The organism is uncultured Pedobacter sp., assembly GCF_913776295.1.
Classification (GTDB): Bacteria; Bacteroidota; Bacteroidia; order Sphingobacteriales; family Sphingobacteriaceae; genus Pedobacter.
Window position 1 is genome coordinate 1 of record NZ_CAJYOJ010000039.1, and the last position, 57,671, is coordinate 57,671.

Annotated in this window: 43 protein-coding genes (1 of these 43 running past the window's edge); 12 read left to right on the forward strand and 31 right to left on the reverse strand. The window is 39.4% G+C overall.

The window, feature by feature from the left end; all coding sequences use genetic code 11:
* On the reverse strand, window positions 1-4,462 hold a 4,462-nt coding region (locus QZ738_RS06795; RefSeq protein WP_293785928.1), incomplete at its 3' end, for an MBG domain-containing protein.
* Between the two features lie 82 nt (window positions 4,463-4,544).
* On the opposite strand from QZ738_RS06795, the gene QZ738_RS06800 reads away from it, so the two are divergent.
* Window positions 4,545-5,597: a hypothetical protein gene (locus QZ738_RS06800; RefSeq protein WP_293785930.1), complete on the forward strand. Its 1,053-nt coding sequence runs from the start codon at window positions 4,545-4,547 to the stop codon at window positions 5,595-5,597.
* On the opposite strand, the gene QZ738_RS06805 is transcribed toward QZ738_RS06800, so the two are convergent.
* The 3 genes from QZ738_RS06805 to QZ738_RS06815 all read right to left on the reverse strand — a co-directional run bounded on the left by QZ738_RS06805 (window position 5,594) and on the right by QZ738_RS06815 (window position 8,448).
* Window positions 5,594-6,757 carry an ABC transporter substrate-binding protein gene (locus QZ738_RS06805; RefSeq protein ID WP_293785932.1) on the reverse strand — a complete coding sequence of 388 codons (1,164 nt, stop codon included), beginning with the start codon at window positions 6,755-6,757 and terminating at the stop codon, window positions 5,594-5,596. The genes QZ738_RS06800 and QZ738_RS06805 overlap by 4 nt on opposite strands.
* 89 nt (window positions 6,758-6,846) lie before the next feature.
* Window positions 6,847-7,461, reverse strand: coding sequence for a phage tail protein (locus tag QZ738_RS06810; protein WP_293785934.1), 615 nt, complete (start codon window positions 7,459-7,461; stop codon window positions 6,847-6,849).
* A 39-nt stretch (window positions 7,462-7,500) separates the two neighbouring features.
* Complete coding sequence (locus QZ738_RS06815) at window positions 7,501-8,448, reverse strand: methionyl-tRNA formyltransferase (RefSeq protein WP_367268566.1); 948 nt, start codon at window positions 8,446-8,448, stop codon at window positions 7,501-7,503.
* Window positions 8,449-8,587: 139 nt separating this feature from the next.
* Here QZ738_RS06815 and QZ738_RS06820 point away from each other — a divergent pair, with 139 nt between their 5' ends.
* Genes QZ738_RS06820 through QZ738_RS06830 form a run of 3 tightly spaced genes read left to right on the forward strand, consistent with a single transcriptional unit; the run spans window position 8,588 to window position 10,770 of the window.
* Window positions 8,588-9,289, forward strand: a complete 702-nt coding sequence (locus QZ738_RS06820; RefSeq protein WP_293785936.1) for an aspartyl/asparaginyl beta-hydroxylase domain-containing protein — start codon at window positions 8,588-8,590, stop codon at window positions 9,287-9,289.
* Window positions 9,286-10,260 carry a hypothetical protein gene (locus QZ738_RS06825; RefSeq protein ID WP_293785938.1) on the forward strand — a complete coding sequence of 325 codons (975 nt, stop codon included), beginning with the start codon at window positions 9,286-9,288 and terminating at the stop codon, window positions 10,258-10,260. Before QZ738_RS06820 ends, QZ738_RS06825 begins: the two co-directional genes overlap by 4 nt.
* Before the next feature lie 6 nt (window positions 10,261-10,266).
* On the forward strand, window positions 10,267-10,770 hold the full coding sequence (locus tag QZ738_RS06830) for a hypothetical protein (protein ID WP_293785940.1): 504 nt from the start codon (window positions 10,267-10,269) through the stop codon (window positions 10,768-10,770).
* A 100-nt stretch (window positions 10,771-10,870) separates the two neighbouring features.
* On the opposite strand, the gene cysC is transcribed toward QZ738_RS06830, so the two are convergent.
* From cysC to QZ738_RS06845, 3 genes are all read right to left on the reverse strand, one after another.
* Window positions 10,871-11,428: an adenylyl-sulfate kinase gene (cysC, locus tag QZ738_RS06835; protein WP_293785942.1), complete on the reverse strand. Its 558-nt coding sequence runs from the start codon at window positions 11,426-11,428 to the stop codon at window positions 10,871-10,873.
* A 64-nt stretch (window positions 11,429-11,492) separates the two neighbouring features.
* Window positions 11,493-12,497, reverse strand: a complete 1,005-nt coding sequence (locus tag QZ738_RS06840) for a phytanoyl-CoA dioxygenase family protein (protein WP_293785944.1) — start codon at window positions 12,495-12,497, stop codon at window positions 11,493-11,495.
* A 17-nt stretch (window positions 12,498-12,514) separates the two neighbouring features.
* On the reverse strand, window positions 12,515-13,492 hold the full coding sequence (locus tag QZ738_RS06845) for a methyltransferase domain-containing protein (protein WP_293785946.1): 978 nt from the start codon (window positions 13,490-13,492) through the stop codon (window positions 12,515-12,517).
* A 603-nt stretch (window positions 13,493-14,095) separates the two neighbouring features.
* Between QZ738_RS06845 and QZ738_RS06850 the strand changes: the two genes are divergently transcribed.
* The 4 genes from QZ738_RS06850 (at window position 14,096) to QZ738_RS06865 (ending at window position 21,008) form a co-directional block, all read left to right on the forward strand.
* Entirely contained in the window at window positions 14,096-15,826 is a 1,731-nt protein-coding gene (locus tag QZ738_RS06850; RefSeq protein ID WP_293785948.1) for a hypothetical protein, read from the forward strand.
* Between the two features lie 12 nt (window positions 15,827-15,838).
* Window positions 15,839-18,409: a hypothetical protein gene (locus QZ738_RS06855; RefSeq protein WP_293785950.1), complete on the forward strand. Its 2,571-nt coding sequence runs from the start codon at window positions 15,839-15,841 to the stop codon at window positions 18,407-18,409.
* A gap of 6 nt (window positions 18,410-18,415) precedes the next feature.
* Window positions 18,416-19,138 carry a hypothetical protein gene (locus tag QZ738_RS06860; RefSeq protein WP_293785952.1) on the forward strand — a complete coding sequence of 241 codons (723 nt, stop codon included), beginning with the start codon at window positions 18,416-18,418 and terminating at the stop codon, window positions 19,136-19,138.
* 1,309 nt (window positions 19,139-20,447) lie between these two features.
* Window positions 20,448-21,008, forward strand: coding sequence for a hypothetical protein (locus tag QZ738_RS06865; RefSeq protein WP_293785954.1), 561 nt, complete (start codon window positions 20,448-20,450; stop codon window positions 21,006-21,008).
* Between the two features lie 73 nt (window positions 21,009-21,081).
* Here the strand turns inward: QZ738_RS06865 and QZ738_RS06870 are convergent, their stop codons facing one another.
* The 7 genes from QZ738_RS06870 to QZ738_RS06900 form a co-directional block, all read right to left on the reverse strand.
* Window positions 21,082-21,357, reverse strand: coding sequence for a hypothetical protein (locus QZ738_RS06870; protein WP_293785956.1), 276 nt, complete (start codon window positions 21,355-21,357; stop codon window positions 21,082-21,084).
* Window positions 21,358-22,197: 840 nt separating this feature from the next.
* Complete coding sequence (locus tag QZ738_RS06875; protein WP_293785958.1) at window positions 22,198-23,259, reverse strand: cyclic nucleotide-binding domain-containing protein; 1,062 nt, start codon at window positions 23,257-23,259, stop codon at window positions 22,198-22,200.
* A 1,116-nt stretch (window positions 23,260-24,375) separates the two neighbouring features.
* Complete coding sequence (locus tag QZ738_RS06880; protein WP_293785960.1) at window positions 24,376-25,617, reverse strand: hypothetical protein; 1,242 nt, start codon at window positions 25,615-25,617, stop codon at window positions 24,376-24,378.
* Window positions 25,618-25,738: 121 nt separating this feature from the next.
* Window positions 25,739-26,929 (reverse strand): DUF4998 domain-containing protein, encoded by a 1,191-nt coding sequence (locus QZ738_RS06885; RefSeq protein WP_293785962.1) that lies wholly within the window; start codon window positions 26,927-26,929, stop codon window positions 25,739-25,741.
* 26 nt (window positions 26,930-26,955) lie between these two features.
* Window positions 26,956-28,152, reverse strand: a complete 1,197-nt coding sequence (locus tag QZ738_RS06890) for a DUF4959 domain-containing protein (RefSeq protein WP_293785963.1) — start codon at window positions 28,150-28,152, stop codon at window positions 26,956-26,958.
* A gap of 25 nt (window positions 28,153-28,177) precedes the next feature.
* On the reverse strand, window positions 28,178-30,154 hold the full coding sequence (locus tag QZ738_RS06895; protein ID WP_293785964.1) for a RagB/SusD family nutrient uptake outer membrane protein: 1,977 nt from the start codon (window positions 30,152-30,154) through the stop codon (window positions 28,178-28,180).
* Between the two features lie 13 nt (window positions 30,155-30,167).
* A complete protein-coding gene (locus QZ738_RS06900; protein ID WP_293785965.1) occupies window positions 30,168-33,440 on the reverse strand; it encodes a TonB-dependent receptor in 3,273 nt (1,090 codons plus the stop codon).
* Between the two features lie 716 nt (window positions 33,441-34,156).
* Here QZ738_RS06900 and ettA point away from each other — a divergent pair.
* The gene (ettA, locus tag QZ738_RS06905; protein ID WP_293785966.1) at window positions 34,157-35,836 is read left to right on the forward strand and encodes an energy-dependent translational throttle protein EttA; all 1,680 of its coding nucleotides are present in this window, start codon (window positions 34,157-34,159) and stop codon (window positions 35,834-35,836) included.
* A 264-nt stretch (window positions 35,837-36,100) separates the two neighbouring features.
* Here the strand turns inward: ettA and QZ738_RS06910 are convergent, their stop codons facing one another.
* From QZ738_RS06910 to QZ738_RS06930, 5 genes are all read right to left on the reverse strand, one after another.
* Window positions 36,101-36,835, reverse strand: coding sequence for a GDSL-type esterase/lipase family protein (locus tag QZ738_RS06910; protein WP_293785968.1), 735 nt, complete (start codon window positions 36,833-36,835; stop codon window positions 36,101-36,103).
* Window positions 36,836-36,893: 58 nt separating this feature from the next.
* On the reverse strand, window positions 36,894-39,584 hold the full coding sequence (locus QZ738_RS06915) for a TonB-dependent receptor (protein WP_293785969.1): 2,691 nt from the start codon (window positions 39,582-39,584) through the stop codon (window positions 36,894-36,896).
* Complete coding sequence (locus QZ738_RS06920) at window positions 39,568-39,801, reverse strand: DUF1456 family protein (RefSeq protein ID WP_029274124.1); 234 nt, start codon at window positions 39,799-39,801, stop codon at window positions 39,568-39,570. Before QZ738_RS06920 ends, QZ738_RS06915 begins: the two co-directional genes overlap by 17 nt.
* A gap of 220 nt (window positions 39,802-40,021) precedes the next feature.
* The gene (locus tag QZ738_RS06925) at window positions 40,022-41,326 is read right to left on the reverse strand and encodes a DEAD/DEAH box helicase (protein ID WP_293785970.1); all 1,305 of its coding nucleotides are present in this window, start codon (window positions 41,324-41,326) and stop codon (window positions 40,022-40,024) included.
* 49 nt (window positions 41,327-41,375) lie between these two features.
* Window positions 41,376-41,594 (reverse strand): hypothetical protein, encoded by a 219-nt coding sequence (locus tag QZ738_RS06930; protein ID WP_293785971.1) that lies wholly within the window; start codon window positions 41,592-41,594, stop codon window positions 41,376-41,378.
* A 212-nt stretch (window positions 41,595-41,806) separates the two neighbouring features.
* On the opposite strand from QZ738_RS06930, the gene QZ738_RS06935 reads away from it, so the two are divergent.
* Window positions 41,807-42,280 carry a ribonuclease H-like YkuK family protein gene (locus QZ738_RS06935; protein WP_205056488.1) on the forward strand — a complete coding sequence of 158 codons (474 nt, stop codon included), beginning with the start codon at window positions 41,807-41,809 and terminating at the stop codon, window positions 42,278-42,280.
* Between the two features lie 244 nt (window positions 42,281-42,524).
* A complete protein-coding gene (locus QZ738_RS06940; protein WP_293785974.1) occupies window positions 42,525-42,992 on the forward strand; it encodes an SRPBCC family protein in 468 nt (155 codons plus the stop codon).
* Between the two features lie 6 nt (window positions 42,993-42,998).
* On the opposite strand, the gene QZ738_RS06945 is transcribed toward QZ738_RS06940, so the two are convergent.
* From QZ738_RS06945 to QZ738_RS07000, 12 genes are all read right to left on the reverse strand, one after another.
* Window positions 42,999-43,577, reverse strand: a complete 579-nt coding sequence (locus QZ738_RS06945; RefSeq protein WP_293785975.1) for a DUF4468 domain-containing protein — start codon at window positions 43,575-43,577, stop codon at window positions 42,999-43,001.
* A 94-nt stretch (window positions 43,578-43,671) separates the two neighbouring features.
* On the reverse strand, window positions 43,672-44,697 hold the full coding sequence (locus tag QZ738_RS06950; protein ID WP_293785976.1) for a porin: 1,026 nt from the start codon (window positions 44,695-44,697) through the stop codon (window positions 43,672-43,674).
* A 36-nt stretch (window positions 44,698-44,733) separates the two neighbouring features.
* Entirely contained in the window at window positions 44,734-46,140 is a 1,407-nt protein-coding gene (locus QZ738_RS06955; RefSeq protein ID WP_293785977.1) for an ammonium transporter, read from the reverse strand.
* A 346-nt stretch (window positions 46,141-46,486) separates the two neighbouring features.
* The gene (locus tag QZ738_RS06960; protein ID WP_293785979.1) at window positions 46,487-47,434 is read right to left on the reverse strand and encodes a TIGR01212 family radical SAM protein; all 948 of its coding nucleotides are present in this window, start codon (window positions 47,432-47,434) and stop codon (window positions 46,487-46,489) included.
* 325 nt (window positions 47,435-47,759) lie between these two features.
* Window positions 47,760-48,338, reverse strand: coding sequence for a hypothetical protein (locus QZ738_RS06965; RefSeq protein ID WP_293785980.1), 579 nt, complete (start codon window positions 48,336-48,338; stop codon window positions 47,760-47,762).
* A 243-nt stretch (window positions 48,339-48,581) separates the two neighbouring features.
* The gene (locus QZ738_RS06970; protein ID WP_293785981.1) at window positions 48,582-49,196 is read right to left on the reverse strand and encodes a hypothetical protein; all 615 of its coding nucleotides are present in this window, start codon (window positions 49,194-49,196) and stop codon (window positions 48,582-48,584) included.
* A complete protein-coding gene (locus tag QZ738_RS06975; protein ID WP_293785982.1) occupies window positions 49,196-50,437 on the reverse strand; it encodes a PAAR-like protein in 1,242 nt (413 codons plus the stop codon). The genes QZ738_RS06970 and QZ738_RS06975 overlap by 1 nt, the downstream gene beginning before the upstream one ends.
* Window positions 50,434-51,381, reverse strand: a complete 948-nt coding sequence (locus QZ738_RS06980; RefSeq protein ID WP_293785983.1) for a hypothetical protein — start codon at window positions 51,379-51,381, stop codon at window positions 50,434-50,436. The genes QZ738_RS06975 and QZ738_RS06980 overlap by 4 nt, the downstream gene beginning before the upstream one ends.
* A gap of 2 nt (window positions 51,382-51,383) precedes the next feature.
* Window positions 51,384-53,189, reverse strand: coding sequence for a phage baseplate assembly protein V (locus QZ738_RS06985; protein ID WP_293785985.1), 1,806 nt, complete (start codon window positions 53,187-53,189; stop codon window positions 51,384-51,386).
* 33 nt (window positions 53,190-53,222) lie between these two features.
* Complete coding sequence (locus QZ738_RS06990; protein WP_293785987.1) at window positions 53,223-53,939, reverse strand: hypothetical protein; 717 nt, start codon at window positions 53,937-53,939, stop codon at window positions 53,223-53,225.
* Window positions 53,940-53,944: 5 nt separating this feature from the next.
* Window positions 53,945-54,514, reverse strand: a complete 570-nt coding sequence (locus QZ738_RS06995) for a hypothetical protein (RefSeq protein ID WP_293785989.1) — start codon at window positions 54,512-54,514, stop codon at window positions 53,945-53,947.
* A gap of 1,232 nt (window positions 54,515-55,746) precedes the next feature.
* Window positions 55,747-57,183, reverse strand: coding sequence for an APC family permease (locus QZ738_RS07000; protein WP_293785991.1), 1,437 nt, complete (start codon window positions 57,181-57,183; stop codon window positions 55,747-55,749).
* A gap of 322 nt (window positions 57,184-57,505) precedes the next feature.
* Between QZ738_RS07000 and QZ738_RS07005 the strand changes: the two genes are divergently transcribed.
* Window positions 57,506-57,671: the 5' portion of a sodium-translocating pyrophosphatase gene (locus QZ738_RS07005; RefSeq protein WP_293785993.1), read on the forward strand. The gene runs 2,081 nt beyond the window's last position; the window shows 166 of its 2,247 coding nt (coding positions 1-166); its start codon is at window positions 57,506-57,508; the stop codon falls past the right edge of the window.

The following is a 57,671-nucleotide window of genomic DNA, read 5'->3' on the forward strand; positions in this document are numbered from 1 at the left end:
CGTAAGTTAAACTGTAGTTACCGTTCAGTGCAAGTGTGCCCTGATTAATCGCATAAGTACCCACATTTTCACCCGATGTTCTGGTCAGGCTTCCTGTGAAGGTATCTGTTCCAACTAATGCCGGAGCGAAGGTATAAGTCAAGGCTGGATCAGCATCTCCATAGGTTTTGCTTTTTGCTGCGGCTGTTACCGTGATGGTTTTTGCACCGATGGTCAGGTCAGCACCTACATAAGTTACGGTATAATTGCTGTTTAGTGCAAGCGTACCCTGGTTGATCGCATAAGTACCCACGTTTTCGCCAGGTGTCCTGGTCAGGCTTCCGCTGAAACTGTTGCCGGTTACCAGTGCCGGAGCAAAAGTATAAGTCAAGGCAGGGTCGGCATCGCCATAGGTTTTGCTCTTCGCTGCTGCCGTTACCGTGATGCTTTTTGCACCAATTGTTAAATCAGCACCAACATAAGTTACGGTATAATTGCTGTTTAGTGCAAGCGTACCCTGGTTGATCGCATAAATACCCACGTTTTCGCCAGGTGTCCTGGTTAGGCTTCCGCTGAAACTGTCGCCGGTTACCAATGCCGGAGCAAAGGTATAGGTCAATGCCGGATCGGCATCGCCATAGGTTTTGCTTTTTGCTGCTGCCGTTACCGTGATGCTTTTTGCACCAATTGTTAAATCAGCACCTACATAAGTCACGGTATAATTGCTGTTTACTGCAAGTGTACCCTGGCTGATCGCATAAGTACCCACGTTTTCGCCAGGTGTCCTGGTCAGGCTTCCGCTGAAACTGTCGCCAGTTAACAGTGCCGGAGCAAAGGTATAGGTCAGTGCAGGATCGGCATCGCCATAGGTTTTGCTCTTTGCTGCTGCGGTTACCGTGATGGTTTTTGCACCGATGGTCAGGTCAGCACCTACATAAGTCACGGTATAATTGCTGTTCAAGGCTAGTGTACCCTGGTTGATCGCATAAGTACCCACGTTTTCGCCAGGTAATCTCGTCAAACTTCCGCTGAAACTGTCGCCGGTTACCAGTGCCGGAGCAAAAGTATAAGTCAAGGCAGGGTCGGCATCGCCATAGGTTTTGCTTTTTGCTGCAGCAGTAATGGCAATAGCCAATGGAGCAACTGTACTGCCGGGTATAGACGTGGTTACATTAGCTGCTCCAGCACTGCTCAATGTGACATTAGTGCCTGCATAAGTATTGGCAGCGGCAGTGTTTTTTAATCTTACATAAACAACTTGTGATATTACACCAGCAGATCCTGCTATAACAGTATTACTAAATGTAATGTTATCTGTACTTACCTCAAAAGCTGCCGGTGGGCTAACTAATATACCTGCGGTCATGTTTACTCCAGAAACCGTAAAACTTGTTGAAGATGAAGCCGTACCATAAGTAGTTGTCAAGGCACTTAAAGTTCCTGTTACCGTTATTGTTGGCGCAGCGATATAAGTAAACTGGTCGGCGGCACTGGTCGCGCTGGTGCCCCCTGCTGTCGTGATGCGGACATCAACGGTGCCTGTTCCTGCCGGTGCAGTAGCCGTGATCTGTGTTGCCGAGTTAACGGTGAAGCCTGTAGATGCCGTAGCGCCAAAGTTTACCGCAGTCGTCCCGCTGAAGTTGGTGCCGGTAATGGTCACGCTGGTGCCTCCGCTGGTTGGGCCGCTGGTCGGGCTCAAAGCCGTTACCGTTGGTGCCGCGATATAGGTAAACTGGTCGGCGGCACTGGTCGCGGTGGTGCCCCCTGTTGTCGTGATGCGGACATCAACCGTGCCTGTTCCTGCCGGTGAGGTCGCTGTGATTTGTGTTGCCGAATTAACGGTAAAGCTCGTAGCCGCCGTAGCGCCAAAGGTCACTGCGGTCGCCCCGCTGAAGTTGGTGCCGGTAATGGTCACGCTGGTGCCTCCGCCGGTCGGGCCACTGGTTGGGCTCAAAGCCGTTACCGTTGGTGTGGCGACATAGGTAAACTGGTCGCTGGCATTGGTCGCACTGGTGCCCCCTGTTGTAGTGATGCGGACATCAACGGTGCCTGTTCCTGCCGGTGCGGTAGCCGTGATCTGTGTTGCCGAGTTAACGGTAAAGCTTGTAGCCGCCGTAGCGCCAAAGGTCACCGCGGTCGCCCCGTTGAAGTCGGTGCCGGTAATGGTTACGCTGGTGCCTCCACCGGTCGGGCCGCTTGTTGGGCTCAAAGCCGTTACCGTCGGTACGGCGACATAGGTAAACTGGTTGCTGGCACTGGTTGCGCTGGTACCACCTCTTGTAGTAATGCGGACATCAACGGTACCTGTTCCTGCCGGTGCGGTCGCCGTGATCTGTGTTGCCGAGTTAATGGTGAAGCTTGTAGCCGCCTTAGTGCCAAAGGTCACCACAGTAGCCCCGCTGAAGTTGGTGCCGGTAATGGTCACGCTGGTGCCTCCGCTGGCTGAGCCGCTGGTTGGGCTCAAAGCCGTTACAGTTGGTGTAGCCACATAGGTAAACTGATCGTTGGCACTGGTTGCGCTGGTGCCGCCTGTTGTAGTGACGAGGACATCAACGGTGCCTGTTCCTGACGGTGCAGTCGCAGTGATCTGTGTTGCCGAGTTAACGGTGAAGCCGGTGGCCGCCGTAGCACCAAAGGTTACCGCGGTCGCCCCGCTGAAGTCGGTGCCGGTAATGGTTACGCTGGTGCCTCCACTGGTCGGGCCGCTGGTTGGGCTCAAAGCCGTTACCGTCGGTACGGCGACATAGGTAAACTGGTCGCTGACACTAGTTGCGCTGGTGCCACCTGTTGTAGTGATGCGGACATCGACTGTACCTGTTCCTGCCGGTGCGGTCGCTGTGATCTGTGTTGCCGAATTAACGGTAAAACTCGTAGCTGCTGTAGCACCAAAGGTCACCGCGGTCGCCCCGCTGAAGTTGGTGCCGGTAATGGTTACGCTGGTGCCTCCGCTGGTTGGGCCACTGGTTGGGCTCAAAGCCGTTACAGTTGGTGTAGCGACGGCCTGTACATAGGTGATCGAAAACTGACTGGCAGCCGTGTTTCCGTTGCCTGCAGCATCTTGCGCCACATTAGCTGCAATGTTGATCGTTACCGCGCCATTCGCCGTTGGTGTTGCATTAAAAGTATAAGTGGTTCCGATTCCTGAAAATCCACTGATCGTGGCATTGCCTACGGTAAGGCCTCCTGCCAAAAGTCCTGATATGCTTTCTGAAAAGGTCACCGTAAATGGAATTGGCGAGGTACTTGTGGTTCCGCCCGATGCACCGGCCGTACTGCTGATCACCACTGATGGAGCAACACCATCCACTCGCACATTGGCTGTTGAGGCAACATTGTTTAATGTTAGAATTGCGTTATTAGTTGAAGCATCCTTAATCGTACCTCCGTTTAAACCTAAAGTACCAATGGTAATGCCATCCGTATCCAGATCGCCACTTGCAACCGTATAACTAAATGTTAGAGCCGAGCTACCGGAACCACTAACATAATTAGCTGATTTGCTCGCCGAACCTACTGTAATGCTCAATTGGGGTGTACCTGTTACTACCACATTGCCCGAAAAATTGATAGTAAAGGATAGCGTCTGCCCAATTTTATAGGTAGCATTAGCAGGTACGGAAACACTTGTCACATTGGTTGGTGTAATAAATTGTTGATCTACGCCATAGGCAGTACCCACGCTATTTATAGCATAAGCACGTACATGATAGGTTGTAGAACCTGATAAGGTTGTTTCATTATAGTTATATGCACCTAATGCTGATCCGGCAACAATCCTTTTGGTATCGGCAGTTGTAGGATTAAGACTTGTTGAATAAACAAAACCTTTTTCCGTTACTGTAGCGAAACCAGCGCTAACCAAATTTCCATTAAATACAGCAGAAGTAGTGGTAATAGAACTTGCTGCATTAGTAGTTATTCGAGGAGAAGGATCGTATGTAAAACTGGTTACGCCAACATAGAAATCGCCAGCGCTAGTATTGTTTGGAAATTGAGCATTTGTAGTAATGGTCAATAAAACTTCATCGAGATCGTTCCACCCTGTTAAACTATATTGATATGGTACATTTGCATTGGCGAGATAGACGTTTTGAGTATATTTTACTACACCCGATTTTTTACCTTCAATCCTGATATACTGATCCTGGCTAAAAGTAAAAAAATTAATCGTCTTAAAATTAAAATTCTGACCATCTGCTCGCTTTATGGATGTTTTAGCATTGCCAGTGGCTGTAGGGGTTGGGTCTCCCGATTGAAGCCAAAGCGTCTGATCGTTATAGGTCCAAAACCCCGGGCTATTGGCCGACATTGTAAATGTCCAGCTCTCCTGAGCAGCGTTAGTCTGCGTGAAAGATGTAGTCCCCAATTTCGTTCCATTGACGGGGTCACCTGATAGATTAGCAAAATCGAGTGTTCTTGTCTGTCCATATACAGCCATCTGAACAATCAACAAGCAAATTAATAAGTAAAATTTTCTCATCATATTTAACACATTATCATATATATTTATCCAAAATTATTGTGGACGTTTCTTTTATTATTGCACTTTATCTAAACTTAACACCATGTCTGTCTCAAAAGAATCTTTGAATCATCGAACGGTATTTGAATTATATTCTAAAAAATTAACAGAGCAACTTACTACTCCTGAAGTAATTAACACTGTCAACCAATTGCATCAGCTCTACTCAAAAATCACTGCTATTGAAGGTATTCTTGCACCATCCGATACAGATGAAGTGTTTGAGGAGTTAAGCGAAAATGGCACACGTGTAAATCCATACATGGCTGCGTACTGCTTTCTTGATTACGTTCGCTCCTACAAATTCACCCTTGGCATTAAAAAACTGGTGAGTGATATGCTTCAGTCAGGTGATCAAAAACCTTTACAGATTCTATATGCGGGAACTGGCCCTTACGCATCACTGATATTACCTTTAACTACCGTATTTTCTGCAAATCAAATCCAGGTAACTTTGCTTGATATCCACCAATCATCTCTGGATGCAGTAAATAACCTCATCTCAACATTTAACCTTGAGGCTTATTTTAATGGTTATATCAAAGCAGATGCAACCCGATTTATTCCTGATGATCATATAAACTATGATATTATCATTTCTGAAACAATGGATAAAGCCCTGCGCAAAGAACCACAGGTAGCTATTTTCAATCATCTTCACCAGTTTTTAAAACCAAATGGGGCTTTTATCCCAGAGGAAATAAGAGTCGACCTGTACCAATCCAAATGGGGTGAAGAAAAAAATCCAGCTTTTGAATATTTTCTAGATACTGAAACCAGAAAACACAATGCTGCATTTCGTGAAAAGATTACCAACCTGATGGCCATCAATAAACACGCTGTTACAAAATTTAAAAGAACTCATTCGGATCAACATCTTTTTCTAAACAAAATTGATCCTAAAAACTTTAAAGCGGAGTACACGGCCTTGCTACTGCTTACCGAGGTACAGATTTATAAAGATGTTACCTTAATCGAGGACGAATCCATTTTAACTGAAAAATATTATTTGTCTCCTTTAAATGATAAAGTCTTTCAATCGGGTTTATCTTTTTACTATAAAATGGATAACGATCCACGTATTGTATTCGATTAAATGCATAAATATGGGTTTTGCCACCCACTTACATTTTCTTCGTGTATTTCGGTAAAAATAGCATCATCGAACTTAAGGCGTTTACCCTGTTCAACCACAACCTTATGGGTGCTTGGTCCTGATACATTAATTTTAACAATGTCTATATCTGGTAATAAAAAGCCAGACTTCGGATAAAAATTAACCTCACCCCGAGGTCCTTTCTTTTTATCCTTCCGCAAATGTTCCATCACCTTATTCCAATCACGGCGCTGCATAGCAGGTTCCATTTCTTTAAGTGCCATACCAGCTTCAAATCCCAATAACGAAAACACATCGGCTTCCCTACCGGATTGCCCCTCCACGATTCTAACGAAAGCATTATTAATTTCGCCGGCCATTTCTCTTGTCCACTGAGAATAGGAATAAAAAGATAAAGGAAATCCATTTATCTCTTTAAGCACATCAGTAAAACACATGGTTTCGGAAAGTAATAATGGAACCTTTTTATCAAGGCCTCTTTCATAAAATGCCCTGATAAATTCTGCTGCCTGAGGCCCCGAAAATAAAGCGTGTAAATAAGCGGGTGGGGCTTTTTCAATATTATTAAGTAAGACCTCCACATTAAGTGCATGAGGTTCATTATGATTTAATGAAAGAATGTGAAAGTCTATCAATTTAGATCCCGCAGCAATTGTACCATGTCTAAAGCAAGAAGCGAGATGATAACCACCATCATAAGGAGGCATAATAACCGCGCCATTATCACCAAAATATTTTTGCGCCCAGTAACCAAGCGCATATTCTCCCTGCCATAACTGATAACTGCTGTGAAATATATTAGGACTGGTATAACTTATGGATGGAAGATATTCACCCATATCAAAGAAAAAAGCAAGTTTTTGCCGTTTCTCAATTAACGGGATTAATTCAGGGATAACCTTATAACTGATATACCCCATTAAAATGTCCACGTTATGAAAATTAAGCAGTTTCTGTACTGCTTGCTTTACATCAGACTCTTTACCCTGACCAACATATTCTGGTATAAACTGATAATCCTTCTGGGTATAAATATCCCTACACAAGCCTGCAAACAAACCGTTTACAATGTTATTTGAATGATCTGGATAAATAGAAGAATAAGTGGATATAAAACCAATCTTAACAGGAGCTATCATGAGGAAAAGCAAATAAAAAACATCTTACATAATTTGCGTCAAATAAAATGACCAACCACTACTTGCTGGCTGGTCATTTTACGAATTTCTTAGTTTCTGCTTGGGTACAACCCCTCTACCACTATTAATGCCGTTAGTGCTGTATAAGGATTTGAAATATTAAAAGGCTGACTACCACCTGCAACACTTACAGTTATATTACCCGCTGGTGTAATTGAACTACCAGTGGAAGAACCAACATTCAAAGTGATATCTGGAGTTGCATTGTTATATAAACCAACGCCAGTAGTACGAGGAACAACCATTTGTGCTAAAGTATTTGCCGACGTTGAAGGAATCCCAGTAGTTCCTACAGCACTAGAGGCCATTACCGTTGGTGCAGGAATGCTGACACTTGTACCTGCAAATGTGGCGCCGTGAACGTGCGCTGGCATATTAGAGGCCAACAACGTTACCTGAGAATTACCTCCCATACCACCTAGAGGATAGTTGGTAGTACCTAATGTACCTGTACCAATTACAGTTCGTCCAGCAAGGTTAGGCAAGCCGAATGTGGTTTGGCCGTTACCGCCGAAAGCAGTACCAAGCAAAGAATAGAGCGCTGTATTTGTTGTAATTGAAAGTAGCTGTCCATTACAGCCTGCAAATCCACGTGGCACGAAAGTACCCGCGAACATTCTTACCATGCCCATGTAATCATCCATAATTTTAGTAGTTTAAAGGTTTAAAAATTTATTGTTTTATTAATTAGTAATTATTTGATTTTGAGCATTATTAGTAAAACTTGCTCCGGTTTTTAAACCTAAAGCAACTAGTTTATGACCAGATAAAATACATTCGTTGTTCCTAACCACATTAATTCGTAAAAAACTATCATATTTGCACGCTACAAATAAACCATAGTTCCCGTCAGCATAAACAATTGTACCTGGTTTGTAGCCATTTACATCGTTAATTATTGCCGGCGATACCTCAACAATAGCAATTTCCTGTCCGTCTAGAAATGCAATTGCCCCATCATAAACAGGATTACAGGCATTAACTAAATTCATAATTTCTGCAGCAGTCTGATTCTCCCAATCAATAATTAAATCTTGTTGAGTTACTGAAGGTAAAGTGAATGAAAGATGCTCATCTTGATCGGTCAGGGTATAATCGTTGTTATTAAGCATATTGAATGCTTCAGCAATAACACCTACGGCCATAAGACTTAGCCTATTATTCAAGGCACCAAAACTTTCTTCTGTCCGAAGCTGAACCTGTTGCTGGTGTAGGATCGCACCGCTATCAAAGCTATTGCTCATTTTATGGATAGTAATTCCCGTAAAAGTTTCTCCGTTTTTAATTTGCCAGAATAAAGGTGCCGGTCCGCGATAAGCAGGAAGCAGGCTAAAATGAACATTGAAGAAACCGAATTTTGGTTTTTGCAGGAGCCAGTCTGGCAGTTTTTTAGAAAATCCAAACACTAAACCCAATTCCACATTAGTGTCTAGCAATAAATTGTTTATTTGTTCTGCAAAAGAGTCAACATTATTTAATTGAAGGCAATTGATTCCATTAACTCCACAAAATTTGATGATTTGATTTTGCTGAACAAACGAGGTCACTACAGCAGCTAGATAACCCTTTTCGTGAAAATAATTGATAGTCGGCAGCGCCGCTATATGATTTGAGAGTATAATTAATTTCACTGATAGGGAGATTGAGATACTGTAAATTTATACAATAAATTTACAGTATCAAAAATTAATTTTAAAATACTTACTTTTGAGCATAGATTGTAATCAATTTTAATACTCAACCTCAAAATCTTTAAACTCCGCTTTCTAAATGGTAATCTATTCAAAGGCCGACATTCAGGTTCCGATCTCAAGTATTCAGCATGAACTTAAAAAAATAAATTCAAATTGGGTAGACCATTTTAATACAGCACATTATCAGGGGGCATGGACAGTGCTTCCCTTACGGACACCAGGCGGATGCGACAGTATAATTCCAGACCTGGGTACGGTAGATCATTACGAGGATCATCCTAATATGTTTTTTTTCCCTGCCGTAAAACAGTTGATAGCAGACATGCGTTGCGAAATCATGTCAGTTAGGTTGCTCAACCTTGCTGCCGGAGCGATGATTAAACAACATTGCGACGCTGAACTGGCCTTCGAAAAAGGAGAAGCCAGGCTACATATTCCTATACATACCAATCCGGATGTGGAATTTTATGTCAACAATGATCGTGTCATGATGAACGAAGGCGAATGCTGGTATATCAATGCAAACCTGCCCCACCGGGTAAGCAATCATGGCCATAGCGACAGAATCCACTTGGTTATAGATTGTAGGGTAAATCCCTGGCTCGAGCATTTTATTTTAGACAGCAAAATCATTGCCCATGCGCCAGATCAAACACGTGATCCTGAATTATTAAAACAGATCATTAATGAATTAAAAATGCACCAAATGCCACATTCACTTAAGATGGCCGCTGAATTTCAAAAGGAGTATGATGATTTAATCAACAGCAAAGCATGAGTGAATCGTATTTAAAGCATTGGATTCCGTATAGGCTTATTAAAAATGAGAATAGCTACAGTTGCCGGTGGCTTTACACCAACGGAGATCCTTTTACCAGACCATTTTTTAGTGAATTTATAAACAAATGTCTGGGCCACCGCTATAACTCAACTGCCTTTAAACCATCCTCTGACCTGAGTATCTTGTTAGAGTGGGCACAAGATTTAAATAGCACCGCGCCTACCGCATTCATTTTTCATGTTTCCAGATGTGGATCAACACTAATTTCCCAATCGCTATGCCTTAACAAGCATCATATTGTACTACCAGAAGTTCCGTTTATTGACGAGGTATTGCGACTCAGTAAAATCAATGATTGGCCTTCACCAGAAAATCGCGAAGAACTGATTAAAGCGTTGATCAAAATTTATGGCCAAACCACCGAACGATCGGAAAAACATCTTTTTATCAAAACTGATAGCTGGCACATTCATTTTATGCCGCTGCTTAGAAAACTCTATCCCAATGTGCCGTTTATACTGCTGTACCGCAAACCTAATGAAATTGTCCGTTCGCACCAAAAATTAAGAGGAATGCAAGCCATTCCGGGAGTAATCCCAAACGACTTGTTAGGAATAGAAAAGGAGAACATTAACCCTGCTGATTTGGATGGCTATACGATTAAAGTATTAGAAAATTATTTCAAATCTTTTATCAGGGCTTCAAAGCAAGATCCGTTAACTTTATTGCTTAATTACCATGAAGGAATTATCAATATGATGCAACGATTCTGCAAATTCACCGGTTTAGAGTTGAATAAAGCTGATTGGGTGCAGATAGAAGCCCGAAGTCATTTTAACGCGAAATATCCAGATCAGGTTTTTCAGGAGGAACGACCAGAGGGAACCATACCCAATTACCAAAAACAAGCGTTCAGCTATTATCACGAACTCGAAAAATTACGGATTACTCAAATTGCAAATACCTAAATTAATATGGACCAAAACACTAACCGCATACTCAACTTTTTAAAGGAGATTGGCATCAGCTATAGCTTAGAGGAGATCAGCAGCGAAACGTTTTTACCGGGACTTAAATTACGTGCCGGGACATTAGTGATTGATATGGCGAAATTAACGTACCCAGGCGATATTTTACATGAGGCCGGGCATCTGGCCTGCATGCCACCTGCCATAAGAAATGAGATGAGCGACAATCTTGAAAGTAGCGACTTACATCAGGGTGGTGAGCTTATGGCTATTGGCTGGTCTTACGCAGCCTGCATTTATTTGGGAATTGAGGCCACTTTCTTATTTCATGAAGATGGCTATAAAAATGGTTCAAAATCAATCATTGAAAACTTTAACGAAGGCCGATTTATAGGTGTTCCCATGCTGCAATGGCTTGGAATGACTTATGATGAAAATCAGGCGAAAATCCAAGGATTAAATCCTTATCCTGTTATGCAAAAGTGGCTTTGCACACATAGACCCGAATAGATATTTTACCTCTCTGCCAAGTTTTAATATGTTTGGCTGTGGATTTGCAATCATAGCCATCATACATTTCCTTGATCCCTCATCGATCAAGGAGTTGCTATTAAATGTGTTGATTTGCTCTAGTGTTCGTAATCTGTTCAATTTGGGAAAGGATAAAACCAGTTAATCTTCCGCAAGCATCTTCTTCAGTAAGTTGTTGCGTATTGAGGTATAAATCCACTACTAAAGGATCCTCAAATACATCATTAATTCCTGTAAGATGATATAATTTATCCCGATGTCCATCCGGCAAAAGTGCTTTATGGTATAACCCTTTCGTATCACGCAGAATAAGCTGAGGAATCGGGCAATCAATCCAGATTGTTTTAGCATTGTAAAGTTCCCGAAGCTTCTGCCTGCCAGACTCATGTGGATTAATCGCCGCAATGAGCGCAATAGTACCCTGCTGCACAAATTCATAGCCTACATAACCAAGACGTCGGATATTCTCAAGCCGATCAGCTTTTGAAAAACCAAGATCATGATTTAATGTTTTACGGTAAGTGTCGCCATCAATCACCATAATGGAATAACCAAGGGTATTAAGCCTATGCTTAACCATTTGAGCAAGCGTGGTTTTGCCCGCCCCAGATAAGCCCGTAAATTGTATTAGGAGCATTCTTTATTGATTTGATAATGAGATTAATAAATACTTTAATTATCTTAAAAATCTAATAATAGGATTAAAGCTTTGTAAAGCTGATGTATTGTACAAACCGAGGATACTCAGATCGGTTTGCAGTTGCAGCATGCGGAAGTGCTTCTAACCATAAAATTAAATCACCCTTATTTCCTGATACAGCAATTTGGCGATTTTGTTTCCTTAAAACGTCAATAGCCTGATCAGGATGGCCATACGTTTTCAACAAAGAATTAATTTCATGCTGAAAACAAGGAATTAAGCTGAATGCCCCCCTTTCTTCAGGCACATCGTTAAGGTAAACCAAGCCTTGAATATAATAGTTAACACCTTTTGAAAAATCTATGTCCCAATGTAGAGGACTACCTCTAAAATGAAAACTATCTGTTTCAGGTGGATTATACCCGACCTTTTCCATATTCGCTACAATAGCATTAGTTTGATATAAATGCGCAAATACCTGTCTGATGGAGTCAGAATTTTTGATTTTAGCAATATGCTCATTATGATATAGTTGCAACATTATACCCTGAAGCAAATCATGTTGGCCATACCAGCTGGATGGTTGCTCCAGATTTATTCCAAGCATTTCTGTAATTACATCAACTACACGGTCACAATCATCTTCACTAACTAAACCAGGTATCTTAAGATAGCCATTTTTATCCCAGAAATTAAGTTGATCAGCATCTAATACCTTTGAAAAAGTCTCTTTAGAGGTATCTACCGCACATGCATACCAGGAATTAAATTTTTCGATAGCTTCCGAATAGGCATTCTCACCCATTCGAAGCATCATCCATTGCTTAAATTCATCATCGCTTTGACAGCCACCATATAAAAAATCATAAGTTTCAAAAATACCAATGTCAAAAAAGGACAAAAATACTTTTTCAACTTTAAAAAAATCCTGATTAACATTTGCCTGAGATTGCTGAGGACTATGATAAACCCTGTAATTACTAACAAAAGAGCAGTATGCACAACTTTCTATAGGCTGAACGGATTTAAATCTGGTGGATTTGACTACTTTGTTATTTTTACACATCGTGTCGTAAACATAGTTTAATATTTATATGTAAAGCCAGGATGATCAGACATTACATATTCAAATGTGACCTTCATATCTTCCCTATTGTTTTCTAACTTACAAACGGCAAATGGCATGGTTAAGCTGCAATTGTACGTAGTTAGTACCTCTCTACCAAACACTGTTATTTCCGTAAATAAATCAAGTCGGTTATGGGTTTCAGAAGCAGGCACCTGTATCACCACTGGCTGTGGAAGCTTGAATTCACGGCTGGCACAATATACCACCCCTAAGTTTATTCTTTTGGGCTGGTAATCCGTTATGGTAAAACTGCTGTATTCTTCTTTCCACCGGGTTAATACCGCTTCAACAATTATATTTTCTGGAATGAAAACAGCATCCTTACGCATCTGCGGAATTAAATTGTTCATGATGGCCAACTGAGGCTCTTTCCTTAAAGCATTTAACATGGTTTCTGAAATTACCATATCAATACAGATATCATCAGGAAATTTATAAGTGGTGGCGTCGGCGCAAACATAGTCGATCACATAAGTTGACAAACCTAATTTATCATACAGTGTTTTTGCCGCAGCCAAAGAATCAGCATTGATATCCAACAAAATAAAATTGATTTGAGCGGAACTAAACCTGGAGGTTAACGGTGTAAGCAAGGTGGCGTAAGGACCGCAACCGGCATATAATATGTTTAGGGTACGCCCCTGTATTGTACCTGATAAACATTCAATTGCCTGGTTAATGCCCCTGATAAATCTACGTGTACGTTCTAATTCTTTAAGACAATGCGCAGCTTTGATAGTTGAAACAGCCTTACCATTTGGCAGATAAATATCTTCATCCGTAATGTCTCCCGCTTTTACGCCGGTTGCACCTGAAAAAAGCACATTGAGCTGGTCAATCGATTTTTTAATATGCAAATAGTCTTCTTCAAAAAGTAAGGCATTAGTTGCATCATAAATACTTTCATTAAGTTGTTGAGTCGTTAATTCCATTTGTTGTCTTTATATAATGCTGAAAAGTAAAAGCTAAACTAAAGAATAAATTCAGTTAAGATCAATTATCAGATTATTAATTTACAAAATATGTCGTTGCTTATCCTTTTTCGCCATCAACTCTGGATGTTTTTCATTCAAAGCACAGGTGTGTTGTATGATAAATCTGTACTTTAGAAAGAACCATGAATGCTCAACATGGATGTTGTAATATTATTCCTTCTGAAATCTCATCTCTATTTCTTTCCTTGTTTGTATACCTACGGCCATACAAACCTGTATCCATCCAATACCACTTTAGTTAAGTCCCACATTTTATCTACCAGCTAATGCCCGCTCAATGAAGCTGAACGTCAAACCACCTAAAAATATCTGATCACATAATTTTTACACATTTTCATCAACAAAAATTTATAGCTTTAGTGAAAATAACCACATTTTCATTGAAAACTGTTGCTCTCACCATCAATAGACATTTGTCTATTATCTCAACCAATTTGTCATCGGACAAAGTCAGTGATCAAAATCACGACGGCATTAACGCTGTCAAGGAAAAATGTCTTTCTCAAAAAAAACTTATCATATCTAAGTAAACCACAAACTATGGAAATACCTAATACACTCTTAGGGCAGTACGACATGGTACTGTCGCTCTCGGAGAGCAAGATCAATGCAGAAATGCAGCAGCTATACCTAGACAGGCTACTTGACCGAGACTGGAAGATCCTCAGTGATCTTACCGGCACCCTGCGCCGTAACCATCGGGACAGTGATTTCGATGATCAAAAAAGATTATGGTTAGACCAAAGCGGTAATAATCAATTGATCGAGCTCAAGGCACATTTAGATCGGCTTGGAGAGCTTTTGGAACAACCAAACGCAGATCGGGAAACGATTATAGCGCAACGGATTGCTACCAGAGCCAAAATCGCCGCAGCTGAAAAAACTACGGTCCCCGGCTACAATCTACTAATCGAAGCTACGATTGATCCTCCCAAGATCAGCGTAATACCAGGGCGCAGCCGCGAACTATTATTCAGTTTTATACTCAATAGTGGCCAGGTTACCTACCGAAACAATACAAGGCAACAGCAATATGACATCCGCAACCTTGTTTACACATTCGTTGTGCCAGTATCCAAACGCCAGATAGAAAAAGAAGACATCCAAGCAGATCCAAAATTCACCGCACATATTACCGAAGATTTTACCGTAGAATCCATCCTTCTGAATTTTGCAAAAGCAGATATTGCCAACTATGTATCCATCGAAAGTAAAATGAGCACAGATCCGGAACTCAATGCCTGGTTACAATTGGTTGTTGGCAATTATTTTCGCGAACTTGGCAAAAATAAAGATAACCCCTATATACTTGGCTATGCGGTACAGCGGCCCGAACTGAAAGATATCGGTACGGCAATGCTGGAACCTACCGGTGTTTCCTACTCTACTTCGCATAGCGAAATGGACCGAGCTTCGGCTTTCAATTTTTTGATGCTTACCGGCGGTAAGGAGTTCCCAATCTTACCACAGGGCGGACGTATTGACAAGAGCCTGATAGAATCTGTACATCTAAAAGACGAAACAGTTAATGGGCTGATCGGCATAAATTTCAGAGTATTTGAAAAAACCTACTTGGCTAGGATCAACCAAACTGTATTGGATGCATTTTGCGACTTTGTTCCGGGGCTAGCCCTTAAATCGGATACGAACTATACAGCAAAGTCTTTCGATCTTCACTATTCCGATAACATGAAAATCACCATTGCCCGAACCGGCATTAAAAGCGATGATCTAAAGCGATCGCTATCTATTCAATATGAAATCAGCATTCATGCTAGCCTGCACGATGAATTAGAAGCATTGGTGGGTACCGTAGGTGTCAATCAGAAGTTTTCAACCTCCGGCAAATACGAGGTAAATGGACAAAAGGGTAAAGCTGGCAAGCTGGTAGTGGAACTAACCGCCGCACATTATGGACAAATCATTGCAACGGTAGAATCCGGTGGGTATCAGCCGCCAGTGTTAGCCCGTGACACCGAGGAGCCGGAGTATAACAAGAAAGGCATTTTCGATAAGGTTTGGCTAGGCATGTCAAATATGGTCAGACGTGTCGATGAATTAGAAAAGATGTATAACACCAATTTCACTACCCGTATCAGTAAGCAGTTAGAAAACACGGCGTTCAACGAACTCAACAAATTCTCTGATCGTTTGATACTTCCGGCATCAAACGTATACACCTTTTTAAATGTCCGCCTGCTTAGCGGAGAACTCAATGACAGCGATGTCGTCCTTTTCGATATTAGTTATGTTCCACTTTCTAATCAATAATCATTAATATTTATGGAAAATCAATATACCGAACTCAACGGATCAAAGGTTTTGTTGAAATATAAGAGTGAATTCATGGAAAATTATGTCGCCGAGAGCAACATAGATCTAGGTGCTGACATCAAAGTAATCGGCACAGTGAACGACAAGGTGTTGGTATTTGTCATCAACAAGCAGAACGAGCTGATTTTGCTCACCCGAACCGATGCAGAAGGAGATGCATGGACACAGCTACGACTTTCCACGAAGGGACAACAGGTAACGGCCTTTGATGTTTTGCACCAAGATACCGCTAATATGATACGCATTGCTTATGCCGCCAAAATTGACCGGGAGAACAGCTTGTGGCTTTCATCGCCTGTTGTGCTCGATGCAGCGAATACATCCATGGAAGGCCTGGCTTACCAATCTTATCAGCTGGAAGACCATGAACGAACACTGCATAGTGTATCTATTAGTGATGTTGGCGTACTATTCAGCTCAGAAAAACCTAAAACTGACGCTCAATATCATTTAATCGGAGCTGACGGCTTGATCAAGGCATTCCACCTACCTGAAAACAATGACCGTATTCTACAGCTTACTCTAGGAACTTGGAGGGGGCATCAAGGCGTATTTTCGCTTTACGATCTGAAGGGAAAAAGAACGATGCTTTTCCAGGGATTTTTAGCTGCCGGCGAAAAAGAAATTTTTCAGCAGAGATTCATGTCCAACTATCGGCCGAATTGTTTTTTTGTACTCAAGAATGTGGGCGAGAACGATCAGCTTTTTGTCGCCGGATCCAGTATCACTCATTATAGAGATGCACGCAGCAAGGCGGCGGAAATCTGTGGCAACGATTTTGAGTTTTCGCAACTGGACGTGTCGCAGGAAGATGGCGCGATAAGTGTGTGGGCTTTGGATAACAAAAGCCGTCAGCTTAAGTTGATACGCAGAGAAACAGACTATGAAAAACAAATCTGGAGTGAGCCGGTGGCCATGCACGGCGATACCGATCGCTTTTCTTCGCTTCGAGGGGAACATTTGTCCAATCATCTCTTCTTGTTCGACAAAAGCAAAGGAGGCAAGCTTACTGAAATTTGGCAAGATGCCGTCTCGGGTCGTTGGCACGAACATTTGTTAGGCATCGCTGATCTTTCAAGCTCCCGGCTGATCAACACCTATACCTTGGATTTATATTTTGAAAAACATGATTTGGAGGACAAAATCGAAGAAAATATAAGCCTTACGTCTAAAGCCAATACTTTTATCTATATTGATGACATTAAATATCAACTGCAGGCAGGCGTACCATTGCCTATCCCCTATGCCTCTTATCTGAATATCATGTGCCCGTTGGATTCGCTGGCATTTCCTGAACTGGTAATCAGCTCTCCGTTATTTGAACAAGAGCTACATGTCAATCCCGGACATCCGGTAAGTGCTGCATTGGGCGAAAAGATCAGTTCTGCCGAAGACCTGCGCAATGCACGCAAGCAGAACGGCGAGCTATTGGTACCCACGCATATCGACCCCGAACTTCTAGCCCAAGTGGCCAACGCAACGAGTACGTTGACAACTAATCAAAACATTCAAGCAGCTTTAGCCGTACAACAGGGGCAGGAATTAGGTTTTTGGGAGAGTATTGGCGAAGGACTGCAGGATATGTTATTTAGCATCAAAAAGGGATTTATCAAGGTCAAAGATTTTATTGTTGAAAAGGCAGAAAAGGCTTGGAAGTTTACGCTGAAAATTGGCAACAAACTTTACCAATGGATCGGCGACACTTTAAACGATGTCTTTTCTTTCCTGGAACGTGTATGGGAAAAGATCGGGGTGTTGTTCAAAGACATGGTAGATTACCTTTCTTTTCTATTTTCCTGGCAGGACATCATTGATGCCAAAGATGCGCTGAAACTAACCGCCAACCAAGCCATTGAAGGACTAAAACCCGGTATAGAAAAATTGCGTACACTAGCAGTCGGACAGGTGCAGGATTGGCACCTCAGGGCCAAAGTTGCACTGCGAAATATTGATACACCCAACTATACCATCGACGACTTGCCGAAAGAGAAAATCAACGGACACAATGATAAGCTCGACTCCAGAACGAACTGGGTCGGCAGCAAACAAGAACTACTCTTTAACACCAAACCCAGCACTGCAAACGGGGTCGACCGCAAAGCACTGGCTGAGATGGATACCTCTGCAAAGGACCCAGTGATGACTCAACTTGGCGACTTGCTAAAAAAATTCCTGGCCTCACAAATCACCTTAGGGGCGCTCATCAAAGAATTCGCAGCCATCATGTTGAATGTAGTGTTTGAATTAATCGAAGAAGTTATCAACTGGCTTTTTGATCTGATCATTAAGAGTATCGACTTAATTAAGAGCATGCTCAATGCAGAGATCAAAATCCCTTTGCTTTCTTCGATTTACCGAAAAATCAGCCACGCAGAGCTGAGTATATTAGACTTCACCTGCCTGCTCTGTGCCATTCCGATGACCATCGGTTACAAAATTGCTTTCGGTGAGGCTCCGTTCTCCCGTTTGAGCAAAGAACGATTTGCAGAAAACATGCTACAAAATCTTAACCTAGCCTAAACTACCATGAGCAATAACAACGAACAATCAACAACAAAAACAGAGAAACAGATCTGTGACGATGTTGCAAAGTATGCAACTTTTGGTATCAGTATTTGTGGTGCAATCCTTTATACCGTAGAAAAAGTAAACAGATATCCAGAAATCATCGCCGAAAATCTGAACGCAGACGCCTTAGTGGATAATGCCGCCGTTCAAGCGGTAAAGCGTCCATTATCGCTCGTGTCTACCCTGATCAGCACAACGAACTATATTGCCATGTTTCTGAAATATGCCGCACCGATACATGGCTACCTACAGAGCACGGAAGATAAGATACTTTGCTGTAAGGTTAAAGAAGCCCCTAGATATTTTATATACACTTACTTTGTGTTCATGGCAATTGGAGCTGGGGCATTGTACTATACCCAGACCGAAACCGTAGCTTGGCTAAAGAGCAAACATAAAAACTACAAAAAAGCACTTAGCCTGCTTACCAAAACAATGAGTTTTGGCTCTGGCGTACTCCTACTCGCTACGACGATCAACAACGCAGACAGCATGAAAGGGAGACGGTTGTTCACCATGTGCTCAATTCTGGATGGATTGAGCGCTCCGCTAGATTTTCATGGGATCGACAATCTGGTTTTCCGGGTCGACAACCAAGGCTATGCGTACGCCGGAGTTTACGGTATGCGTAGCGCCATTAAGATCGGCCAGACCATCGGCTTTCTGATTGCGGATAAATAAATTCAAAGCTACAGTGGTACCTCATTTTGAGCGTACCACTGCAATGCAAAGAATCAGATAACGGAATTGATGATAAGTGATAAAGTTTCGAGCCAATCAATTCGATGCAATACAAACAAACTCTTCCAATGGATCTGATATGGAAAGCTCTATCCTACTTTCCTATTATAGTTGATACTAACCCAATTCCATTACAATCACAGCACTTCTCCTTCGAAAGGGCTTGACCTATACCAAAGGCCTGAAATGAGCCGTTGAGTCGCAACAGATTAGTTTTCCAATCCATATAACTACAATTAAATGCTACATGGTATCGATTTTGATACGAATAAGTATCTCTGCACGCTTAGCCCAGTTGAAAATTCATTTCACTCATTTTTTTAAGTTTCTTAATTTTCCTACTCCTTGGCTTTTCGGATGATGTCCCCGTTTGCCCCCGTGGTCTCTGGTCTCCACGTTGGTTCTGATCAGATTATTCGGCAGACCGATGTAGATTGTTTAAATCTTACATCATCGTTAGTAATTTAATAATTAATTGGCTACCATTAAAAGCAAGGTTATCAACCTGTAAGGGCTGGCTTATTATCTGGTTGGTCTTTGGGTGATCTTATCAAAGCCGAAATAGGGACAGTTGTTTTTTGCATATCAACTATATTTAGGGTTTTTAGGCAAAAGCTAAATATTAGCCATTGTGTAGCTAACAAAACGATTGGCCGCTGGGCAATACGTTTGCAACGAAAAAAAGTGATGACCTGAGAGCCTTGCGTAACTGATGATTTGCTAATTTTGGCAGATCGAAAAAACGAACTGCTCCGCGATTATAATATTTTTACAACTAAAAATACAAACGATAGCAAAAAACAATGTTAAAATGTACATCCGAAAATCAGCTGATGACAACTAATCATTACACTAAAATTGATGGTTATGAGGCGCTGCGGATATGTGGCGAAATGATTTTGGATCTTATAGTTATTTTGTGCGCTTACATGACCTGAAATGATACCCAACAGCTAAAAATCGCATCCAAACCGTAGTATCTGGTTCCTGAAACAAATTCCTTTAAAAACTTTCTAAGTATTTAACTTATTGCCAAATCCGGTTAAATTGAAATGAATCAATTATCACCTTGAGCAAAATCAATAAAATAACAGTGTGTAATAGTGAATTTAGTACATTGACTAATTAGTTCACAGCATGCGATAGAAAAACAATACCATAACCTTCCAGAAGGATAACCCATTGGCTTATCGGGTTAAAGACATAAATAAGGCGCGGGCATGTTATTCTAATCATAAAAAATTTGGAAATGGAAAAAATAGAAATGAAGCTTTTTTTAAAAATGTTCCTGCCATTAATTGATCGAAACAAAGGCCTTGCGGCGCTAAGGTGCCTCTTCAGGCATACCATTGCACTACACATACGCAAAGGAGAAACGCTCTTTCCTAAAAACATTTCGGGTACAACCGGTCAGATTATTATGGTATGCAGGGGGCTGGTTAACGGTTTTCTGCAAGATAACGAATGTGGGCAGATCAATATCTGGTTAGGAAAGGAAGGCAGCATTTATATTTGCAAAGTTCAGAACAACCTAAGGCAAGAAAATCTTAACCTGGAGGCTGTAGAGGATGCCATCGTTTTTTTAATCGACTATGAAGATCTCGAAGATTGTTACCAATCATATCCGGAATTAGCTGAATTATTCTATTCACATCTTCTTCCCTGTGCCATGAACGATGCTAGCGAAAGAAACATAATTTTTCGTCTGCCTGATGTAGCCAGCAGAATTATGCGTTTCCAAAAAGTTTATCCGGGACTGTACGAAAGACTTCCAAAAAACCTACTTCTTTCATACGCTTTATGCAGATAATTACGGGAGGAACGTGATATTTCCTTCTGATGTATGGCAGATTTTTCGCCAGGCGATCTTACTATAATAAAATTCATTTACGCACTACTTCTCCTCTTTTCTCTGTTAGATTATAATAGAGATTGAAAAGATCTGTACTGCCTACATAAATGAATTGCTTGTATCGGACATTTTCGATACCATCTTTTTGGGAAGCCTCTCCTAGTTCAGAATAATATCGCAGATTTGCCTGCTGATCAATTTTGGCAAAATCAAAAGAAGTCGTCAAAGTAAATAGGGTCAATAGTAGATGAATACCGATATAATAAGGTTCAGAAGACCTGATATGAAATACGACTAACCAGAACATTATGACCAACATCAAGCATACAAGGGCTAGGGTCAATCCTGATAATTGGTATCCAAATGCATAAGGGTAAAAGAACAGATAGGGTGCCAGTCCGAGGGAGAGAAATAAACAGCGGAATAATCGCCCTGAACATTTATCTTTCATCCAGCAGCATAAAATGAATATGAGGCAAAGGAAAAATGGTGCCAGAAATACAAGTAAAACCTGCTGTGTAAAAGTGAAAACTCTTTCCGAAACCATAAGGCAGGTCAATTCCTCCAGTTTCAATATATCAATTTTAAAATGATGATAATAATATAACTCTCCAAAAGCATTCAATACCAGAAAAAACAGGATGCAAAACAGTACGTAGGTAAAAAACATTCTGAACATATTGTATATATTTTGTATAGCGTATAAAGAAATTTAACAAACCAATTTTGCCCAAATGAACATAGACTGCATACCAGAAATTTTTAGCTTTATTTACCTATAATAAATGCTGATGAATCATCCTATCTAGTTTTGAAATCATGCTGATCTGAATAGCATTCGAAATTGGATTTAATTATCCTCACCCCCATTGACTGCAAACAGTTGACATCTTGATTATCATCATTATGAATGACTTTGGCTACACTGTAATCAGAACAGCGTACAGACGAGTGATACTATATTTTAAAGAAGTTATCATCTGTATAGCGATTCGCTAAAAGAGGGGACACTATAAAAAAGCTTTTTTATACATAAAGATAAGGGGAACGTTAAAACTATGCTGTATATCTATCCAGTAAATACCAATAGAACGGATACATCTTTAAACCAGAAAGCGCAACGAAAAAAAAAATTAAATTCTGAGAATTAATGATAGACATTTTTCAACTGCTCTACTTTTTTTAAAATGATATCATTCCCGTCCTTTTCAATAAGGCCTTCCTTGGCAAAATCACCAAGAATTCTGCTAAGGGTTTCTGAAGCGATTCCAATAACATTCGCCAGATCATTTCGGGGAAGTGTAAGCCTTGTATTACCAGGCACATGACTTTCCTTTTTGGCTAATTTAATAATAGACCTGGATACTCTTTCCCGTACCGGCGCGTGGGCGAGCTCTAATGTCTGTTCGTCCTTTTCATGCGCCATTCCCGCCAGTTTTTTCGCAAGAAAGTTCGTCACTTCAGGATGTTCCTGAACGAGCTTGTTAATAATCCCCAAAGGAATAACCACTATTTGTGCATCATCAATAACCATTGCCGTGTTTGACATACGTGATCCCGAAATAAAATCCTGGAAACCAAAATATTCGCCAGGATAATATAATTCTGTAATCAGTAAACGACCAGAAGAATCCGAAATAAAAGTTTTTATTTTTCCTGATAGCACATAATAGATCCCTATACAAGGCTCGCCTTTATAAAAAATGATCTGTTTCTTTCTAAAGGTTCTTGGCACCAACGTTTCGCGCTTGGCATCCAGCCAAAAACGGCCACTATCCATGCCCGTAGGGCTTTTCTGCTGAAACTGCTGTTGTAGAAAGAACTCATACTGAAGTCGTCTTTTTCTTAACCTGGCCTCCACCTGGTTCAGTAGTTCCGCATCATCGAAGTCATCAATTAGAAATCCATCGGCGCCTATTTCCATCGATCTCCTCATGCCGTATTGATCATTCCCCTTTACAATCATCACAACAGATATGTTCACGGTATCGATGAATTTATTTACCATCCGAAGTACACCGAACCCATCGATCCCATTTAACTCCATTCCGCATATGATCAGATCTATAGGGAGATTTCTGATTAATTCCATAGCCTTTTTACCATTGTCGGTAAACTCAACCAGGTATTTACCCGTAACCAGTATATCGGAAATCTTCGCCCTGAGCTTGGCGTCCTTTAATATAATCAATATCTTAGAGCCTTCCATTCAAATGTAATTTTTTCCAACAGAAATGTTTGCTTCCTGCCGGATATCGAAGTTTATTAATTTATTCCTTCTTCTGCTGTTACGGAAAGAGCATCACTTAGCCAAAGAATTTTAATAATGTTGAAACCAAATTTTTCTAAATAAAGCGCATAAACTCATCAGGGCTACTTTCATTACTCCTGATCAACACCTGATCGGTAATGCCATCAATATGGTGTACATTGTTGTTGCAATTTCGGATCAGTAGGAAAAGCAAAAAATAAAACCCGGATAAACACCTTATAATCAAACACATTAATTGTAAGATTAAAAATTCAGTTGCCTTACAGTTTTTTTTCTTTGAGATCACGTTTTGTTTGATCAATTTTATTTCAAAGGTTTTACATTGCATGAATGTTATAGACTTAGGATAGATATTCTCAAAGGTTGTTAAAATAATAAAAAAACCTATTGATTATTATCAATAATTTGGTTGAAAAAAATCAACTGGAAATATAATACCCGTCTGCAACACTAAATCGTTTTTGTAAACGGCGTGATTTGGTTGGAGCCATCCTTCGTGAGGTAATAAATGACCGATACGTTTCCGGGTCTTTTATATAAGATTAATGCCAGGTATTTTCTTAAAAAAGGATCGGAAACATTAAGTTGTCAGGCTATTCAACCTGGTAGGTTGATACTGGTATTCACAGAAAATCAATTCAAAATTGAAATTCTAAAAGCTGGCTTTAGGATGGTATGGCTTTCAGGGAAGGTTGGTGACGTAAAATAATCATCATGAATAATTATTATTTTATTGACCATAGAGGATAATGGACTTCTTCTGATTTAAGAAGATTTCCTGTCAGTAATATTGCTACCCTAAAAAAGCTAAAAATCAGGAAGCTTTTATAATATAGGACTGTAGACTTTAGCGTATTGAAAGCTTTATTGTAATAATTTTAAGGTGTATCGATAATTTGATAAAAGTTAGCCCTGAATAAAACTTTGTAGAAATTAGTCTCAAAATAAAAGCCCCAAAAGTTAAATTAAAACTTTTGGGGCTTATTATTGATCATATAGCCAGTTCTATTTTTGTTGGAAATTAGCTATATGCTATTGAATAAAAATATATAATTACGGAGTATAGGTACCGCTACTCCATTCCGGTAAGCCGTCTTTCCGCATGGCTTCAATAATCAGGCAATTGTATACATAATCCCAACTTGACGAAACCTCACTATCCTGATTTAAGCCGTAGGGCCACCAATGTTGTTTATCTCCATTCAGTGGTGCATCTTTACCCGTTATTTTTTTAAGTAAGGTGTTTACAGTACTGCCGGTATAAGCCCCGTTAACTATCGCCGTACCCGTCCACCAGTCGGTAGTGCCCGTACCTAATGTATGATTAAACTCGTGCAATGTGGTGCGTAATTTTTGATACGTTGTATTTTTTCCGTAACGTACCCATCCAGTATTAGTTGCATCAGCGGTTGCCACATCGGGTACATAGTTTAGTGTAATATTCTTTGTTGCCGATGTATAATTATTTAAGTACCAGCAAGCACTATCAGCAGCTGCCTTTATACGGGCATAAACATCCATCTCCTCGTTCGTCGGATTCGAAGATTTATTAATGGTATAAGTTACATTACCTTTTGCAATAGTTTTAAACGTAATTTCACTACTGTAACTCGCCCCTTTCGAATTAATTGCATAAGCGCGGGCATAATAAGTGGTTTTTGGTGTAAGGTCTTTAAGGCTCACCCTAAATTTGCCGAGTCCGGCATTATTATGTTTCACTTTGCTGCTATTAATGGTAGGGCTAGGTGTTGAAGCATAAACAATTCCCCTTTCGGTAACCGCGTCACCACCATCCGTCAATACTTCAATATCTGCTGCAGCTACCGTTGAACCCACAATATAAAGTGGTGAAAAGCCAAAAGTTGCACCAGCTATATTAGCTGTAGTTAATTCCATTTCATTGCCATACGCTACACCAGCTTTATTCACGGCAAAAGCTCTTACATAATATTTAGTTGATGCAGTAAGTCCCTTAATTTCACTTGTAAATACACCTGATCCACTCGCACTAACCACTCCTGATTTATTGTTATCCATTGTTGGTTTTGGAGATGTACTCCAGCAAACCCCCTGGTCGGTAACTGGTGAACCACCTTTATCCGATACAACTCCACCACTCATGGCTGAAGTTGTGGTAATGTTTGTGAAAGCACTTGTGGTAAGTGTAGCAACAGCACCAGTGGTCTCCGTTTTAGGTGTGGTGGTTTCTGCTACTTTTTCAGCTTTTTTACATCCGCCGAATAGGATAAGAAAGGTGCATGCAGATATTGCATATGTTTTAGTTCGATTGATCATTGTAAGTGAGAGTTAAAAGTTTGAGACTCTATATTCTAGTAAAAATTAATTGGTCCTAAAATGAATAATCCTCAAAGCTAAATTAAGATTCGAGGATTATTCAATGATGCTTATTTCATAATTAAAGCGTTTTTAGGGATATGCCTTTTACCACCCAATATTGATTACCTGTTGTCATAGTAGCGAGAAAACCAATTGAAACCGTAGTTGTTTGTGTTAGCGTAAACTGGAGGTTCTTATCTGCAAAGTTTGTGTAAGCTATTGCGGTAGATATAGCATTTACATTAGGAAGGGTATTCCCTACTGCAGCAACAATATAAACAGGATCAAGGGCTTCATTTGCGCCAATATCAATCCCAAAATTATATTTACCGGCAGGCAACGTAAATGACTGATATATTTTACCATCAATTATTGCAGCTGTATTACTCCACCCCATTTCCATTGCCAAAGTTCCTCCTTGATCAGAGCACCAGCTTCCATTACCACCATGATTTTTAACGCTGGCAGAAACAACCCAATCTTTTAGAACGCGCCATCGGCCACTACCACCATTAGATACAAATGGATTTCCACTATTTTTAAAATATCCGGTATAATCAAGCAATACACGTTGCGTTTGAAAAGCTGTTGCAAAAGTATCCACACAAGATGTATCTGGTAAAAACAGTGTACGATATTGAATATCCGTTCCCGCTTTCAGATCAGGAATTGCAGTACTCGTAGAATCGATTTTGGTTCTAATCTTCTTAATTACATTATTTGTACTAGTATATTGTACTTCTGTTGCAAATACCCCTGTAAGTCTATCCATTCCTAACCATGATACGATACCCTTTCCAGTACTGGCATCTGCAGTGGCTGAAGATATTGGCCTGTTAAATAAAGACGCTTTGTAACGATTTCCATAAGATCTGGCATTGGCATATACCGGAACAGATTTATTACCTGCCTTATCGTAGGTGTAAATCGTAAAATTTTGCAAACCTTCAGCTACATTTGATATTGAATATACCAATGTATCAATAGCGTTTTTTTTGACTACTGGCAGCACAACTGAATCTTTACCGTTGTTCCAGGTTATTTTACATTTAACCACTTTTGGATCAGCTAAAAATAGCCCTTTTAGCACTACCCTGCTATCTCCAGAAAACATCTTAACAGAATCTAATTTTCCGGTATAAGATATTTCGCCTCCCTCTACAAACTTCTTAAAGTCATCCTGCTTAGTACAGGCAGTATATAATAAGGCAACAAGAAGGAGCGCAAAAAGCGCTTTGATCCTGCTATATTTTATGTTGTAATTATTCATAATTCTAATTTTATAAAGTATAAAATTTATCGTGGGTCTCCATAACATTGTATTTCAGAAATCGACATGAAAGTTGTTCCTTGCCAGTTTTTATTGGTTTTGATACGCAGGTAACGAACTTTTTTGCCAGCTGAAGATAAGGTATAACTGATTCCGGCATTGGCAAATGCATAATCCTCAGAAGTTTGCACGCCATACGGACTTCCAGATGGTTTGGTTGATTTAAATGAGCCTAACATTACCCAGTTATTGAAACTACCGTCAGCTGGTGGATTATCAGAACCCCAGATCTCAAAATCTTTTAAGTTACCTCCATAATAATACATCCTTCCTGCATTCAGATATTCCGGATAATTCCACACCACGATACGGCTCATAATAGCAGGCTTACCAATATCAAATGTCACCCATTGAGAAGTAACCTTGGTTACATCAGTTAACGAACATCTAGGCCAGTCGATAAAGTTATTATCCCACATGTTTTCGAGTGCTGTTGCTGCATATGTCTGTTTTACATCAGTAGGAAGACTCAAAGGTTTATAAAGCGATTTCGACAATGCTGTTTCGTATAAAGGCTTTATTTTAGTATACAGCGTATCACTATAGTTCAACCATCTGTCACGGATGGTGATGGCGAATTTGTTTTCAAGTGTATCAAAACCGCGGATCGATTGATTAATATCTGCCGCTGCGGTATAGATATTTTTCCCTATCTGTTGGTACTTACCATCCTTGAACTGCATTACTTCTATGGATAGATCTGCCTTTGCGGGATTTGTTGTAATAAAGTTGACACCGGCAAAATCGGGAGTAACCTTTAGATTTCTATACACGGCCCAAATGGGATTTTCCAAAGGTTTGATTTTAACAATCACTGGTGCCGACTCCACTTCGCTTCTATTCACAGCGTAAACCTTAATCTCATGAACAGCAGTATCGCCAAAACCCTCAACCAATAAGCTGTTGTTATAGTATGATGATTTAACTTCAGCCTGACCAGTTTTTAAACTATACACCGCCTTGATATATAATAGGTCCTTATCATTTGGTAAAGTATAGGTAATTTTTGCATTTGCCGGGCCATTGGTTACCGTAATATTAGAAATCTGCCCAGGAGGCGTTTCATTTCTTTCAAATGGCTCAAGTTCATCTTGCTTACATCCAATAACGGACACTGTTATGCCTAACTGTAGCATTAAAAATAATTTACTAATCGTTTTCATATTTTCTGATTAATTAATAATAATATTACCAACCTGGATTTTGAACAAGCTTTGGATTTACCGTTAAATCATATGATTTTATTGGCCATAAATAATCACGCGGCGCTACAAAATTCTGATTTACAACGGTTCTCACGCGATAGTAAGACTGCTCATCTGGTTGATTAACGCTCCATGCTGTGATGGGCTGATTAAACATTTCAGCTGCACGTTTCCACCTTAAAATATCCCAGAATCGGCTACCTTCAAAAGCCATCTCAATTAAACGTTCCTGCTGGATAATACTTCTCATACCGTCTTTAGTTGTGTACTTGGTAGGATTACTAGAATAAGTTGCCCAGGAAGTTTCAACAGTTTGCAAACCAGCTCTTGTTCTGATTTTATTGATGTAATCATATACCTCAGAGGAAGGGCTTGAAAGGCTTTCATTTTTCGCCTCCGCATACATTAGATATAAATCAGCTAGACGGATTTCAGGCCATGCGTAAGTACGGTATGTTGCACCACTTCCACTTTGCGTCATATTCCAATCCACTACTTTTTTAACAAAATAGCCTGTTTCGTTATACCAGCCAAAGTTATTTGCACCGGCCAGTTGTGTAGATTTAGCTTCAACAGTAAATGTATTTTCGTCAGAAGTTGAAGGACTATCGTATTTATACCACGTGGCACCATCAAATGCTAAATCAGCATAAAACCGTGGCTCCCTGTCAAAATTTAATCTGGCTGTGGTATATCCTTCTTTGATATAAAAACGCTCGGCTTTTACTGCTTTTCTAAGCGAATACCTGTTAGAAAAATCCAGTGTTTTATCTTCAGTAATTGGCACGCCGTTCCTGGTGTAAAACATTTCGGCAATCTTTATCGGTGGTGCCAATTGCTGCCTGGCTACCCCCACAGGAATCGGATCAGTACCTTTCATTAAACGCGGCATCGCAACCTGCTGTAGAAAAACAGCCAGGCTATTGGAGTTTGCCCAAACATGCTCAGAATTTTGCGCAACCCTTTCCGTTAATGCGCCTCTAATAGTAAGTTGTAAAGTGGTGGTATCTGATAATTTAAACTGCGATCCCGGGAATTTATACAATTTAAATCCAGCACCTTCAGCTGCTGTAATCGCAGCTTTTGCAGCATCAGCTGCCTTTACCCACTTATTGGCATCATATGTTGTGTTAAATAAAGCCACCCCATCTTTATCTCTAAACCCTGCATAATCACTGTTACCATTAAATAACGGACTAGCAGCGGTAAGCAATAACTTAGCTTTAACAGCGAGAGCGATAGGCCTGGTGATACGCCCCAATTCGTTTGTACGATCGGTTATGATAACCGGCAAATTTGGAATTGCTTCATCCAATAAATTACTCACATAATCCACACATTGATCAAATGGCATACGTTTAATCCTAACTTCCTCCTGTGTGGCATCAAGATTTAAATTTTTGTCAACAATAGGAATAGGTCCGTACATCCTTAAAAGCAAATAATTAAAATAAGCTTTTAAAAATTTCACTTCTGCAATCCAGCGTTGTCTTTCATCCAATTTTAGGTCTGAAACTTTAGTCAGATCCTGAACATTTTCCAGGAAAATATTACAGTTTCTGATCCCTCTATACAGACCAGCACCGCCCTGATTTGACCCGTTCCACATATCCATCAGCGGGCTATCCGCATTCTGACCACCTCTGGCGATGCGCCAGCTAGAAGAAATAAATTCCCGCTCTTCTATATTCGACCAGATTTCATCTCCGGCCATATAACCTGGATTTGAAAGTGGATCACCATCTTTTGGCAAAAATGCATAACAGGTAAACAAGTACTTTTCGGCCTCATTTCTTAAGGTAAATGCATTATCTATGGTAGGTACATTATCTGGCACAATATCCAAATACTTTTTACAAGAACCCATACATACCAGTACCAGGACCAGGACCGAAGCAAATTTCAACGAACCTGGTTTCTTTTTACGCTGGAATATCATATTAATATTTTTCATTTTCATTTCATTACCGACTTTAAAAACTTACACTCACACCTAAATTGTATACCGTTTGAACCGGATAGCCCAAACCATTACCGCCCATTTCCACATCCCATAATTTAAATGAGCTTAATGCCGTTAAATTGCTGGCGTTAACATAAAACCTGGTAGCCCTTAAACCCAATCTTTTTTGTAATTTATTAGGCAGGTTATAGCCAAGCTCCACATTTTTCAGCCTTAAAAATGAGCCGTTACGCATCCACCATGTAGATTTATATTTACGTCCATCAAAATCCTTATCGGTATTGTTAGCAACAAAACGTTCACCTAAGCGTGGCCAGAATGCATATACGTCGCGGTTTTCTTCACTCCAATGGCTATTGGCAATTACATCCAGTAATCCATTTTGTGAGCCATTATTAAAGACGAATGGAGATATGTTCTGAGGGTTGATAAAGAAAGAAGATCTAGCAGATCCCTGAAAAAAAGCAGAGATATCAAAGCCTTTAAATCCAAACGTTCCTCCAAAACCATATATAATTTCTGGCGCTTGTGGCAATCCGATTGGTACAGCATCTGCTTCTGATATAATACCATCTCCGTTTACATCCCGATATTTAATATCTCCACCTCCATAGGTATCGCCCGGCTTACCACCAAATTGAACTGGTGAGTTTCTGGCCTCGTCATTATCAACAAACAAACGTTCTGCTATAAATCCCAAAGCCTGTGTGCTTGGTAAACCTACACGAGATCTGTAAGCTTCATTTGCATTATAAGCGGGTTCATCATTAATCAAAATCTTATTGGTTGCATAGGTAAAGTTTCCTCTTAATTGCAAATACATATTATTGCCGAAAGATTTATTATAATTGGCCGCAAAATCTACACCTCTACTTTCCATCTCATTTGTATTTGCCTTTATTGGTGCCTGAAGCCCCATTGTACTTGGCACATAGATCCTATCCGTCAGGATATTTGATCTGTTCTGCTTATATACATCAAAATTGAGGCTTAGATCGTTAAATAGCGTTAAATCCAAACCAAGGTTGATTTGTTTTGATTTTTCCCACGTGATTAATGGGTTTGCATAACGTGATATTGAAATCCCGTTTCTAGTATAAAAGTTATTTTCTCCAAATGTAGAACCATAACCAAAATCATTCATATTAACCTGCGATAGATAAAAGAAACGATCTTCAGGCCTACCGATTCCATCGTTACCGGTTATACCATAGGTAGCTCTTAATTTAACATTGCTTAATACTTTGCTTAGTGGTTTAAAAAATTTCTCGTTCGAGATCAGGTAACCTAAACCGAAAGAAGGAAAAAATCCAAAACGATTGTTTGCGGCAAAACGCTCCGATCCATTATAACCAAAGTTAAACTCGGCCAGATAACGGTTATCATAACCATAAGTAGCTCTACCAGATACACCTTGGTTTCTTGCTGGTAAGGATAATTGCAGGTTACCGGCATTGGCAGACAGATAATTACGCATAGTGGTGATCAACATCGCGCCAACGGCATGCTTTTCTTTAAAGGTATGATTATAATTTGCAGCTATCTCTGTATAAAAAATAGAATTTAAATTTTTACTTCCTTCAGCATAGTTAAGATACTCAGAACCTGTAAGGCCGTAAGTTGGCGGCGCACCACTATTCAATAAGTTTAAGGTAATGCCTCCACTTGGATCTGGAACTGAAGAATAGTAAAATGGGTTATAACTCCTTGCAATATCGAAATAAGAATACCTGATAACATACGACATCAAACGTGCACTTAAACCCGGTATTAATTCTTTAAGATCTTGTTTCAATTCAATCTGGGTTTGCAGCGTTGAAGAGTTATTCTCCTGATATCCTTTTACCATTTCAGCATAAGGATTTATGTATAAAGATCCACTAGGAGAAATGGCATTACCAAATAAAGGGTGTTTGGCAAAAGGCTGATAACTTGCCGGATAAACCGCCGGAAACATAACCGGATTTGACCAAAGTGCCTGATTAAATATTTTTTGTCCGCCATTAATCTTGTTTCCGTTCTCATCATAACCACCAACTGGCCCGGTATAATCATCAAATTGACCATAAACCCTGATGATAGCTTCAGTTGTATTGGTTAAATTGATATTAACCGTTGATCGAACTGAATAATTTTTTAGTTTAATATTGTTATTAAAATTATTCAAATTATCAACCTTTAATACACCATTATCGATATTGTAAGTTCCTGAAATATAATAGCTGGCCTTACTGCCACCACCCTGTACGTTCAGGTTATAACGTTGGTTAATGGTATAGTCTTTAATTAACTCTTTTATCCAATTATTATTTGGATATAAAAGCGGATTTTCACCTGCTGCCGTAGCATCAATTTTAGATTGCAGGTATGGTAATATGGCAAGCCTGTTACGTGTTAAGGCAGCTTCATTGGCTTGTTTCATGTAGGTAACATTATCCGCAAATTTGAAGTTTCTGGTATTGCCTGATAATGAAGTTTCAGCACGGAAAAAGTATTTGGTTTCACCGGCCTGTCCAGATTTAGTGATGATCAAAAGCACACCGTTTGCCCCTCTGGCTCCATAAACCGCTGAAGCAGTGGCATCTTTTAAAACGTTGAATGAGGCGATATCATCCGGTTGTAAGCGGGCCATATCATTCTGAGTAGACTCTACACCATCGATCAAAATTAATGGATCTTGCTTTCCTGACCCAAAGCTACCTAATCCGCGGATGAAGAATGAAGCATTATCTGCGCCCGGTTCTCCACTCCTTTGATAAGCAATCATACCGGCTACCCTACCTGCCATCATGGTGGTTAAGTTACTGGTTGGCCCTTTCAGTTCTTTAGGATTTATGGAGGTAATGGAACTGATCACACTGGTTTTTTTCTGTGTTCCAAAACCAACTACAGCAACGTCATTAAGTGTATTAGCGTCTGATTTTAATACCACGTTAATAACATATGTACCATCGCTACCCCTGTCATAGTCGGCCACATTTTTGGTTACCGCTTTGTAACCCACAAGTGAGAAAAGTAATTTACCAGATTTTGCAACCTTAATGGTATAACGACCCTGATCATCTGTGGATATTCCACGGCTTGATCCGGATACCTTCACGTTTGCCCCCGGCAATCCGCCTACGGTATCCCTCACTACCCCCTTAACGGTCACTTCATTTTGAGCAGAAGCTGTAAGACAAAAGCCCATGAACATCAGTATGCCCACAAGCGATCGAAATACGCTTCCACGGAAAAATAAACAGCCCGAATTTTGAGCCTTCTTTTTGTAGATTTTTCTCATTGTTTGATTTTAGTTTGAAATTGTTTGTTTATTAGTTTATTCATGAGCGTACCAACCATCATATGGTGAAACCTTACGACAGCAGATATTCTTACTTTGCAAAACTCAGCTGAAAGCTTTTCTAGTTAAAAAAAGCTTGATGATAAATTCGGCCACAATCATCTTTCATGTAAAATAATTGTAAGCAAAGGTTTAGTTGAATGTTCTTGATAGTTTGGTTTTCTTCATATGTTCAATAGTATATTTGGTTGTAACAAATTAACTACTAAAATCACGATCCGAGTGAGGGGCAATATGGTAATTTTTAGGGGCCAAATTGATAAGAAGGCCGCTGAAGCGTTTAAATAACCCATATTATCAAATTATAATGATGACGTTAAGTCAATTTTAGCTAAACATTATAGCTACAAATGAAACCCTGCAGGGAGCCGGAAATTAGCTCTAAATATGCTTTTGTAATTTAAGTATACGTTATGAAGAAGTTAAATTTTTCAATCCAATATGATTAAACAAAGTATATATGGCCATCATCAAAATTTATGATATACTTTGCAAATCATTTTGTAATGGGCCTGTTGTTTCTATCTTTGTAACCGGTCTTAGCACTGCCGCTTTCGCCAACCGGATCATTTTAAAAAAGCAGATTTTTTAATCCTACATAAATTCCGTTTTGAAAATAAGAGTGCCATTAAATAAGCTAAATACAGAAAATCAACATGTCTGACGAGAAAATAATATTTTCAATGGCTGGTGTAAATAAAATTTACCCGCCACAAAAACAGGTTTTAAAAAATATTTACCTTTCTTTCTTTTACGGTGCCAAAATCGGAGTGATCGGTTTAAATGGTTCTGGTAAATCATCTCTTTTAAAAATTATTGCCGGCCTGGATAAATCTTACCAGGGCGAAGTCGTTTTTTCGCCAGGCTATTCCGTGGGTTATCTGGCGCAAGAGCCAATTTTGGATCCGGATAAAACCGTTCGTGAAGTGGTTGAAGAAGGTGTTGCTGAGGTTACGGCCATTTTAAAAGAATACGAAGAAGTGAATGAGGCCTTTGGGTTAGAAGAAAACTATTCTGACGCTGATAAAATGGATAAGTTAATGGCCAGACAAGGCGAACTGCAGGATAAAATCGATTCTCTGGGTGCCTGGGAAATTGATTCGAAACTGGAAAGGGCCATGGATGCTTTACGTTGCCCGGATCCGGAGACCAAAATCAGTGTATTATCCGGTGGTGAACGCCGCCGTGTGGCAATGTGCCGTTTATTGCTACAACATCCTGATGTGTTATTACTGGATGAGCCTACCAACCACTTAGATGCCGAAAGTATCGATTGGCTGGAGCAGTTCCTGCAAAATTATGAAGGAACCGTTATCGCCGTTACACACGATAGATATTTCCTGGATAACGTTGCCGGATGGATTTTAGAGTTAGACCGTGGCGAAGGGATTCCGTGGAAAGGGAATTACAGTAGCTGGTTAGATCAGAAAGCAAAACGTTTGTCACAGGAAGAAAAAACCGAGAGCAAACGCCAGAAAACTTTAGAGCGCGAGCTCGAATGGGTACGTATGGCGCCAAAAGCACGTCATGCAAAATCTAAGGCACGTATTGCCAACTACGATAAATTGGCTTCTGAAGATGGCAGGGAAAGGGAAGAAAAACTGGAACTTTTTATCCCTCCAGGTCCGCGTTTAGGGAATGTGGTAATCGAAGCTACCAATGTTACCAAAGCTTACGGTGATAAAGTTTTGTTCGATAATTTGAATTTTTCTCTTCCGCCAGCAGGTATTGTGGGGATTATTGGTCCAAACGGTGCTGGTAAAACTACTTTATTCCGTTTAATTACCGGACAGGAAGAGGCAGATGCCGGTACTTTCCGTGTAGGCGAAACGGTTGAGTTGGGTTATGTAGATCAGATGCACAATGATTTAGATGCCGATAAAACGGTATATGAAAACATCACTGATGGATTAGACAATATCCAATTGGGTAATAAAGCTGTTAACGGCCGTGCTTATGTTTCTAAGTTCAACTTTAATGGCGGCGATCAGCAGAAAAAAGTTGGCATTCTATCAGGTGGTGAGCGCAACCGCGTGCACTTAGCCATCACCTTAAAAAAAGGAGCCAACGTATTGTTATTGGATGAGCCCACCAACGATATCGACGTAAATACTTTACGTGCGCTGGAGGAGGCTCTGGAAAATTTTGGTGGCTGTGCCGTAGTAATCAGTCACGACAGGTGGTTCCTGGATCGCATCTGTACACACATTCTTGCTTTCGAAGGTAACTCTGAAGTTTATTTCTTTGAAGGAAACTATTCAGATTATGAAGAAAACCGTAAAAAACGTTTAGGTGATGTAACCCCGAAACGCATCAGATATAAAAAATTAGATTAATAAAAAAGAGCCTGTATTATATTTATAATAATTTCACTTCTGATTTGTCACGTTGAGCCTGTCGAGATGCCTTTTATAATTTAAAAGAGGTCCATTGACAAGCTCAGGATGACATTTTTTGTGCAGGCTAAAAAAGATTTGGCCGTTGGCTCTCTTTTGCATGGCGTTTACCCCTGAATTATTCTCACACGCTGTTATCATCTAGAGGAAGATTCTTCACTGCGTTCAGAATGACAAAGAAGAAAACGAGATTTTTAAATTAAACTAACGACGGCTTTTTAAGGCCTTTTTTACTGAAGCATCCGTTACCACTTCCATTATTTTATATCCCGCAAGATTAGGATGAACACCATCTACCGTTAGCTCAGCGCGCTGTCCTTTCCTTTCGTCTACCAAAGGCGTCCAATAATCCAAAACAGTATAATTCCGCTCTTTGGCGTAGGCTTCAATCTCTTTGTTTAAATTAACAATGCTATCCGCTGCTTCAATGCGCTTATTCCATGGATATTCGTAAACCGGCAGATATTTACAGAGTATAACCTTAATACGGTGTAACCTTGCCAATTCTGCCATAGATTTAATGTTATCCATAATCTTATCTATGGTAACGTGGCCGGTATTGCCTGCAATATCGTTGCTACCCGCTAAAATAATCACTGCTTTAGGCTTTAGGTTAATCACATCCTGCCGAAAACGGATCAGCAACTGAGGCGAAATCTGTCCGCTTATTCCCCTATCCACATAATTATTCCGGCTAAAATATTCAGGATCTTTCTGTTTCCAGAATTCGAAAATAGAACTCCCCAGAAAAACCACCCTTTTTTCTTTCTTGGCCGGCATCGGTAAAAGTGCATTTTCCTTCTGATACCTGGTTAACGCCGCCCAATCGTCGCTTAAATTTTCTTTTTCAGCCTTGGTATCTAATGAGTCTGCGTGTTGATCTTGCGCGAATACGGCACTACCGGAAATCAATAAAGTAAAAAGCAGGAGTTTATTCATAAGGTAAAAAGGGATAATATAACCAAACGCTAAAACTAAATAATCCGGATTTAATTATTTATTCTTCAGCATTAATGTTACTGTTCAATCTACCGTTTTTACTACCAAAATGTCTCAGGTTATAACTTAAGGTTGCTTGTATAAAGCGGCTGATAAACCTGGTTCTGTTCTCTGAAATGGAGTTATTGGAAATAGTGGTGCTGAACAGCGCGCCCTGATTAAATAAATCATTCGCCTGCAGAGAAAATAGCAATCTATTATCCTTGAGGAAAGAAGTATTCACTCCCAAATTGACCAATAATGGATTACCGGCATATAAGCTATATCCGAAGTTCAAACTTTTGGAGGCTGATGCATTTACCCGCAAGCGTTTACCGGGAATCCAGCTTGCACTTCCGCTCAGGGCTACTACCTGTACATTTTTAATGTTCTGGTTCATTATCGAATACGTATTGGAACTAAAACTATAAGATGCACTGGTATTAATGGCATATTTTTGATGGTTGAGGTTAACTTTGAAAGCGTTAGAGACGTTAATACCTTTGCTACGGTTCAGTACGTTATCGGTATAAAAAACATTGTGGCTGTAGGAAATGTTTCCATCTAAAGCTAAGGAAAGCCTGTTCTCCAACAACCTTTTGTTTAAGGAGTAATTCATGCCAATATTGTAAATACCATTTACATTTTCATAGGTCGTCTGCTGTTTCAAACTGTTTAGTGTATCTCTGAGAAAAACAGTATTGCTTACCACACTGTTAATGGCAAAACTACCCGATAAGTTGACCAACATGCTCAAACCCGATTTTAGCCCAAATTTATGATAACTTAAATCAGCCTTGTGGCTTGATGTTGCTTTAAGATCAGGATTACCAATAATCTGGTTCTGGACGTCATTATTATTTCTGATAGGCTGCAGTTTATTAAAATCGGGTGAACTGGTATAGCCAATGTAATCAAAACTTAAATCTTCATTGTCTTTGATCTGATAACTTAAATTGGCCAGAGGCGAAAAATTCAACTGGTAGTTTTTAAGTTCCTGTCCTCTATCCCGGTATTGACCAATAATAATACTAGGTGAAAAATTAATGCCAAAGTTATAACTGAGCCGGTCTTTATTCGCATTATAACCGACACTGATATTCTGATTGATAAAATTCGAAACATAATCCTGCCCGAGCGAATCCACTGTAAAATTGTTTCCAAATGGATTTTTAACTGTCGTTGTCTGCTGGTTCCGGTTTCTGCTCACCATAAAGCGATAAGATACATTGATAAAATTATATCCGGTACTATCTTTTGCTTTCTTTAGTGAATTTGAAAACTGAATATTGCCGCCGAAATTGGAACCTGAGGTGTGATTATCTACCAGTCGGTTTAAAATCGAATCTTTAAGCAATATGTTAGTCGTTTCGTTATAATAACGGATCAGATCATTAATGCTGGTACTGTTACTTCCGCCATTAGTACCAAAGTTAAAGCCCATGGATAGTGAACGTCTATTATTGGATAAGCGCCGCGACCAGTTGACGCTTCCATTAAGATTAGGGCTGCTGTTCCTCGAGCCTGAATTAGAACTCAGGTCCTGCCTGATTATGCCGGTCTTATTTGAAGCAGAAACAGCATCATTCCGGGTATCGGCCAGTGTGCCGGCGAGAGAAATATTGAAGTAATTTTTAGCTGTGGAGCCGTTTAAGCCAAGGTTAATGTTATTGGTTAACGAATTGGAATGATTGTTACTTTCCCTTAAATCGTAAATGGTTCCCTGCGGATTAAAGGTTTCAAGGTAATTACTTTGGATTGATCTGTTGGTTCCATTACTAAAATCGTAACTACCATGAACACTAAACTCTTTCGAAATTTTATCTCTTATGTTGCCATTTAAAGCAGCATTGTTCAATCTGGAAAATTGATTATTCGTTATTCCGTAACGACCACCAAAGCCTATCTGCTTGGTGTTTTTCCATATATTTCCATTAGCGCTTAAATGATGTGCATTACTTGTAGCTGAATTCAGATCTACACCACCAAAAACACCTTTACCCAAACCTGGTTTGGTAACCAGATTTAACATTTTTTGTGGCGCGCCGGTTTTGATACCCGTAAAATTAGCTTCATCACCGTAATCGTCAATAACCTGTAGCCTGGCAATAATATCTGCCGGTAATTGTTTGATGTAATCTTCTACATTGTTAGTAAAAAAATCCTCACCGTTTACCCTTAGTTTGGTCATTTTTTTTCCCATAGCGGTAACGGCACCTTTTGCGTCAATCTCGATACCCTGTAATTGCCTGAGCAGGTCTTCCACTTTATCATTTTCTCTTACCAGGTAAGCCCTTGCATCATATTCAATAGTATCTTTCTTGATTTTAATAGGGTCTGCTTTTACTTTAACCTGTACATCTTCCAAACGGATGGCTTCCATCTGGAGCATAACAGGGTCTAAAACAATGTTTTTCTTTGAAACTTCAACTTCGTAAACAGAAGTAAAAGGTTTAAAACCTAATGCCATAAAGGAAAGGTGAAACTTAGCGCGGGATACCTTAAAAAATACAAAGTTTCCCTTCGAATCAGAATTGGTGCGGAGGGTATCCTGATCCGAAATCAATCGGATGCTTACACCTTCAACTGGCTTTTTCAAAGAATCGATTACATGGCCACTTATTTTAAACTGAGACTGTGCGAGAGCGTTAAAGGAAAATATGATCAGTATAAAAAATAATAAAAAGCATAATTTATTGCTTTTTCTCATCCCTCGGACCTCTTTTGTAAATCACAAGACCATTTAAAAAATTACGCAGGATCTGATCACCGCAAGGTTTAAAGTTCTCGTGATCTTCATTTCTGAAAATATCACCCAGCTCAGCCTTGGTCACCTTAAATCCAACCAGGTCACAAATGGTTATAATATCTTCTGTTTTAAGTGATAAGGCTACCCTTAATTTTTTTAATATATCGTTGTTGCTCATAAAGTTTGAATTTATGGAATGATTGCTTGATGAATGTTATGTAAGAACGTTTTAAAATTGAAATGTTGCAAAGGTGAAAAAATTTTAATTTAAAAAGCTCAGATTTGAGATGATGAATAATCAGTGAACCAATAACGAATGAACTAATGTCCAACAACCAATGAATTAATGACCAATTGATCAATGAACTAATGTTTATCAGACTATCGGATTAAAAACCTCAACTCGCAACTTCTAATTTAAGTTTCTTCCCTTTTATTTTTTCGCCATTTAGTTTTTTTAACAGTTGGCTTATCTTGCTTCTTTTTATGGCCACATAACTGGTAGTATCTTTCACTTCTATCAGCCCTAAATCATCTCTTGCTAAATCGCCCTTTTGTAGAAACAGGCCTACAATATCGATTTTATTGATTTTATCTTTCTTTCCATGTGCCAGGTATAGGGTTATCCAATCACTTTCTTCTGGTAAAGCATAATGGTTATCTAGTACCTCTTCTTCGATGTCGTCAGGCAGGTATTTATAGTTTTCTTCGATAGTCAAAATGGCATATGCTGTACCTTTAGCATGCATACGTGCCGTCCGACCGTTTCGGTGGATATAGGCATCTTCGGTATAGGGCAATTGATAATGCACAATATGTTCAACTTCTGGGATATCGAGGCCCCGGGCCGCCAGATCTGTTGTAATTAATATCCGATGGCTCCCGTTTCTAAATTTAAGCAATGCCTTTTCGCGATCGAACTGCTCCATTCCACCATGAAAAACATCATGCCCCAATCCATTTTCGAACAGTAAATCACTGATCCGATCTACCGTTTCCCTGTGGTTACAGAATACCAATGTATTTTTACTGCCTATTTTACTGAGTAGCCTGAAGAGGTAATCTAATTTATCGGCGGCAGGTGCAGTTATTTTTTTGAGCTTTAAATCGGGTTTTGCTTTGAGATTTTTTGAAAAATCAACTTCAACAGGTGTATTTAACTTTACAAAAGCCGGAATTTCTTCCAGTCTGGTAGCCGAGGTGAGTATGCGCTGTTTTAGTGATAACAGTGTACCAATAATGTACGACATATCGTTTTCAAAGCCAAACTCCAGCGATTTATCAAATTCATCTAAAACTAAAGTTTCGATGAAAGATTCATCAAAGTTTTGATGCTCCAAATGATAAGCTATCCTACCGGGCGTTCCGATCAAAACAGCTGGAGGGTGTGCAAGGTTATTTTTCTCTACCTTCACCGCATGGCCACCGTAACAACAGTTTACCTTAAAAGAAGTACCCATCTGTTTAAAAACCTGCTCAATTTGCAGGGCAAGTTCTCTCGACGGAACTAAAACCAAAGCCTGTACGCCCTTCACTCCGGTTTTTAAATTGGATAGCAATGGCAATAAAAAGGCCAACGTTTTCCCCGAACCCGTTGGCGCTATCAATATTACATCTTTACCGGTCTTGGCGGCTTTTAATGAAGCCTCCTGCATCTCGTTAAGTGCAGCAATGTTTAATTTTTTTAAAGCATTTTCCATCATCAGCCATAAAGGTAATCATTTCTCTTCAGGGCAGAAACGGCATGCCGGGTTAGGGCCTGAAAAATCTTCTCCGCAATTTACGGAGGGTAGAAAAATTAAGTCTTTTATCAAGCAACATTAACATGCTCCCTCGTTTAGACATGGATGATAACACTTTCTCGTTAACAGCATCAACTGAAGATAAAATTCTGTCAGTTAGTTCATCTACAAATTTATTTGCTCTGCTATTTTGTAATAACTGGAGCTCTTGAATTAATTCTGCTCTCATAATTAACAAATTTTAATCAATGTATCAATATTAACGGCCCCAATGGTGATTTGTTTCAAAAATTAAGATTTCATCTGAAGTATTATTACTAACTTGTTGATAACTAACTTTTTGTTAGCAAATAAACAATGCTGCCTTAACATCTATTTAATTTTTTGCGCTTATTTTTATAAAAACCTGATTACCATTCGTTAACCTTAAAAAAACAGTGTATGACGTGGAAAAAATTTAGTGGTGAAATTATTCAGTCTTCCATCCTCGAAGAAATAGAAAATGCGATCATCAGAGAAAGTGAAAAAGGCTATAAACTTAAAGTTTGTATCGGTACCGATTCGCAGGTAAAAGGTGCGGTAACTGATTTTGCAACTGTAATTGTGCTTTTAAGAGAACACCATGGCGGATTTATGTACATCCACCAGGAGAAAAGTACGCAGCAGGTCAGTATCAAAGAACGAATGTTGATGGAAGTACAAAAATCTATCGAAACAGCCTATTCCATTTGCGATTTGCTTGATATTTACGATGTGGCACTTGAAGTCCATGCCGATATCAATACCAATCCATCATTTAAATCCAACAAAGCCTTAAATGATGCCATGGGTTATATTTTAAGTATGGGTTTTATTTTCAAAGCTAAACCGGAGGCATTTGCCAGCTCTACCTGCGCAGATAAAATGGTGCATTGAAAGGAAAAATGTATGATGGAAGAGGGATGATGGAATTAGTACGGAGGTATGCATGCCGTAGGTAAGAAGTTTAATCCTTTTATGTTAGGAATTACACAAACTTAAGGTTAAGGCTAACCTGAATACACGGTTATTTTTAAGGCAATAAGGATGACTGATGTCCATTTTTGTGTTCCACCAGGTAAACTTCGCCATTAAACTCCAACAAAATCATCATTTTGTTGTTGTGCTTTAAAATAAAAAATTGAAAACATACCGACTGGAATTCACCCAAAAACTACCTATCGATTTAGATATTGCGTGGGACTTTTTTTCTTCTCCAATGAACCTGGCCGAAATAACCCCGCAAAATATGGCCTTTGATGTGACCTCGCCAAATATGGCCAAAACCAAAATGTATCCGGGTTTAATCATTACCTATAAGGTTTCTCCCTTGTTCGGCATTAAATTGAATTGGGTAACTGAAATTACCCATGTTAAGGATAAAGAATATTTTATAGATGAACAGCGTTTTGGTCCATTTGCATTTTGGCATCATCAGCATCATTTTGAAAAAATAGATGGCGGTGTATTGATGCGCGATGTTTTACATTATAGCATTGGCTGGGGACCGATCGGCATGATTGCCAATGCCCTGGTGGTAAAAAACAGGATCAACGAAATTTTTAAGTTCCGCTATCAAAAGGTTGAGGAATTATTTGGCAAGTTTTAGCTTTACTTACCATTTTTTTGTTGAAATGGTTTCTGTTTTCTTTTTCATTTTCCCTATCCTATTGCTAGCCAGATATTTTTTAAATTCATCGCCAAATTTTTCGACTTTATTGTAGGCGCTGCTTAAAATGTCTTTCCAGGCACCAGCACCAAGCTTACCAGGTGTACGCTCTAAAGGCACACCAATTGTTGTGGTTGGCACAAAATTTCCATACCGGTCTCTCTGATAGGGAATAAACAGCATATCGGTTAACCAAAACCGGTATTTACCCTGGCGTACCTCAAAAACGAAATTGTAACTGACCTCCCCACTGGGATGACCGGCAACCAAAATGGTCTTATCAATCACCATAGTCCCCTTTGCTAAAACAGAAGAGTCGGTGCTGCTTACGAGTTTCATCGATTTTTTATAAATCCCAGTCACAAATGACTTGGCCCGCTGAAGTAAAGTATCTTTGCTAACCGACTGCGAATCGACCACCTGATAATAGATCAATTTACCGTTATCATCTTTAGAAAACTGTTTTTGCTGTGCGGATAATTTAAGCGTAAATATGGTAAGAATACCTAGGATGATGTATTTCATGAAAATAAACAAATAGCTGAAACTAAATTTTAAATATAAAAAAGCCATCCTGATTTTGCACCAGGACGGCTTCCTATTTTTCAACTTTATTTCCTTAAAACGCGTACACTGCTGCCAGCGAAAACTGACCACCGTTTGGTGCAGCGGCTCCGCTTTTGTTAAAGAAAGGTTTGTCTTTATTGTGGTCTAACCTCACCTCAGGGATAAATGTTAATCCCCCTGATTTAATATTGGCAGTAAGCGTAACTGCTGTGAAAGCAGTTTCTGGTACGGCTCCTGCTGCCTTAAATTTAAAATATTCGCCTCTTAAACCCAAAGCTACTGCATCTGACACTGCATATTGCGGATACAATGCTGCTCCGGCATAACTTCCTGGTACAGCACTATCCTTAATATCATAATTGGCCGCATTTAAAGCCAACTTAAATTTCTCTGTAATCTGATAAGCAGTCGTTAAATCTACAATTGTTCCATAACCACCAAAACCAGCACCAGATAAGGCATTGATATAAGCCGTCCAGCCTTCTACCGGCGCAACCATTAACTGGCCGCCCACTGCAGATACACCACGTGTTGCGCTATAAACGTTCCAATCATTAAATACGCCAGCCATTAAGCTCACTTTATCGCTGAATTTATAAGTAGCTTTAATACCAGCATTCTGGAATGGACCATTTGTAAATAAATAAGAGGTAGAGTAGTTGAAGTTTCCTACCGGTGAAATCACCTCATATCCAATGAATGTACCCATATAACCAGCCGTCATACTAAATTCATCAGTAAAATCGTAGTTAACATACAAATTCTGAATATTAAAGGATGAACCGCCAGCCGCAGCATCAGGTATAGATTGAGATTGTCCTCTGGGGCCAAAGGAAAGTTCCCCTACAAATGAGGCCTTGCCTGTTTTTTTCTTTAACGCGATATCGATCATTCCAAGTGAAACGGAATTGTGATCGGTCACAAAAGATGTTTTGGCATTCAAAGGATTTTTCGCAAAATCATACTTAAAATAGGTATCTACAGATCCTGAAATTTCAAGTGGAGATGATTCAGTCTCCTGAGCCAGGACACACGTAGTGCTGGCCATTGCGAAAATAGCGGTTAAAAATTTCTTCATGTTTGAGCTTGATTTGAGTTTAGATATATAAAATTTTTAAGAAATTGGTTCTGTTATTGGACTATTTCTTTCAATATAGATGGCCCGTTCCTCTACCAGTAAAGTACCTTGAGAGTATTTCTCATCATGCTGAGAAGCATCTAGACCAAGTTCCTCTTCTTCCTCAGAAACCCTGATCGGATTGATAATATTTACCAGTTTAAAGATCACAAATGATACGACGAAACTGAATGCGATTACAATGACTGCGCCTTTTAATTGCGTGATAAAAAAGGCAGGGTTACCATAAAACAAACCATCGGCACCGGCAGCATTAACAGTTTTGGTTGCAAAAACACCAGTTAACAACATACCTACAATACCTCCAACACCGTGACAAGGAAAAACATCTAACGTATCATCTAAACTCGTTTTCTGTTTCCATGAAACAACAAGATTGGAGATCACTGCAGCGATGGCACCAATAAACACACTTGATGAAATACTCACAAAACCTGCGCCTGGCGTAATGGCTACCAAACCAACAACCGCTCCGATACAGAAGCCCAATACAGATGGTTTTTTGCCTCTGGCCACATCAAAGAACATCCACGATAAACCTGCAGCACCTGCAGCAGTATTAGTGGTTAAAAATGCAGAAACAGCTAAACTACCTGCGCTCAATGCTGAACCAGCATTAAAACCGAACCAACCAAACCATAATAAACCAGTACCAATTAAAACATAAGGAATATTAGCCGGCGGAACTTCTTTATGCTCTAAGTGAGATTTTCTGCGTTTCAGTACCAGGGCACCAGCTAAAGCGGCCATACCAGCAGAAATGTGAACTACGGTACCACCTGCAAAATCCAACACCCCCATCTTTAACAAGAAGCCTTGAGGATGCCACGTCCAGTGTGCTAATGGTGAATAAACGAATATGGCAAATAAAACAATAAACAATATATAAGAGGTAAAGCGGATACGCTCTGCAACAGCACCAACTACTAGACCAGGTGTAATGATGGCAAACATTAACTGAAACACCGCAAATAAAGAAAGCGGAATAGTTAAGTCTGCTCCCCCCTGAAGGTGTGGTGCTCCGGAATTTACCCCTTTAAAGAACAAAAACGTTGATGGATTTCCAATAAAACCACCAATAGTATCGCCGAAGGCTAAACTAAAACCGACTACAGTCCATAAAACGGTAATTACACCTGCTGCCACCACACTTTTAATCATGGTTGACAATACATTTTTACGGTGAACCATTCCACCATAAAAGAATGCGAGACCCGGAGTCATCAAAAACACAAGCGCAGCTGCGATTAATATAAATGCAATGTCTGGTCCACTGTATTTGCCTTCATCAAAATTTGGAAGAAGTGGAATAAATAGAGCGAAAATTGCGACAATCATCAATATCGCAAAAGGCGCATACTGTTTAAAGGAGAATTTACTCATAGTTTTTAGCTTAATTTGTTTGTAGTATTTAAATAATTAAAATATGTTTGATTTATTTTTATAAAAATAAGACATATTGTAATTTTTACACCATTTAATTGATTTTTTTTAATAAAAAAGGCTAATTTTTATAAAACAATGCAAAAAATAACCATTAAAATAAAAATAACGAAAAATACATCTGTTTTTAACATACGTTTTTAATAAAAATAAAATCACATATTAACCCATTATGACATTATTTTAAGCAAATTAAACCCAAAATCACATTAAAAATTGATTAAAAACAAAAAAACCTGTGACATTTCACAGGTTTTATAAGAAAAAATAGAAAAAATTCAGCTTTTCACTTAAAATACGCAGATCCCTGAACAACCCCTCTTTTTTCGACTTCTTTATCCATATAAGTCTGAATTGCTGATTTATTAAGCCCCCAATTGGGTGCAATAAGCAAATCCCAATCCGAAATACCAAAAAGCCGTTGAATAACAATATCCGGACGCAATAGAGGAATTAACTCACAAAGTAGATCAGTATACTCTTCGAGTGAGAACAATTTGAAAGGTTCTTTTTTGTACTTCGCCCCCATTATCGACCCTTCTACCACATGTAGATGATGGAATTTTACAAACTTGATCTGCGGAAACCGGTTAATTTCGTGGATGTAGCCATACATTTGCGCTCTCGTTTCCCAGGGAAAACCGAAAATGGTATGTACGCACAGATCAAGTTTACTATCTTTCAAAAGCTCTACGGCGGCTACAAATTCGCCATGACTGCAGCCCCTGTTGATCTGATCAAGCGTTTCATCATAGATGGATTCCATACCCATTTCCAGGTCTACATCGAAACGATCGGTATAACTTTCTAACAGCGCCACTTTTTCGGCATCAATACAATCAGGACGTGTGCCAACGGCAAAACCCACAATATCTTCGGTATTAACGGATAAGGCCTCATCATACATCATCTTTAAATAATGCACCGGCGCATAAGTATTGGTATTGGGCTGAAAATAAACGATATATTTATCGGCTTTATAAGAAGTTTTTGCCCGGAGCATCCCTTCTGCAAGCTGATCTTTAATGTTCGGATTTTGCCGCGAAGGCTCTGGCGTAAAAGAATCTACATTACAATAGGTGCAGCCGCCAAAACCTTTGCTTCCATCGCGGTTCGGACAGGTAAAACCACCATCCACAATTACTTTAAACACGCGCTGGCCTTTATATTTTTCGCGCAGGTATGTTCCGTAATTTTTATAACCTTTTATCCCTGAATCTACTAGTGTTCCCATTATTTGCAAAAATACGCTTTTTGTCTGAGACGAGGAGTGAGTTTTGAGATATGAGACGATAGATGTGAGATTTAAGAGCGGTTAGCGGTTAGCGGTTAGCGGTTAGCGGTTAGCGGTTAGCGGTTAGCGGTTAGCGGTTAGCGGTTAGCGGTTAGCGGTTAGCGGTTAGCGGTGCAACAGAACTGAAGAAAGTTCTGTTTTAATTATTTGAAAATAGGTTATATTTATTTTTACATCATTTTATATCGGTGTAGCAGCAACCTGTTTTCAATTGTTTAGTTTGCGTAAATACACCGGCCTCCAACGCTTACAAAACATTTGTCTATCAGTTTTTTTCAAAACGCTTCTTAAATTCTTCTTTCGGCATAATATAGGTTAAATACTGCGCTACATTATATTTGAATTGATTATCGGTAATATCAACATTCCAACCATTTTCTTCTCCTCTTTTTTTACTAACTGAATCCGGCAAATTCTCCCTTACTTTAAAAACAGGTATAGGATTTTCTTTGGTTCCATAGGCGGGGTTATTTAAATCTTCATCATTAACAGCCATTAAGGTTTCTTTACCTCTTAAAGCAGAAGGAAAAGCCATGCCTTTATCTTCAGGATAATTAAAAAATGTTATTTCCATATACTTACCACTAGATTCATCTTTGAAAAAAATTTTATAGATCTTTTGATGGGGAGACATTAATGAGGTTGTATATTGAGTATCCCTAAATTCCAATTTATCTGGAAATTGAATTTTAAATTCTTTACATTTTTCAATATAACGCGGAATAGCCTTTTTTGAATTATTTTCCTTCTTTTTAAAAAGGTAATTAATGCCAAAAATAATTATAGGAAACACGATCAAAACTCCAATGAGCCATCCGAAGGATTGTGATATTTGTTTATTCATTATGATGGATTATCTGCAACTACATTAATATTTTTAGTATCATCATTAAAATTAGCCATTCGTGAGGCTATTGTCGAATCATTAGCTTTCGCTGCTTCATAACTATCCGATCCTCTATCAATCAAATAATTTGCAATAGCGCCAGCAATCCCTTTTCCTAATCCTTTAAAAAACCTTGCCCACTAGTGATGAACGTGTTGAAGGATAAGATCTAAATTCAATATCGGCCCAATGAGGAAATAATTATTTTTCAAAGCGCGCTTTAAATTCATCATTCGTCATAATATATGTAAGGTACATATACGTATTGTATTTGTACCATTCGGGCGTAGTATCGATATTATAAGCACGACCTCCCAAATCCTGCTCTGTAGCACGACGCTCGGATAATGGTTTATTGGCCCCGCGCGCACTAAAAACCATTAATGGTTTATCTTTGGTTCCATAAATTGGGTTATCAAAATCTTGCTTATTAACCGTTATTAGCACCTGATTATCATCAATTGCACCAAAAAATTGATTGTAAAGGTCAAACATTGTTATCTGGAAATATTTCCGGGTATTTTGATCATAAACAATTCTATACCTCATAGTCGTCCTCTTGCTTCCATCCCTCCCCATATTTTTTGCTTGCATCTTTATGGTTTTACTTTCTGAAATCACTAACTCTTTAACAGAATGAGCCTTAGGAACATTAATTTTGATCTCTAAAAAATCCTTTAGATAATCATAAATATATTTTTCAGAATCGTTTTTATTGATAAAAAAACGGTTATACCCTATTAATAAAAAAGGTAAAACAATCATTGCCCCGATGATATAACCCCAAAAACCGCTCATATTTTTAAACCAGCTCATTATCCATTTATGGCTACTACGTTAATACCTTGTGTAGATGAATTATTTTCCTTCGTCAAGAAATCTAATTGATCAAGCACATCTCTAAAATTATCATTTTCCATTCCGTTAACCCATTGCTCTATCCCAAAATTCACCACAGCACCAGCAACCCCTACTCCTAGACCCTTTCCAAATGTTTTCAGATCAGGCTTTAAATTTAGGCCACTCCACCCACTGACTGTCCAGGGCATACGATAAGACCTACTTGCAATATCTTGTGCCAATCTTACATTTGCGGCCCTGGCAGCAGTTTCAGCTGCTTCATCTGTTAAACCCCTTGCAGCTAATTCTGCCGCTTCAGTTTCTAATGCTGCTGCCTGACTTCCTAATTGAGAAACCTGGGTATTTAGAGCCTGGTTGGTTGGGATCATCTGTTCATTGACGATTTTAGTTCCCGTTTCTACAGCGCCAATACCTGCACCCACAGGTTGATTAATAGCCTCTTGTCCAAGCTGATTTTGTAGATCGCCATTAAAGGTAGGTGGCGGCACACTTATCCCCTGCAATTGTTTATTTTGGTTCTCCAATCCTTCGTTTTCATTTTTGTTATAAAAATAGACGCCCAAACCTGTTCCGGCTATAGCTGCAGCTGGGCTACCTAAGAAAGTGACGCCAGAAATAAAGCCTTCTACAAATTGGGAAAGTATATGCGTTGCCAACTCTGCATTATTATTACTGGCATAAATTTCTGCATATTGTTGTGCTTTTATCGGATCGGCAACAATTGAAACTATACCACCTTTGCTGCAGGAAAGTATAGATGATTGAAGTAGTGCATTTTTACCATCAATAGTTACCTTAGTATGAAACAGTTTCCAGTTTGTAGATTGAATCACATCACAATCGTTACGTGCAATTACTTCTCCAGCAACTCCTGCTCCAATACCCGCAACTGCGACAGTAGCAGCTACTGCTGCAATTACTACTGCTGCCGTACCCACAGTAGCAACAATTGCCGCCCCAATAACAATACCCGCAGCAATCCCCAACAGCATAGTCCCCAGGCCTCCCCAGAATTTCTGGGCGTTTTTACAAACAAAAGTATCACTGGTTTTACGATCGTAAACATTTAAAAGTGCTTTGTTTTCACTTCTATGAAATGTTGTACTATCATGAATATGCACTAACTTTAGCGGACTGGAAACGGTCATACTTGTACAAACTATGCAGGTACCTGCCGGAACATAAGACTTGCTCATAATTCAACCAATTTTAGATCATAATTAACAGTTATCTGGACATTATTCTTTATCTCTTCAACCAAAACGATGTTAGCTTCGGAAATTACATTCTCTTCCTTATTTATAGTGAAATTTTGATTATAAGTATAATTGTAAGACGAGAAACTGAATCCAACATATGGCTTAAATTTCTCATCATACTGTTTAACCATAAAATCCTTATCAATTGAGCGCTGATCTAGAGTTCCGGTTCTTTTCATTTTGATAAGTTCCGAAGATTCCATTATTATAAATTGACCGATATGTATGTTAATCTTTCTATAATCAAACAAATTGGAAATAAATTCTTTATCATATGCCAGATCCCCTTCCTCCTGAACAAGGTAACGATCAAAAATAATATCAAAAAAGAGTTTAGTTTCAAAATCACTTAGAAGCAGACTATCATTATTAATTTGTTCTTCAGCCTTATTGATAAAAAGCTGAATATTTTGTTGAGATTCCGTAGATTTAACAAAACTATATGCTTTAATCGTCGCCTTTTTATAGTCTTCCCATGCGTTCAAAACCCCCTCTTTATTTAGGACTTGGTTTAGTCTTCCAGTTTTAGCATCAAAACCCAATTCAATATTACTCTTAATAATATCAAAATCACAAAGTAAAGATATTGCTGTTTGAAGTTGTGGTGGCTCAAATTTAATTACGTTTTCAACTAACTCAAATTGAAGACTTTTAAGATTTTCATCTAAAAAATTCTTTTGTACCACAAACTCTTGTTTAGTTGTACCATGATTAATAATCTGACCGTTAAATTTGGTGATCATTAGTTGCTCTACCCTATACCTGTACCGCTTAACTGAAACTTTTTGTTGATCTGTCTTGATCTTATTATTTTCATTTTGAGCTACATGCAAAAGTTGATCATTATCTTTCTCCTCATCAAAAAATTTAAATCTGCTCATAATTAATTTATATCTACCTGGCTACCTTTAATGGTTTGTACGCCTGTTGAAGTTTGTGAAATAGTTGTTTGGGAGCTTACGGTAATTCCGCTGCTCGCTTTTGAATCTATGTTTTTCGTATCAATAGTCACTGCTGTAGTGGCATTTTTACCAATATTGACCGCATCACCTGGCTTCTCGCCTGCGTTTGCGTTAATGACCTGGGTACCCTGAATATTAATCACTTTACCAATAATATCAATGGTTCCGTCTTTCTTTAATGTAATGCTGCTATCTCCGGTTCTGATCACAATGGTCTCCGCAGATTGCGCCGTAATGGATCCCGGACCATTTTCTATTTTAACAAAATTTGCGGCATTGGTACCCAGGTTTAAAGCATGGTTAAGATCATCGAAACTCAAACTGCTTCCCTTTCTGGAAGTAAGTCCTTTGGTATTACTGTTTTTAAAGCCGCTGCTATCGCCACTTTTACCATGGTATACACTGCCCATCACCACCGGCCTGGCCACATTCCCTTCTTCAAAAGCAATCACCACCTGGTCGCCTTTTTCGGGAATAACATGAAAGCCCCTGTTTTTCCCGGTATCGCCGCTACCGGCATTAGGACTTACTACCCTCAGCCACTCGGTAGGATCGTTTGTTTGGCACTCCCATTTAAATTTAACCTTCACCCTGCCCTGCCCCTGCGGATCGTCATTATCGATCACATCGGCCAGCTGCATATCCGATTGTGGCTTCTGGTAATTCTTAACCATGATACGCTCAGTAGTAGCTACCAAACCTTCGAAAGTATTGCTGTATTTACCAGTGCCATCTATCTGATGGTTAATACTGGTTATCAAAAATTTGCCCAGACTCTCTGTTGCAAAAGCAAGCTCTTTCCTGATGCTCATGGTTATTTCGGCAATGCTGCCAATACCGAGCTGAGCATTATCGCCACTGGCGTTAATTTTTAACAGTTCACTGATTTGCGCTTTCTCTTCGTTTTCTACATGACTTTTGATATCGTTGCTGTTATCAACCCTGATCAAAGATGGTTGATGGAAGGTCTTGCTATACATGGTATTCGATGCCTTGATGGCATGCGCCAGATCTGGATTTCCATCGGCTTTGCCTGTGCTTTCACTTTGCAGCATTTCATCCTGTTTAGGGTTATAGGCAAAACGCTTGTATTTGATGGGCGAAACCTCCATCGCATATTGCAGATTAAATACATCCCTGCCGTAAAAAAGCGATACTTCTTTTTGCTTATCAGGCTTACCGAAGTTAAGCTGCTTACCATCATAGTAAAACCATTCATGATATTCGCCTGATAAACGGTTCAGGAATTCGAAATCGCTTTCGCGATATTGTATAAGGTAATCAATGGCTACCTTTCTTGATGCATTACTTACTATTGAAAGGTCATTGGCTGGTGTATCATTGGTGGCCAGCTTAACAATGGTATCAAGGTCTTTATCCAAATAAGAGCCTAAATCGGGGCCACGATCTATTAATATAGTTGGACTATACCCACTTACAATAAGTACACCGTGGTAACCATGACTTTGCGAAAGTTCTACTTTTGTAACCAGTCCGGCGAAATGTTGCAGGTTTTCTGGCGAATAGCCAAAGGAAGCCGTTAGGGTTTTACCCACAAAATCACGACTATCATCCAAACTGATCAAGCCAGGGGCACCCAATTGATCGTGGTTAAAATGAAGTTCAAAATAATGATGCTGGTTAAAAGCCTGTAGCAGATTAAAGGAAGCAAAATGGGCAATTGCTGCATCTTCTATACTAATTTCTACAATAAGTTTATTTTCCATAATGTTCTGTTACTGTTGCAGTAGCACTTTTGGCTACATTGTTCTATAAACTGCAATTTTATAAATACCGGGATAGAAATGTACCTCAAATGGCATACCTGCTGCATTTCTTTTAAAAGATGATTCGATAACCCTTTTGGTATAAGGATGCACTTCTATGGTATTGCCTTTTTTTAAATAACCATTCCCGATCATCGTATCAATGTCCTTAGGCCGTACATGGATGCAACCATGTGATTCTGATAATAGAAAAGGCAAACCTGCAGCGGTTGCCGCTTCATCAGGCGGCGTAGTATGGATAAAATCGCCCAAAACATGTTCCTTACCATTCATTTTACGGTCGTTGTTCAGGTCTTTAAAATATTTGACCGAAACATGTCCGAAATCGTTAAAAAACCATTTGGTCGGGATAGGTGATTTGGGGTAAAGATCACGCTGGTATTTGAGAATGTAATTTTTAACGGCTTTCTGATCGTTTTTATATTTGCCCCAAGCTGCGTTAACATCAGTTAACTTTTTCCAGGTACCCATATGTTTTACCATCACAACGTCTCCGTTTATTTTAACTTCGGTACCCCATGCTATTCCTGACCATTCGGCATATTTTCCATAACTCACATGTTTTTCTATACTTTTGATCACAAACCTTCCCGTAGTGGTAGAGGTTTGTGCATGACCATCATCTCCCATTTTAACGTTTGATGGTCCACCATGCGCATCATATTCCTTAATTTTTACGAGCGTATTCATTACTATTATCTATATTTTAAAATCTCAACCATGGTTACATGGGCAAGCGCTAACTTTTTATTACTATTAAACGTTAATTTTAGGGCGGTATTGGCATCAACAGTAATTTCAACCGGTAGGGGCGTTTCAGTATTGCCGATCAATGGTTTTTCTTTTTTTATATCTCCAAAGTATCTGGTAAAATCTCCTATAGTTAACGAATCTGTAATCGACTGCGCTACCAGTAATCTGATTGCTGCTTTAATGTGAGCCACTTCACCGATTCTATAGGGATGAACGATGATGCTATCACGACCAATCGCTTCGCCTTTGTAAATGCTGATGGGTAATTTACCGGCAAATGCTTTGTTAGTTGGAACAATACCCAGATTGTCAAATTTGCTTAAAGGCAATTGGGTTAAAGCAGCTGTGTAAGAAAGAAAATTATCGGTAGTACTAGCTTTCTTTGGCAACTGATGGCCTTTTTGTTGATCTGGCTTTTGATCACCTCCACTACAGCCTGCAACACACCAAACTATAACAGCAGTAAAAACAAGAAACACATAAAGGCAAACAGATAAGCGCATCATTTTCATTTAACTAATTTAGGTTGAAGAAATAATGTAAATATTGAAGACGTGGATACAAAATTCTCGTAATCATTACGTCTAATTGATTAAACTTATACATTCCTTTCCTTCGGGCATTTAGAAGTGCCAGATATGAGGGAATCTATATTGAATTGTAAGATGTAGGCATGCTGAAGTACCTGGTACCTTTTGCCTGAAAAATTTAAGCTAGCTTTGAAAGCCATAGTTTTAAAATTTAAAGGTTAAAATTTGATTAGTGAAGCGCTGGGCTACAAAATCTATTAAACCAAATATCAGGCCAATTGTGAGGCTCTAAGCTCATTAACCATCATGATTATGATACTTAAATAGAAAAAAATAAATGTTTTGATCGCTTCAAACTAATCATACAGGTTGCGGGCATTGTTGATTTTTTTTATCATTACTTAGCCGTAACATACCGTTTTGTGGGCATTAGTCTGAAAAATGATACAGTTTTTAGTTTAGGGTTTAGGGTTTAGGGTTTAGGGTTAACTCTTTCTTACTAACTAAGTTTTCAAAACAATTTTAATCTTAGAAAGACAAGCCAGCATGCTATGTCCAAATTACCCCCCCACATGCTCATGCCTGCCCGTTCGTTCGGGCGGTCACGCGCGAGCCTTAGACGACTGACCTGTAGCCCTTGTTTCGGTTTTAGATTTGCCGGGTGTGCTGCAAAGGTTTAAGTGAATTAAACCCGGTAGCAGCGAACACGATCCCGATTTTTTCATCGGGAGATGTAAAGCGGATAACGGGGCTTTCGGAACCGATTGATACGGAACCCTGATTTTTCACAATATAAGAAAGATATGAGATGCGAGATTTGAGACCTAAAAGTTGGTTGCCAATCAATATCATTTAAGACAAAATCTATGATGTTTTCACTACAATATCACTTAGCTTCGTCATCATTAGAGATAATTTATTTGATAAAATTCGATATTATTGACAGCCCTATGCCGAGTTGTCCTTTCGAGCGGAGTACAACACAACCGAGAACCAGAAGGCTTAGCGAAACTAAATCTGTCTCTATAAATTTCTCCCCGCCTGTACGGGCAGGCCTGTCCGCACAGGCGGGCATTTCGCTTCCGATGAAAAATCGGCACGCTCCAGTCTAAAAGATTCTTCTATAGGATAACATATAGCTACATGGTAATTAAAAATACGATTTCTACTTGTAAACCAAATCAGATAGCGACCAGATCAGCAGGAAGCCATCACTACCCCTCTTGCTCTATTTTATTTATCAGAAAATAAACAGGCAGCCCCAGCAACACAATGATAAGTCCTGGCCAGGTATATTGTTGTTTGTAAATTAAAAGCAATATGCAAAATGCTGCACCAATCAATAAGTAAATAATTGGCGTAATCGGGTATAACCAGGTTTTGTAAGGTCTTTCCATTGCCGGTTTTTTTATCCTCAAGTAAATAACACCAAAAACAGTGATCATGTAAAAAAACACGATAACAAAGGAAATCATATCTAAAAGATTACCATACTGGCCACTTAAACATAAAACGGCTGCCCAAATACCTTGCATCCATAGCGACCTTTCAGGGACACCATTTTTATTGTTTTTGAGTGCTGCTTTAAAAAACATACCGTCTTGTGCCATGGTTTGAAAAACCCTTGCTCCTGCCAATACGATTCCGTTAACGCAGCCAAAAGTAGATATCATAACCAAAAGCGCGATGATTACTGTACCTATACCACTGCCAAAAATCTGCTCTGAAGCTGCAACGGCAACCCGATCGTTAAGGGCAAAAGCAATACTATCTCTGTTTAAAGTATTGAGGTAAACAAAATTCACCAATAAATAAAGAACCATTACGGCCGATGTACCCAAAACCATTGAACGCACCACATTTTTTTTCGGGTTTTCAATTTCTCCGGAAACAAAAGTTACGTTCTCCCAGGCCACACTCGAAAATACTGAGCCTACCATTGCTGCAGCAATCCCGCCCAGTATGGTCATTCCTGAAATCGACTCCCATCCAGATTTTAGAAAATTGCCTGTCGGATCCATTTTCAGATTATTGAAAGCATTCCATCCAAAGCTCATATTTCCAGACCAAAAACTATTTTTCACCAAAAGAAAACCTAAAATAATCAGGCCGATTAAGGCGACTATTTTAGAACCCGTGAAGATATTCTGCAGGATCTTGCCGCCCTCGACACCTTTTGTATTGATATAAGTGAGTAGAAGAATAACACCAATAGCCAAAATCTGGATCCAGGTAATTTTATAGCCACCACTTTGAAAAATTGGAGCAGCATCGTTCAAAGCCGGAATCAGATAGGCCGTAAATTTACCAAAAGCCACCGCAACAGCAGCGATAGTACCCGTCTGGATGACGGTAAAAAGGCCCCAACCATACAGGAAACCCATCATTTTACCAAAAATTTCTTTCAGGTAAGTGTATTGCCCTCCTGCTTTAGGAAACATAGAAGAAAGTTCACCATAAGAAATTGCCGCTGCCACTGTCATAATTCCAGTAATGATCCATACCACAATTAACCAATAACCAGAACCTAAATTCCTCATGATATCGGCACTCACAATAAAGATACCGCTCCCGATCATCGAACCCATTACGAGCATTGTAGCATCAAAGAGGCTTAACTTTCTTTTAGCAGTTCCTTCTCCTTTTTCCATTTTCATTTTTAGTTTGGTTTAGTTGGTGGCTAATTTATTTAAAAAAAAGAAAATCGGTGCGCTCAGTATGTATTATTTTAATTGAACAAAATTTTATTTAAGATGGCCATAAAATTGTAATTACAAGAAGAATATTTTATTAACTTGCTAAGTATAAGTCCGAAGTATGAAGTTTGAAGTTCCCGTTAAATTACCAAACTGGCCAGCTTCAGCGTTTAGGACGGCGTCTTTAGAATAGATAAAACAGCTTAAACAATTAACAGATTCAAACCGTTAATCCATTAAATAACCACTAACCAAATATAAAAACCAATTATTGACTATGAACTTTTTACAAAACAATTTAATTTACTGTATTCCGGCGCTGGGCCTTGTTGGCATTATCGTGATGATGATTAAAAGTTCCTGGGTGAACAAGCAAGATGCAGGTGACCAGAACATGCAGGAACTTGCGGGCCACATTGCCGATGGAGCCATGGCTTTCTTAA

Coding starts and splice junctions, on each gene's coding strand:
- QZ738_RS06970 (WP_293785981.1), bottom strand. CDS start 49,196: ATGAGCTGGTTTAAAAATATGAGCGGTTTTTGGGGTTATATCATCGGG.
- QZ738_RS06900 (WP_293785965.1), bottom strand. CDS start 33,440: ATGAGAAAAATCTACAAAAAGAAGGCTCAAAATTCGGGCTGTTTATTT.
- QZ738_RS06920 (WP_029274124.1), bottom strand. CDS start 39,801: ATGAGCAACAACGATATATTAAAAAAATTAAGGGTAGCCTTATCACTT.
- QZ738_RS06885 (WP_293785962.1), bottom strand. CDS start 26,929: ATGAATAATTACAACATAAAATATAGCAGGATCAAAGCGCTTTTTGCG.
- QZ738_RS06985 (WP_293785985.1), bottom strand. CDS start 53,189: ATGGAAAATAAACTTATTGTAGAAATTAGTATAGAAGATGCAGCAATT.
- QZ738_RS06875 (WP_293785958.1), bottom strand. CDS start 23,259: ATGGAAGGCTCTAAGATATTGATTATATTAAAGGACGCCAAGCTCAGG.
- QZ738_RS06855 (WP_293785950.1), top strand. CDS start 15,839: ATGGAAAATCAATATACCGAACTCAACGGATCAAAGGTTTTGTTGAAA.
- QZ738_RS06830 (WP_293785940.1), top strand. CDS start 10,267: ATGGACCAAAACACTAACCGCATACTCAACTTTTTAAAGGAGATTGGC.
- QZ738_RS07000 (WP_293785991.1), bottom strand. CDS start 57,183: ATGGAAAAAGGAGAAGGAACTGCTAAAAGAAAGTTAAGCCTCTTTGAT.
- cysC (WP_293785942.1), bottom strand. CDS start 11,428: ATGCTCCTAATACAATTTACGGGCTTATCTGGGGCGGGCAAAACCACG.
- QZ738_RS06890 (WP_293785963.1), bottom strand. CDS start 28,152: ATGAAAACGATTAGTAAATTATTTTTAATGCTACAGTTAGGCATAACA.
- QZ738_RS06895 (WP_293785964.1), bottom strand. CDS start 30,154: ATGAAAATGAAAAATATTAATATGATATTCCAGCGTAAAAAGAAACCA.
- ettA (WP_293785966.1), top strand. CDS start 34,157: ATGTCTGACGAGAAAATAATATTTTCAATGGCTGGTGTAAATAAAATT.
- QZ738_RS06870 (WP_293785956.1), bottom strand. CDS start 21,357: ATGTTCTGGTTAGTCGTATTTCATATCAGGTCTTCTGAACCTTATTAT.
- QZ738_RS06980 (WP_293785983.1), bottom strand. CDS start 51,381: ATGAGCAGATTTAAATTTTTTGATGAGGAGAAAGATAATGATCAACTT.
- QZ738_RS06805 (WP_293785932.1), bottom strand. CDS start 6,757: ATGATAGCTCCTGTTAAGATTGGTTTTATATCCACTTATTCTTCTATT.
- QZ738_RS06975 (WP_293785982.1), bottom strand. CDS start 50,437: ATGAGCAAGTCTTATGTTCCGGCAGGTACCTGCATAGTTTGTACAAGT.
- QZ738_RS06955 (WP_293785977.1), bottom strand. CDS start 46,140: ATGAGTAAATTCTCCTTTAAACAGTATGCGCCTTTTGCGATATTGATG.
- QZ738_RS06800 (WP_293785930.1), top strand. CDS start 4,545: ATGTCTGTCTCAAAAGAATCTTTGAATCATCGAACGGTATTTGAATTA.
- QZ738_RS06915 (WP_293785969.1), bottom strand. CDS start 39,584: ATGAGAAAAAGCAATAAATTATGCTTTTTATTATTTTTTATACTGATC.
- QZ738_RS06945 (WP_293785975.1), bottom strand. CDS start 43,577: ATGAAATACATCATCCTAGGTATTCTTACCATATTTACGCTTAAATTA.
- QZ738_RS06860 (WP_293785952.1), top strand. CDS start 18,416: ATGAGCAATAACAACGAACAATCAACAACAAAAACAGAGAAACAGATC.
- QZ738_RS06820 (WP_293785936.1), top strand. CDS start 8,588: ATGGTAATCTATTCAAAGGCCGACATTCAGGTTCCGATCTCAAGTATT.
- QZ738_RS06865 (WP_293785954.1), top strand. CDS start 20,448: ATGGAAAAAATAGAAATGAAGCTTTTTTTAAAAATGTTCCTGCCATTA.
- QZ738_RS06910 (WP_293785968.1), bottom strand. CDS start 36,835: ATGAATAAACTCCTGCTTTTTACTTTATTGATTTCCGGTAGTGCCGTA.
- QZ738_RS06825 (WP_293785938.1), top strand. CDS start 9,286: ATGAGTGAATCGTATTTAAAGCATTGGATTCCGTATAGGCTTATTAAA.
- QZ738_RS06935 (WP_205056488.1), top strand. CDS start 41,807: ATGACGTGGAAAAAATTTAGTGGTGAAATTATTCAGTCTTCCATCCTC.
- QZ738_RS06880 (WP_293785960.1), bottom strand. CDS start 25,617: ATGATCAATCGAACTAAAACATATGCAATATCTGCATGCACCTTTCTT.
- QZ738_RS06965 (WP_293785980.1), bottom strand. CDS start 48,338: ATGAATAAACAAATATCACAATCCTTCGGATGGCTCATTGGAGTTTTG.
- QZ738_RS06990 (WP_293785987.1), bottom strand. CDS start 53,939: ATGAATACGCTCGTAAAAATTAAGGAATATGATGCGCATGGTGGACCA.
- QZ738_RS06840 (WP_293785944.1), bottom strand. CDS start 12,497: ATGTGTAAAAATAACAAAGTAGTCAAATCCACCAGATTTAAATCCGTT.
- QZ738_RS06950 (WP_293785976.1), bottom strand. CDS start 44,697: ATGAAGAAATTTTTAACCGCTATTTTCGCAATGGCCAGCACTACGTGT.
- QZ738_RS06930 (WP_293785971.1), bottom strand. CDS start 41,594: ATGAGAGCAGAATTAATTCAAGAGCTCCAGTTATTACAAAATAGCAGA.
- QZ738_RS06845 (WP_293785946.1), bottom strand. CDS start 13,492: ATGGAATTAACGACTCAACAACTTAATGAAAGTATTTATGATGCAACT.
- QZ738_RS06960 (WP_293785979.1), bottom strand. CDS start 47,434: ATGGGAACACTAGTAGATTCAGGGATAAAAGGTTATAAAAATTACGGA.
- QZ738_RS06995 (WP_293785989.1), bottom strand. CDS start 54,514: ATGAAAATGATGCGCTTATCTGTTTGCCTTTATGTGTTTCTTGTTTTT.
- QZ738_RS06925 (WP_293785970.1), bottom strand. CDS start 41,326: ATGATGGAAAATGCTTTAAAAAAATTAAACATTGCTGCACTTAACGAG.
- QZ738_RS06850 (WP_293785948.1), top strand. CDS start 14,096: ATGGAAATACCTAATACACTCTTAGGGCAGTACGACATGGTACTGTCG.
- QZ738_RS06810 (WP_293785934.1), bottom strand. CDS start 7,461: ATGGATGATTACATGGGCATGGTAAGAATGTTCGCGGGTACTTTCGTG.